Below are 57671 nucleotides of genomic sequence, written 5' to 3'. Positions count from 1 at the left end.
GTTTATAATACTCTAATGACTTTTTGTAATTATTTGTTTTATTATATATATCAGCTATTAATCTAGCAGATAAGTGAGATAGTTTATTATTCTCCTTACTTAGTTCAAATAATAAAAAACTCTTTTTTAAAGAGGAGACATATTCTCCTTTTTTATATTTTTTTAATATACTTTGATACTTCTTTTTTAAGATAGAATCACTTTGAATAATAGTGATTTTTTCTAAATCATATTTATTAATATTAGCAATTATATCATAAGAGATAAAAAAAAATAACCAAATGATTAATAATTTTATCTTTTGATTAATTTTAATATGTTTTTTCACTCGAAAAATAATTTAATAGCTAGCTCAAAAATAATGATTTTAGATGATATAATTACTCTTCTCCATTTTCAATTATAAGTCTTGGTTTTCTTCTATGAGGAGGAGGATCACCTTCTTCACCTCTTCCAGCATGTGTATGATTTACAAAATCTATTCTTAATGAGTTATCTTCAGACAAAGTAATAGTTTCTGAAAAATCTAGTTGCTTAGCTCTTCCTTTAGATAAATGTACTTCATAGGTTTCTATAGCTTCATTATAACTAAATTCAGTAGCTATATTTTTATTTACTTTAAAATTAAGTAAATAAGTACCATTACTGTTTTCAGTTACGCTATATGAGTTTAAAAATTCAGTTACACCACCTTTAGCAAAGGTAATATTATCATCTTCAATAGATATTTTTTTACGTTCTCCTTTATTAGTATCTAAAAAACCAATAATTAATTGATTATTTTCTGTAGTAAAGTCATTTGTATATTTGTTTGCTGTTTTGCGATTTACTTCTGATAAAATAATTTCATTTGAATTATCAGTATTTTTAACAGTATTTACAACTGTATTAGTTGTTGTATTTAAATCGATAGAATAAGCACCATTTACATCTCTTTTAACGGTGTACGATTCTAATAATTTTTGTTGTGGTGCATTTGTAACTTCTGTTTCGTTAGAAGAACACGCTGCAAAAAATAAGCTTAAAGCTAATAAAATAGGGCTTGCTTTTGTCATAGTTTAATATTTAATTGGTTTTGTTTATAACAAAGACGATGTACCAAAATAGACACTATTTGGGGGAGGTTTATGTTTTTTTGAAAACAAAATGAAGAGGTTTTCTATTTACATGTACATCGCCAAGTTTTTTTTAATGAAGTAGTTATTAGCAATGCATATTTATAATGAATTATAGATTTCGGGGGATTTTTCTTTATTCTTAAAGAATAAGGACTTGAAGGGGCTCTATAATTTTATACAATATTGTTTTTCACAGCGTACATTGCTAAACCTACTACGTTTCTTACTTTTAATTTTTTATACAAATTTCTACGATATAATTCAATCGTTTTAACACTAACCGATAGATATGCTGCTATTTCAGTAGAGCTTTTTTCTATGGCTATTTGTTTTAATACTTCAATTTCTCTTTCTGTTAAATCATTTTTATTTAAATTATTTTCTTTAATTTTAGCATCAGATACATATAATTCTAATAATCTACTTTTAACACCATCACTAAAATATTGTAAGCCATTGTTAACACTTTTTATAGCATTAATAATATGGTCACTAGCATCACTTTTATCAATAAAACCATTAGCACCTAATAGTATCATTTCTTGAACTAATTTAGGATCACTTAAACTAGATAGGATAATCGTTTTAATTTTTACATTACGTTTATTGAATGTTTTTAAAACATCAATCCCATCCATTTCTGGCATGTTGATATCTAAAACTAATACATCAGCTTTGTTTTTAGTAGACCAATCTATTACTTGTTTTCCTGTTAAAGAATAACCTTCTATTTCAAAGTCATCTTCTGTATTTAATAAAGCAATCACTCCATCTATTAAGATTTTATGATCATCAGCAATGTGAACTTTAATTTTCATTATTTACGTTTACAAATTTATAGCATAAAGATAGGGTGTACAATACCCAATACCCCTAATTATGCAATAGGGTTAACCCTATCAAAATAGGGTTAACCCTATTTTATTTAAGATTTATTTAACATTTCTTACGTGTGTTAAAACCGATGTGTACCAAAAATAAAAAACCGAGATCAAAGATCTCGGTTTTTTTCGCACTAAATATACTAATATGTTAGGTTTATCGTAATCTGTCTACAGATTTTACAAGATCTTCATCCTTCTTGATGGCTTTATTTGCTAAAACTAACAGCAAAATAACAATAACAGGAAAAAACATCCCAATACCTTTCTCAGAAACTAGCGCTTCTCCAGATAATGTTTGTGACAAATAGATTAATATCCCTAATAAAAAAAGATTAATCAATATGTTTAAACGCCCTAAAACAAACTGTAACTGACGGTTTTTAAATAAAAACAATGTTACTATTGATAGTAAAGCGGAAATAAAAAATAATACTGGAGTTATTTTTTCTAAAATAGAAACTCCTGAAAATAAGTCTATAATATAAATAGGTGTATTAGTTTTCGAAGTCCAAAGACTACAAATAACAGTTAAGCCTGCAGAAATAATTGCTGCAATTAATATATATATAGATTGTTTTCTTTGTATCATGTTTATTATTAGATAGCAAATGTAATATTTATTTTTTTAAAAAGAAATATTACAAGTTAAATTATTTGTATATATTTGTCAAACAAGTATAAATACCTGCACAAAAAAATTATATAGTCCCTATATAATTGAAATCATATAAAAACTTAAATACAATTCAATCCTTTTATTTAAAGAAGGGTTACATAACTTAATTATTTTACGAATGCTCGAGATTTCAGAATTAAAAACTAAAAAATTAATAGACTTACAAGTAATTGCAAAAACTATAGGTTTAACTAAAGTAAGTCAATTAAAAAAATTAGATTTGGTTTATAAAATTTTAGATGCACAAGCGGAAGCTAGCGCTAATCAACCTAAGCCTATTACTGAAAAACCAAAGAGAAGAAGAATAGAAAAACCAGAAGAAGTAACTAAAGAAACTGTTGTAGAAAAAGTAGCAGCTGTTGAGGTTAAGGTTAAACAGGAAAAAAAACCTATCGTTAAAACAACATCAGTTGTTTCTAATAAAGAAGTAGAGAAAACAGAAATAGTTACAGAAGCAGTTGAAACTATTGAAAAAAAGATTCAAGTAGTTGGTAAAGATGTGGTTGTTAAAGAACCTAATGTTGCTAAAAACCCAAAATTAGTTGTTAAAAAACCTGCTCCAAGACCAAGACCAAGAGCAGAAGTAGAAGCAGCTAAAAAGACAGCTCCAAGACCAAGAGCAGTAGTTGAAGCAGCTAAAAAAACAGTCCCAAGACCAAGAGCAGCAGTCGAGGCAGCTAAAAAACCACAACATAAAAATCAGAATCAAAATAAACCACAACATAAAAGTGGTAATAAATATAGAGATCCTGATTTTGAATTTGATGGTATTATAGAAAGTGAAGGAGTATTAGAAATGATGCCAGACGGTTATGGTTTCTTACGCTCATCAGATTATAGTTATTTATCATCACCTGATGATATTTATGTTTCTCAATCTCAAATTAAATTATTTGGATTAAAAACTGGAGATACCGTACTAGGTAATGTACGCCCACCAAAAGAAGGTGAAAAATACTTTCCTTTAATTAGAGTGTCAAAAATTAACGGTTTAAACCCTAATATTGTTCGTGATAGAGTTTCTTTTGAACATTTAACACCGTTGTTTTCAGATGAAAAATTTAACCTTGCTGAAAGAGGAAGTTCTTTATCAACAAGAATAATTGATTTATTTTCTCCGATAGGAAAAGGACAACGTGGTATGATTGTATCACAACCAAAAACAGGTAAAACAATGTTATTAAAGGATGTGGCAAATGCAATTGCTGCAAATCATCCTGAAGTATACCAAATTGTTTTATTAATTGATGAAAGACCTGAAGAAGTTACCGACATGAAACGTAATGTTCGTGGAGAAGTAGTTGCTTCTACTTTTGATGAACCTGCCGATAAACACGTTCGTGTTGCGAATATCGTTTTAGAAAAAGCAAAACGTTTAGTAGAATGTGGGCACGATGTCGTTATTTTATTAGATTCAATTACACGTTTGGCAAGAGCTTACAATACAGTTGCACCGGCTTCAGGTAAAATTTTATCAGGAGGTATTGACGCTAATGCTTTGCATAAACCAAAACGTTTCTTTGGGGCGGCTCGTAATATTGAAAATGGTGGTTCGTTAACAATTATAGCAACGGCACTTACTGAAACTGGTTCTAAAATGGATGAAGTTATCTTTGAAGAATTTAAAGGAACTGGTAATATGGAATTACAATTAGATCGTAATATTTCTAATCGTAGAATTTATCCAGCTATTGATTTAATTAAATCTAGTACTCGTAGAGATGATTTATTATTAGATCCGAAAACAGTAAAACGTATGTGGGTGTTGCGTAAATATTTAGCAGATATGAATCCTGTGGAAGCAATGACGTTTATTAATGACAGAATTAGACTTTCTAAAAATAACGATGAATTTTTAATTTCGATGAACGGATAGTTTATTGAAATCAGTTATAAAATTAAAAATCCCGCATAATTGCGGGGTTTTTTTATATAGGAAATATAATATTATTAAGTGGAATATCATAATTATTAGAATCTGTAATTTCAGTAATAGGTTCAAAAAAATTAAGCCCAATAGTAATTATGTCTTTCTTACAATTTGATAAAAAACGATCGTAAAATCCTTTTCCATAGCCGACACGATAATTTTGTTTATCAGAAATTAAAAGCGGAACAAAAACTAAATCAATATTTTTAACCTCAAATTTTTTGGCGTTTATAGGTTCAGGAATTCCGTATTTACTAATTTCTAAAGTAGTGTTTTTATCAAAAATAAAATGCTCTAAAGTGTTATCAGAAAAATTACTTTTACTAATAATTATTGTTTTATTTAAGCTTCTCAAATAATCAATAATAGGGTAGGTGTCAATTTCTTTTTGATTTTTAATCGATAAAAAAATATGTATATTCTGAATGTTTGAAAAATCGATATCAAAAATTTGCTCATAAATATTTTTTTCAAAAGCATGAATTTCTTTTTCTGATAAACTTTTTCTTTTCTCTTTATAGATGTTACGAAGTGCTGTTTTATTCATAATTATAATAGATGAAGTTCTTTTTGTGCTTTTTTTGTCAAACCTTTAATTACTAAATTATAAGAATGATCTATTAATTCAACGATAAATGCATCAGAAATAGTCGTATTTATTAAAACTGTATTCCAATGTTTTTTATTCATATGCCAACCAGGAAGTATGTTTTCATGTTCAGCACGAAGTTCTAAAGACCATTTAGGGTTGCATTTTAAATTTATTTTAGCTTCGCCTTGTTCCCAATGATTTAGATTTGTTAAAACAAACATTTTATCCATCACTTTAAAAACAAGTGTTACATAATCAAAAGGAAAATGTTCGGTAACTCCTTTTTTAGCAATACAATAATTACGAAGCTGTTCTATATTCATTCGTTTAATAATTTTTTATCTGGCTCAGGTAATTTTAAAGATGAATAATCTAATTCCCATCCAATAGTTTCTACTAGGTTTTCCATTAAATTAATCGCTTCTAAAGCTTCTTTATTGGCAGTTTGCATTAAGTTACTTTCGGGTATTTTTTGAAGAATATGTTCTTTCGCTTCTTTATTTACCTTTGTTAAATCTTCTGAGCTAAATTTATTTAATAACCCATTTTGAATATCGTAAAAGCGTAAGTTTGGTTCTACGGATAAAACTTCTGGTTGTGGAAATTCAGATATAATTAAGGCTTTGTTTTTTATATCGGTATACATTTTAATTTTCTTGAAATCAAAACCAATATGAACTTTGGCATTAATTAAAATAATAGCCTTCTTTTTACTTGTAAATAAACCTAAAAATTTTTCTTTAGAATTTTCATGATGATAAATTTCAGCAAATTCTCCTTCTACAGTAATAAGTTTTGAAACTTTTTTGATTTTATCTAACAATACTACAGATTGTTTTTCAGTGATATGTTTTCTATTTACTGAAGAAAATTTTTGTAAAATAAAATAAGAAATAATTGTACCAGCTATTAAACCTAAAAAAAGTAATTCCATAACTACAAAATTACGTAAAACAAAACAAATTAGTAATTAGTTGTATAATTTATAATGAAGATTATTTTTATTAAAACAATAAAAAAGTGGTACATTTATTTTTCAATTTTGAACTTTATTATAATGAAAAAGCTTCTTTTTTATAGTAAAATACTTCTTTTTTTAACTGTATTTTCTTTAAAAACAATCACTGCACAAAGGTTATCAGGATTTAAATTTCCTGAAAAATCTAAGAATTTAACATTAGAAGATAATAAAAAAGAAGATCACTCAATAGCTAGACTTTGGAATGAAGAGTTGTTAAAAGCTATTAGAAGTGATTATGCACGTCCAACAGTTCATGCACGAAATTTATTTCACGTAAGTGTAGCTATGTATGATGCTTGGTCAGTTTATAATGATGTTGCTAAACCTTATTTAGTAGGGAATTCTGTAGAAGGATTTAAAGTTGAGTTAAAAGATTTTATTTCGAATGAAGAAACTGATATCAGTATAAAAAAAACCATCAGTTATGCTGCTTATAGATTATTAAAGCATCGTTTTAAAAACTCTCCAAATTCAGAAGTTACTTTATTATCTATAAATAAATTAATGGAATCCTTAGGTTATGATATTAGTATTATTTCTACTGATTATTCAAAAGGAAATCCGGCTTTTTTGGGTAATTATATTGCTGATAATATTATAAAATTCGGATTGCAAGATGGTTCAAATGAACAAAATCAATATGAAAACTTGCATTATAATCCAGTTAATAATCCATTAGTACCAAATTCACCTGGAAATCCATTGATAAGTAATCCTAATAGATGGCAACCATTATCATTAGAAATTAATATTGATCAAAGCGGTAATATAACAGGAGAAGGTACTACTGATTTTTTAAGTCCAGAATGGGGAAATGTAGTTCCTTTTTCTTTGTCTGATAAAAAATTAACAAGCTATAATCGAGATTCAAATACTTATAATGTTTATCACGATCCAGGTCGTCCACCATATATAGGAAATGATAAAAATGAATCGGATATTTATAAATGGGGATTTTCATTAGTATCTGTTTGGCAGTCGCATTTAAATTCTGATGATAATGTTTTATGGGATATTTCGCCAAAATCATTAGGGAATATTTCTTTAGATGATTATCCTCAAAATTTTGAAGATTATAATAAATTTTATAATCTTTTAGAAGGTGGAGATATAAGTAAAGGCTATGATAATAATCCTATAACAGGAGAGATTTATGAGGAACAATATGTGTCAAGAGGTGATTATGCTAGAGTATTAGCCGAGTTTTGGGCAGATGGTCCAGATTCTGAAACACCACCAGGTCATTGGTTTACAATACTTAATTATGTAAGTGATAATCCATTATTAGAAAAAAAGTTTGAAGGAAAAGGAGAAATAGTAAGTGATTTAGAATGGGATTTAAAAACCTATTTTACTTTAGGTGCTGCAATGCACGATTCAGCTATTTCTGCATGGAGTGTTAAAGGTTGGTATGATTATATAAGACCTATATCTGCAATTCGTTATATGGCAAGTCAAGGGCAAAGTACTGATGTAGATTTGCCAAATTATAATAAAAATGGTATAAATTTAATACCTAATTATATTGAGGTTGTTACAAATTCAGACCCTTTATATTTAGAAAACTCAAGTAATTTAGGTAAAATAAAATTATATACTTGGAAAGGTCATAATTTTATTGATAATCCTGATACTGATGTTGCGGGTGTAGGTTGGATTTTGGCAGAAAACTGGATGCCTTATCAACGACCTTCTTTTGTTACTCCACCTTTTGCAGGTTATGTTTCTGGACATTCTACATATTCAAGAGCTGCGGCAGAAATAATAACATTATTAACAGGATCTGAATTTTTTCCTGGAGGATTAGGGGAATTTGTTGCTAAGAAGAATGAGTTTTTAGTTTTTGAAGAAGGACCAAGTAAAGATATTGTATTGCAGTGGGCAACTTATAAAGATGCTTCTGATCAATGTAGTTTATCAAGAATTTGGGGAGGAATTCATCCGCCAATGGATGATATTCCTGGTAGAATTATTGGTAAAAAAGTAGGTGCTGATGTTTTTAATAAAGCCATAACTTATTTTAAAGGAAATAATAATGAAAATACTTTAGAAGAAAGTAAAACGATAGTGTATCCAAACCCAATAATAAGTAATCAAGAAATTAAGATAACGAATATGAATGTACATTCAAGTATTCAATTACTTGATTTAAATGGTAAAGAAATTAAAGTAGTAACTTATTTTAATAGTATTTCAAACACACTTTTTGTAAGTACAGCTAATTTAGCTAGTGGATTTTATTTTTTAAAAGAAGGAAGCAGTGTTTGGAAGGTTGTTATAAAATAAAAAAAGTTCAGATTTTAAATCTGAACTTTTTTAGTCGGGGTGGCAGGATTCGAACCTGCGACCTCCTCGTCCCAAACGAGGCGCGATGACCGGGCTACGCTACACCCCGTACGGTTATCGGTGTGCAAATCTACAACAAATAAATAGATCTGCAACAAAAAAATAAAAAAAATATTATTTTTTTTTCAACATTAAAAATAACTTTCATTTATTGTGTAATAATTAAAATATATATTAAAAGAAGATATTAGATGTCAAAAAAAATTACATTTGTAATACCAAAAAATTTTAGATGATGGCAGAAAAAATTAAATGTTTAATTATTGGTTCAGGACCAGCAGGATATACAGCTGCAATATACGCTGCAAGAGCAGATATGAAACCTGTTATGTATACAGGAATGCAAATGGGAGGACAGTTAACAACTACTACAGAGGTTGATAATTTTCCAGGATATGCTAACGGAACCGATGGAACTGCAATGATGAACGATTTGCAAAAACAAGCAGAACGTTTTGGTACCGAAGTTCGTTTTGGAATGGTTACTAAAGTTGATTTAAGTACAGAAGTAGGAGGTATTCATAAAGTTATTGTTGATGAATCTATTGAAATAGAAGCAGAAACAATTATTATATCAACAGGAGCAACTGCTAAATATTTAGGCTTAGAAAGTGAACAACGTTTAATAGGTGGTGGAGTTTCGGCTTGTGCTACTTGTGATGGTTTTTTCTATAAAGGGCAAGATGTTGTAGTAGTAGGTGCTGGTGATACAGCTGCCGAAGAGGCAACTTATTTAGCTAATATTTGTAACAAAGTTACTTTATTAGTTAGAAAAGATTATATGAAAGCTTCTAAAGCAATGCAACATAGAGTTGAAAAAACTCAAAACATTGAGGTATTATATAATACTGAAATAGATGAGATTTTAGGTGAGAGTGTTGTTGAAGGTGTTCGTGCTGTAAACAATCAAACTGGTGATAAAAAAGAAATTCCTGTAACTGGTGTTTTTATTGCTATTGGACATAAACCTAATTCTGATTTATTTAAAGGTGTTTTAAATATGGATGAAGTTGGGTATTTAATTACCGAAGGAAAATCTACTAAAACAAATTTACCAGGTGTTTTTGCGGCTGGAGATATTCAAGATAAAGAATACCGTCAAGCAGTAACTGCAGCAGGTTCGGGTTGTATGGCAGCCTTAGATGCTGAGCGTTATTTAGGTGCTTTAAAATAAGCTTTAAAATTAACAATAAAAAAAGAGTGCTTACATTTTTGTAAGCGCTCTTTTTTTATAGCTAAAAAATCGAATCCGTCAAACTGAATTTATTTCAGCTTCGCATCCTGATTTGCCGTAGTTCCTTGATTTATGCGATGCTGAACTAAATTCAGCATGACGTTTAGATGTTCAAAATACACTTTATTTAAAATTTAAACAGGCTCTTAGTGTTTATATTAATTAAGGGCGTTACCCAAAAGGGTCGCGCTTTCGCTACTCGCTTTTTTTGTTTGAAAAAAACAAAAAAGAGCTCAAACAAACCGCTCTATCGCTAACGCAAATACAATAATTATTTAAAAATATAGCTATTATTTTTTATTATTAAAAGCATCCCAATAATTTGATAGGTAGATATTTATTTTATCAAAATCATTTTTATCAAGAGTATTATTAAGTGCTTCGATATATTCAAAAAATTCATTTAAATAATCTTCTTTTAAGCCATTTAAACTTGGTGAATAACAGCTATCACTATCTAAAGCATATTTAAATTCTTCCATCAATTTTTCAAGAAATAAAAGTTTGTTTTCTTGAATATAATCAGAAAGACCATTTTCTAATAAATCTTCAAATTGTTCACTTCCATGTTGCCCGCAACAGGTTATTAATCGAGCAATCGCAAGAGAACAAGTTTCTTTGTTCCATCCGTATTGTTCAATAAGTTCTTCCATATCGCCTCCCTGATTTACTTCGTGGTCTAAGTCGCAGGTTCTTAAAAAGTTGATATATTCGGGCATCCATTTTTTATCTTTACTAACTAATGATAAAATAGCTTCTGTTCCTAACGGATTTTCGCAATCTTCCCAAATTCTCGAATCATATTCGCCGTTGTCAGTTATTTTAAGATATTTAATTGTTGCTGATGATAAAGTATTGTATTTTCTTACTTCATTAAAAAGTGCTTTTTCATCAATAAATAATACTTTTGATGTATCATTTTCATCAATTAAATTAATATTGAAACTAAATTGATATATTTTATGTTTCTTTTTTAAATCAATAATTAATGCTGTTAATTCTGATAAAATAGTTTTGATATCATTTTCACTAATTAATGCTGTATTTGATTTTTTATCAAAAATAAACTCATCTTTTAATTTAGTATTATCATTTATTTCATAATTTATTTTAAAAGTAGTTTTCATAGTTTTGTTTTATCGTTTAGTTTTTTCCTGATAAAAATTTTTCTAAAGCTGTTAAAAAAGAAGTTCCTAAAACTTCCGAACGCTCTGCAGACCATCCTTTTTCTAAATCAGGAATAGCGTCATTATCTTTAAAAGGCATTTCTAAAGTGAAAGACAATGTTTTAAAAAGTTCGCCGATTTGTTTAGAGCAAACACCTAAATTTGCTTGATTTGGTAAGCTATTTTTATATTTATAAGTATCCTGAAATTCAGGAGTTACTGACATCCATTCATTTTTAAAGCGAGTTTCTTCGGATAAAACTTCATCAGTAATACTAGGAATTCCTTGTAAACTTGTAACAAAATTATACGGAATAGCTTCATCACCATGAACATCTAATAAAAAATATAAACCAGTTTCTTGCATTTTTTGTTTACAATAAAAAACTTCTGGTTCGGTATTTTTATTAGGATTTTCCCAAACTCGATTGTAGTTTATTCCTAAAGTATTTACTCGTAAGTTTCCTGCAATACTTCCATCAATATTCATATTTGGAATCAGATAAAAACAACAGTTTGTTAATAGTTTATCAATTGTAATATCTTCTGAAATATCCTTAGAAACAAAACGATTTACAATTCCATTGATAAACCACTCTGCCATACTTTCCCCAGGATGCTGACGTGCAATAATCCAGATATTTTTTTTATCAGAACTAGGTGTTCCAAATTGTAAAAGTTCTATTGGTTTTTTATTGATTGTTTCGCCTAAAATAGTAGTTGTACATAAATTACTTTTAGATGCTGTTGTTATTAAATCAATATGTTGTTGATATGAGAAAGGTGTAAAATAAGCAAAATAAACCTCAGATTTAGTAGGAGTAATACTAAAATAAAGTTTACCATTTTTATATTCGGTGTTTTGTAAACGAAACCAATCTTTATTGTTGTAAGATGCATTTGTTTTGTAATTATCCCAACCATCAGCAAAAGCACTTTCGTTGGTGTTTTCAATACAAAAATTATAAGTTTCACCTATAATAGCATCGGTAACTTTAAAGTAAAACCATTGAAAAAAATCAGAATTAGTGTCTTTACGTATTTTTAGTTTTACTATTTTTTTTTGTTCAGATACTACTATAATATTACCTGCATCAAAATTTGATGTAATTTGCATAGGTTGTTTTTTGAATTAAAAAGAAATTGTTACTTAACGATTATAACTATTCTTACAAATTTAATGTTTTGTTTTTTGTACGGAGAATCACTTTTATAAAAAAACACCTTACAAATTGTAAAGTGTTTTTTATTGATGTTTATCATAATTAAATAGGCAAAAATGTAAGTGTACTATTTTAAATTTGGTTGTGGAGTCATTCTTAAATAAGGTTTAACTTCTGTGTATCCTTTAGGGAAAATCGCAGGAATATCAGCAGTTGCAATTGCTGGTACAACTACACAATCATCACCATTATTCCAGTTTGCAGGTGTTGCAACTTTATGGTTTGCTGTTAATTGTAACGAGTCAATTACTCTTAATAATTCATCAAAATTTCTACCAGTAGAAGCAGGGTAGGTAATCGTTAATTTAACTTTTTTATCTGTTCCAATAACAAATACAGATCTAACGGTAAGTTGATTATCTGCATTAGGATGTATCATGTCATATAACATGGCTACTTTTTTATCTTCATCAGCAATAATAGGAAAGTTAACAGTCGTATTTTGAGTTTCGTTAATATCTTTAACCCATCCGTTATGAGAATCAAGCCCATCAACACTTAAAGCTGCTACTTTAACATTTCTTTTGTCAAATTCTGCTTTATATTTTGCAACAGTACCTAATTCGGTAGTACATACAGGAGTATAATCTGCAGGGTGTGAAAATAAAATTCCCCAATTATCACCAAGCCAATTATGGAAATTTATTTCTCCTTCTGTTGTTTGTGCTGTAAAGTTTGGAGCTTCATCTCCTAATTTAATTGTACTCATTTTTTTTAGTTTTTATTTGAAAGATACTATTCTTTTCTATTTGGATAGTTACTTATTTGATGCATCTAATTTAGTAAATAAAAATGAAATAGAACCTCTATAAAAGCTTTTGTAACTAGCTTTTAAAGCTAAAATAATGTTAAAAATAAATATAAAATTAATTGATTTTAAAAGTATTTTGAGCTAATAAAAAAAGGTTGTCAAATTTTGACAACCTTTTAAACAAACAACTAAATTCTACAGTTATGACATTATAGAAAATTTTGTAATTAATTATAGTATTTTATAATTAGAAGCAGTATTTATTTTCTGCTTTTAATTTTTCAGCAATCATGTTACGTAATCCGATTACGTTTGGCTGATTTACATATTTTGTAAAACGTTTTAATCCCATTAACATCATACGTTGTTCATCACCTTCAGCAAAAGAAACAATTCCTTCTTTAGCATTTTTGATGATAATATCTACCGCATTATATAAATATAATTGAGACATTGCAATTTGTTCTTTTTGAGAATCTTCTCCAAAACGTTTTGCATTTTTTTCAGTTCTTAAAATAGCAGATTCTGCCATATAAGTCTCAATTAAAATATTAGAAGCAGCCGTTAATAATTGTTGATGTTGTTCTAGTTCTGTACCAAATTTTTGAATTGCAGCTCCTGCAACCATCAAGAATACTTTTTTTAATTTGGCAACTATTTGTTTCTCTTCTGCAAATAATTCAGAATAATCAGGTGTATCAAAAGAAGGAATACCTAATAATTCTTCACCAACAGCCATTGCAGGATTTAATAAATCTACATGACCTTTCATTGCTTTTTTAACCAACATTCCAACAGAAAGTAATCGGTTAATTTCGTTTGTTCCTTCGTAAATACGAGCAATACGAGCATCTCTCCAAGCCGATTCCATAGGAGTTTCTTCCGAGAATCCCATACCACCAAAAATTTGGATTCCTTCATCAGCACAAGCTTGTACATCTTCAGAAACAGCTACTTTTAAAATAGAACATTCAATAGCATATTCTTCAACACCTTTTAATTCAGCTTCTTGATGTGTGTTTCCTTCCGCTTCACGTAATGCAATTCTATCTTCAATATTTTTAGCAGCTCTATACGATGCAGATTCTCCTACATATGCATTGGTTGCCATTTCTGCTAATTTCATTTTGATAGCACCAAATTCAGAAATAGCTGTTTTAAATTGTTTACGCTCATTTGCATAATTAACGGCGATACTTGTTACTCTTCTTTGAGAATCTAAACAAGCAGCTGCTAATTTAATACGTCCAATATTTAAGGCATTCATGGCAATTTTAAAACCATTACCTCTTGCTGATAACATATTTTCGATAGGCACGATAGTATCATTATAAAATACTTGACGAGTAGAAGAAGCACGAATTCCTAATTTATGTTCTTCTTCACCTAAAGTAATTCCGTTTGCATTGTCTTTATCATATTCAACAATAAAACCAGTAATATTTTTATCATCTTCAATACGAGCAAAAACAATCATAACGTTACAAAAACCTGCGTTTGAAATCCACATTTTTTGTCCGTTTAACTTATAATGCGTTCCATCTTCCGATAGGGTAGCCGTTGTTTTTCCTGAATTAGCATCAGATCCGGCACCTGGTTCTGTTAAACAATAAGCACCAAACCATTCTCCTGTTGCTAATTTTGGAACATATTTTTGTTTCTGAGCTTCAGTTCCGTACAAAGTAATTGGCATAGTTCCAATACCTGTGTGTGCACCAAAAGCAGTACTAAAAGAACCTGTTCCGCTTGAAATATAATCACAAGTTAACATAGTTGAAATAAAACCCATTCCTAATCCGCCATAAGCTTCAGGAACAGAAACACCTAAGAAACCTAACTCACCAGCTTTACGCATAACTTCTTCTGTTAATGCATAGTCTTTTGCTTCAAAACGAGCTTTATGAGGCATAATTTCACGGTCGTTAAATTCACTAACCGCTTCTTTCATCATTTTTTGCTCTTCGGTAAAATCTTCAGGAGTAAAAACATCTTCACATTTTGTTTCTTTTACTAGAAATTGACCTCCTCTTAATAAATCTGCCATTTTTTTGTTTTTTTAATTGTTAGTTTAAGAATTCGAAAATACCTGCCGCACCTTGTCCTGTACCTACGCACATGGTTACCATTCCGTATTTTCCTTGCATATTACGCTTGCGCATTTCATCGAATAATTGAACAGATAATTTAGCACCTGTACAACCTAACGGATGTCCTAAAGCAATAGCACCACCATTTACATTAATGATGTCTGCATCTAATCCTAATTCACGAATTACAGCTAATGATTGAGAAGCAAAAGCTTCATTTAACTCAATTAAGCTGATATCTTCTTGTTTTAATCCTGCTTGTTTTAATGCTTTTGGAATTGCAGCAACCGGACCAATCCCCATAATTCTAGGAGGTACACCAGCGGCAGCATAACTTACCATACGAGCAATTGGTTTGATATTTAATTCTTTTACCATTTCTTCACTCATTACCATAACAAAAGCTGCACCATCACTTGTTTGTGATGAGTTTCCTGCGGTAACACTTCCGTTGGTTGCAAATACAGGGCGTAAACGCTCTAAACCAGCAATATTAGAACCCTTACGAGGTCCTTCATCTTTTGTTACCGTATATTTTCTAGTTGCTTTTTTTCCGTTTGCATCTACATAAGTTTCTTCCACTTGAATAGGTACTATTTGGTCTTGAAAACGATTTTCAGCTTGCGCTCTTAATGCTTTTAAATGTGAATTTAAAGCAAATTCATCTTGGTCTTTACGAGAAATATTATACTTTTCAGCAACCGCTTCCGCAGTATTTCCCATTCCCCAATAATAATCTGCATGCCCATCGGCAACTAAATCGTAATTTAATTCGGGTTTAAATCCTGTCATAGGCACAGAACTCATACTTTCAGCACCACCAGCGATAATACATTCTGCCATTCCTGACTGTATTTTAGCTACTGCCATACCGATAGTTTCTAATCCCGAAGAACAAAAACGATTTACGGTTACTCCAGGAACTTCTTCAATTTTTAATCCCATTAAAGATATTAAACGAGCCATGTTTAAACCTTGCGATCCTTCAGGCATTGCGTTACCAACAATTACATCGTCGATACGTTTTTTATCAAATTCAGGTAACTGCTCCATTAAATATTCAATAGTTTCAGCAGCTAATTCATCAGCTCTTTTAAACCTGAATGCGCCTTTTTTTGATTTTCCAACGGCGGTTCTATATCCTTGTACTATATATGCTGTTTTCATTTTTTTCTGATGTTTTAGAGTGAAGTTTAGTTACGTAATGGTTTTCCTGTTTTCAACATATGTTGAATACGTTCTAACGTTTTGCGTTCGGTGGTTAAACTTAAAAATGCTTCACGTTCGAGGTTTAATAAATATTGTTCAGAAACTTTTGTTGGTTCAGATAAATCGCCACCAGCCATAACGTAAGCTAATTTATTTGCAATTTTCTGGTCGTGTTCTGATATAAACCTACTTGCATGCATTGAATCCGTAGCAACCATAAAAGCTCCTAAAGCTTGTTTCCCTAATACTAAAACATCTTTACGAGAAGTTGGTTGTGTGTAACCAGCTTCTGCCATTAATACTGCGTGTTTTTTAGCTTCGGCAATTTGACGATCTCTGTTTACAACCACGACATCTTTTCCTTTTTGTAATAAGCCTAAGTCGAAAGCTTCATGTGCTGAGGTACTTACTTTTGCCATACCGATGGTTAAGAAATACTCTTGCAATACATTCAACTGAACATCTCCTGTGCGGAAAGTATCTGAGGCACGTAAAGCCATTTCTTTAGATCCACCACCACCAGGAATAACTCCAACACCAAATTCAACTAATCCCATATAGGTTTCAGCAGCGGCAACAACTTTATCGGCATGTAATGATAATTCACAACCACCACCTAAAGTCATTCCGTGAGGAGCTGAAATTGTAGGAATTGAAGAATAACGCATACGCATCATTGTATCTTGAAAATACTTGATAGCCATATTTAATTCGTCATATTCTTGCTCAACAGCCATCATAAATATCATTCCGATATTTGCTCCAACTGAAAAATTTGCACCTTGATTACCAACAACTAATCCTTGAAAATCTTTTTCAGCTAAATCAATTGCTTTGTTTAATCCTGCTAAAACATCACCACCAATAGTGTTCATTTTAGATTGAAATTCACAATTTAAAATTCCATCTCCTAAATCTTCAATAACAACTCCCGAATTTTTAAATACCTCGTTTGTTTTTCTGATATTATCTAAAATGATAAATGAATCTTGACCAGGTTTTTTAGTTTGATTTTTACTTTGGATATCATAAAAATAAGTAGCTCCTTCTTTAACAGTATAAAAAGAAGTTATATCATTTGCTAACATTTCAGTAACCCAATCGGCAGGTTCTTTTCCTTCGGATTTCATTAATTCGATACCTTTTTGAACACCTACGGCATCCCAAATTTCGAAAGGACCATTTTCCCAACCGAAACCTGCTTTCATTGCATCGTCAATTTTATAGATTTCATCAGAAATTTCTGGAATTCTATTTTGAACATACGCAAACATTGCTGCGAAGTTTTTACGGTAAAATTCTCCCGCTTTATCTTTTCCACCAACTAACACTTTAAATCGGTCAATTGGTTTATCTATTGATTTTGTTAATTCTAAAGTAGCAAATTTCGCACGTTTTTTAGAGCGATATTCCATCGTTTCTAAATCTAAAGTCAAAATTTCTTTTTTTCCTTCAGCGTTTACAACTTTTTTATAAAAACCTTGTTTAGTTTTACTTCCTAACCATTTATTTTCCATCATTTTATTGATGAAATCGGGTAATTTGAATAAATCGTGTGCTTCGTCGTTCGGGCAGTTTTCGTAAATACCGTTTGCAACGTGTACTAAAGTATCTAAACCAACAACATCAACAGTTCTAAAAGTTGCCGATTTTGGACGACCAATTACAGGACCTGTTAATTTATCAACTTCTTCAACGGTTAAACCTAATTCTTTTACTTGATGAAATAAAGATTGAATTCCGAAGATTCCGATTCTATTTCCAATAAAAGCAGGCGTATCTTTCGCTAAAACAGACGTTTTTCCTAAAAATTTAGAACCATAATCCATTAAGAAATCAGTAACTTCTTGTTTACAATCAGGACCAGGAACAACTTCAAATAATTTTAAATAACGTGGAGGATTAAAAAAGTGAGTTACAGCAAAATGTTGTTGAAAATCTTCGCTTCGTCCTTCGTTCATAAATTTGATAGGAATTCCTGAAGTATTTGAAGAAATAATAGTACCAGGAGTACGATATTTCTCTAATTTTTCAAAAACGATTTTTTTAATATCTAATCGTTCTACAACAACTTCCATAATCCAATCAACATCGGCAACTTTTGCAATATCGTCTTCTAAATTACCCGTAGTAATTCTACTAGCAAATTTTTGAGAATAAATTGGTGATGGTTTTGATTTTAAAGAAGCAGTTAAAGCGTCATTAACCAAACGATTACGAACAGCTTTATCTTCTAACGTTAGTCCTTTTGCTTTTTCTTTGTCGTTTAGTTCTCTAGGAACAATGTCTAATAGTAAGACTTCAACGCCAATGTTTGCAAAATGACATGCAATACCGCTTCCCATAATACCCGAACCGATAATTGCTACTTTTTTAATTCTTCTAGTCATTTGTTTTTTGGTTTTATACAGCTTTTTTTATTGGTATCAATATACCATCTTTTCTGTAATAAGTTTGTTTATGGTTGTTGTTACTTTAAAAAAAAGATTTAACTCTTCTTCTGTAAGGTGTTTTTTTACTTCATTATTAAATTGATATACATGTCCTTTTGAAATTTCACGCATTTCTTTACCATAATCAGTAAGTTTAATGATTACGCTTCTGCCATCATTGGGGTTTTTTTCTCTGTATATAATTTCTTTGTCTTCCATTGTTTTTAGTAAACGAGAAAGACTCGTTGGTTCCATTCCCATTAGTGGACCTAATGCGGTTGAAGGAGTTCCTGTTTCGAAATCGATATTCAACAAAACAAAAGCAGTTGACATTGTACTATCATGCTTTGCAGCTTGTTCGTTGTACATTTTTGCAACAGCTTGCCAAGTGGCTCTTAGTTGATGATCTATTGATTTATTTTTATCCATGTGAGCCAAAGATATAGAATTTTATTATGCATGCATAGTATTTTTAATAAAAAGTTATGCATGCATAGTAAATTTAACATTAAATTAAAGTGTAACGTTTGGAGTAAACTTGTTACTAATAAGTATAAAAATATGTAAGTTTGTCATTATTGGTTTTTGAAAAAGAACAGTAAATTAACTACAAAATCAACTATAAAAAGAATGAGTAATTTATTAGAAATTAAAAATGTAGTAAAACGTTATGGCGATTATACTGCGCTGAATGATGTTTCACTATCAATACCTAAAGGAAGTGTTTTTGGATTATTAGGACCTAACGGAGCAGGAAAAACATCTTTGATTAGAATTATCAATCAAATAACGATGCCTGATAGTGGTGAAGTTATTTTAGATGGCGAAAAATTAGCACCACATCATATAGAACACATTGGGTATTTACCTGAAGAAAGAGGTTTATATAAATCAATGAAAGTAGGTGAACAAGCTTTGTACTTGGCTCAGTTGAAAGGAATGACTAAATCCGAAGCAAAAAAACGCCTTAAATATTGGTTTGATAAATTTGAAATAAGTAGCTGGTGGGATAAAAAATTAGAAGAGCTATCAAAAGGAATGGCGCAAAAAGTACAATTTATTGTTACGGTTTTACATCAGCCTAAATTATTAATTTTTGATGAGCCTTTTTCTGGTTTCGATCCAATTAACGCACAATTAATCGCCAAAGAAATTTTACAATTGCGAGATGAAGGCGCTACGATTATTTTTTCGACGCATAGAATGGAATCTGTAGAAGAAATGTGTGATGAAATTGCATTGATTCATAAATCGAACAAAATATTAGATGGTAAACTAGATGATATTAAACGTCAATTTAGAACAAATACTTTTCAAATAGGTTTAAATACTACTAATCCAAATGAAGTACAATCAAAATTAAAAGAAAATTTTAAGGTTTTTCCTGCGGATTTTAAATTGTTAAATGATGGTTTAAAATTAAAAGTAGAATTAACTAAAGGAAATTCAGCAAACGATTTGTTATCATTTTTAACCACTCAAGGACAGGTGCAACATTTTGTAGAATTAATACCAAGTGCTAACGATATTTTTATTGAGTCAGTACGTAAAAACAGTTAAAAAATGAACAAGTTAAAATTAATTATAGCAAGAGAGTTTAAAGCAAAGGTTAAAAATAAATCGTTTATTATGATGACTTTTTTAAGTCCTGTAATAATGATTTGCATGATGGCATTGGTTGTTTTTTTGATGAAACAAAATGATCAGAAAATTAAAGAAATTGTTTATGTAGATAATTCAGGTGTTTTTTCTAAAGATAATTTTAAAGATACTGAAACCATAAAATATCAAGATTTTACAAAATTAGGTATAGAAGAAACTAAAAAGAAAGTTGAAGAAGGAAATCATTTTGGAGTTTTATTTATACCCAAGCAAGATAGTTTAGAATTATTAGCAAAATCTGTTGAATTTTATTCAAAAGATACACCAGGTTTAACTACTATAGAAGACATAGAACGCAACGTAAATACCCATTTACGTAATTTAAAAATGAAGGAATTAGGCATCGATTTAGAAAAAATTAAAGCCACAAAAATTTCTTCAGATATAAAAATGTATAATTTTTCTGGTGAAAAATCTTCAAAAATGATTAATAATATGAAGATTGGAGTAGGAACGATTGCAGGATATTTGCTAATGATGTTTATGATTCTATACGGAACATCAGTGATGCGTAGTGTTATCGAAGAAAAAACAAGTAGAATTGTTGAGGTTATTGTTTCATCAGTAAAACCATTTCAATTAATGTTGGGTAAAATTATCGGAAATGGTGTTGCCGGATTATTACAGTTTTTTATATGGGGAATTTTATTATTATTTGGTGTTATTGCTATTTCGTTATTTATAGGAATTGATACTTCACAGGTTTTTTCACAAGATATTGACATCAATCAAGTAGAAAAAATGCAAGAGTTAATGGGAGATAAAGCTAGTTTATTTCTAGAAATAAGAAAATTACCTTGGTTTACTTTATTCTTCTTATTTATATTTTACTTTTTAGGAGGATATATGCTATATAGTTCTTTATTTGCTGCGGTTGGTGCTGCAGTTGATAACGAAACAGATACACAACAATTTATGATGCCAATAATGCTACCGTTAATGTTAGCGGTTTATGTTGGTGCATTTACGGTAATTAACGACCCACATGGACCTGTGTCTATTATTTTTTCATATATCCCTTTAACATCGCCAATAGTTATGTTAATGCGTGTGCCATTCGGAGTTGCTTGGTGGGAAATTGCTTTATCAATGTTATTATTAGTACTTACTTTTATTGTGATTGTTTGGATTGCTGCAAAAATTTACAGAGTAGGTATTTTAATGTATGGTAAAAAACCAACCTATAAAGATTTATGGAAGTGGATTCGTTATAATGGGTAAATAATAGTAGATATAGTATCAAGCAAAAAAAGTAGTTATTTTAAAAATATAACTGCTTTTTTTATGTTTAAAATGAACAAATTATTATAATTTTATTGGTATGAAAGAACTTAATAAAATATTGAATTATACGCTTCAATTTAACAAAGAAATAGGAATTAGTATTAAAGCTATTTTAATGCTATTAATTATTTTAATGCTAGCTTCCTTCTTATTAAAATACTTTGAGAAATTTGTTAAAAAAAGACTTCAAAATGAAGATGAAAATAAATTCAATACCGTTTTCTCTTTTGCTAGTTGGTTGTTATATATTATTATCTTTTTAACTACTTTAAATTCATTAGGAGTAAACGTAACCGCTATTTTTGCAGCTTCGGCAGCATTATTAATTGGTGTTGGTTTGGCGTTGCAAACTTTTTTTCAAGATATAATCTCAGGTATTTTTATTATTGTAGATCAAAGTGTACATGTTGGTGATATTATCGAATTAGACGGAAAAGTAGGTAGAGTTGAAGAAATAAAATTAAGAACAACTCGTGCAGTAACTATTGACAATAAAGTATTGGTGATTCCTAACCATAAATATTTAACAAATAGTTTATACAATTGGACACAAAACGGTACTACAACTCGTGAATCTGTTTTAGTAGGGGTTGCCTACGGAAGCGATGTTCAGTTGGTAAAAGAATTATTATTAAAAGCAGCAAACGAACATCCGAAGGTATATCAACATCCTGCTCCTTTAGTGATTTTTGAAAACTTTGGTGATAGTGCTTTAGAGTTTAAGTTGATATTCACTTTAAATGATAGCTTTCAGGCACAAATTCCTAAAAGTGATTTGAGGTTTACAATTGATGAATTATTTAGAACTCATCAAATATCAATTCCTTTTCCACAAAGAGATATACATATTATAAATAAATAAGTTTGATGGCGTGATTATTGTAATTTAATAATAACGCATAAAATTAAATATATGAGCAAAATATTAATAATAGAAGATGAAGCGGCAATCCGTAGAGTTTTAAAAAAAATTATTTCAGAAGAAAATGATACTTATCAAGTTGAAGAGGCTGAAGATGGATTAGTAGGAATTGAAATGATTAAAAATAAAGATTATGATTTAGTTTTATGTGATATTAAAATGCCAAAAATGGATGGTGTTGAAGTATTAGAAAAAGCTAAAAAAATAAAACCTGAAACACCAATGGTAATGATTTCTGGTCACGGAGATTTAGACACCGCAGTAAATACAATGCGTTTAGGTGCTTTTGATTATATATCTAAGCCACCAGATTTAAACAGATTGCTAAATACTGTTCGTAATGCTTTAGATAAAAAAGAATTAATTATTGAAAATAAACGCTTAAAAAAGAAAGTAAGCAAAGGGTATCAAATGATTGGTGAGAGTGAGGCTATTACTCATATTAAAGAAATTATTGAAAAAGTAGCCGATACAGATGCACGTGTTTTAATTACTGGACCTAACGGAACAGGAAAAGAATTAGTTGCACATTGGTTACACGAAAAATCAGATAGAGCAAAAGCGCCAATGATTGAAGTGAATTGTGCTGCTATTCCATCAGAATTAATAGAAAGTGAATTATTTGGTCATGTAAAAGGTTCTTTTACTGGAGCAAATAAAGATAGAGCAGGAAAGTTTGAAGCCGCAAACGGTGGAACTATTTTTTTAGATGAAATAGGTGACATGAGTTTATCGGCACAAGCTAAAGTATTAAGAGCTTTACAAGAAAATAAAATTCAGCGTGTTGGTTCAGATAAAGATATAAAGGTAAACGTACGTATTGTTGCGGCAACAAATAAAGATTTAAAAAAGGAAATTGACGAAGGTCGTTTTCGTGAAGATTTATACCATCGTTTAGCAGTGATTTTAATTAAAGTTCCTTCATTAAATGATAGAAGAACAGATATTCCTTTATTGGTAGATTTTTTTACTTCAAAAATTTCTGATGAACAAGGAACTCCTAAAAAAGCATTTTCTAAAGAAGCTATTAAATTACTTCAAGAATATGATTGGACAGGTAACATTCGTGAATTACGAAATGTAGTAGAACGTTTAATTATTTTAGGAGAAAAAGAAGTTTCAGAAAAAGACGTGAAGTTATTTGCTAGTAAATAAGTAAAAATAATAGTAAAATTAATTTACTATAAATAAAGTTGATGTTAATATAAAAAATTAGCATCAATTTTTTTATTTTCTACTAATTTTGCTTGGTATATTTGTATGTGTAAAATTGTATAATAATTAATAAAAAATATAAAAATGGCAACAACAGTAGGTAAAAAATTTCCAGGTTTAAGCGTAGATGCAATGAACGAAATGGGAGATACTTTTAAAGTAAATGTTTTAGAAGAAGCTGTAAAAAACAAGAAAAAAGTATTATTATTTTGGTATCCAAAAGATTTTACTTTTGTATGTCCTACAGAATTACACGCTTTTCAAGCGGCTTTAGGTGAGTTTGAAAAAAGAAACACTATTGTAATTGGTGCTTCTTGTGATACTCCTGAAGTTCACTTTGCTTGGTTAAACCAATCTAAAGATAACGGAGGAATTGAAGGTGTAACTTATCCTTTATTAGCAGATAGCAACCGTAACTTATCTTCAATTTTAGGTATTTTAGATATTACTGATGAGGTTTTTGATGACGCAACTCAAACTGTACAAGTAGTTGGAGATAATGTAACATACAGAGCTACTTATTTAATTGATGAAGAAGGAACTGTATTTCATGAAGGTGTTAACCACATGCCAGTTGGTCGTAACGTAAACGAATTTTTACGTTTAATTGATGCTTACGCTCACGTTCAAACAAACGGAGAAGTATGTCCTGCAAACTGGGAAGAAGGTAAAGACGCTATGAAGCCAAATGCAAAAGGAACTGCTGAATATTTAGCATCTCACTAATATTATATTTTGAAAGGAGCAAGTTCGTGTACTAGTTGGGGGACAAAATACACGAACTCCTTTCTAAAAACATTAAAACTATGGTACAAGAATTAAGTCAAGATAATTTAGCAGATTTAGTAGCAAGTAACAAAACAGTAGCTGTACAATTTTCAGCAACTTGGTGTGGTAACTGTCGTATTATGAAACCAAAGTTCAAGAAATTAGCTTCTGAAAATGAAGATATTGCTTTTGTAATTGTTGATGCAGAGAAGTTTCCTGAAAGTAGACAATTAGCAGACGTTAGTAACTTACCAACATTTGCAACATTTGTAGATGGTAAATTTGTAAATCAAGTACAAACAAATAAATTCGATTCTTTAAAAGAATTAATTAACGAGGTTGTATAATTTTAGTTAGCTCGAGTATAATTCGAGAAGTTATATAAATAAGGTCTCAAATTTAATCGACCTAAAAAAGTATTGTATTATGAAATTACCAGTTATAAAACACTTAACTTCTTTTATTGAAGAAAACGACCAAGATTACGTACTTGAAACTATTGAAACATTAGAAGCCTTAACGGAAGTTCCATCTTTAAAAGATGAAGAATTAGATGTTATTGGTGAGTTAATATCAAATATGTACGGAGCTATTGAAGTTGATAAAATGATAAAAGAGGGAACTCCTAAAAAAGAAGCGTTAAATAATTTTATGAAACGTGTTTTAGGGTCTATTGATAAATAGTTTTTTAATATATATATAAATCCCGAGTTTTATAACTCGGGATTTTTTTTGTTATTTTAATAAAAACTTTAGTTCATTACAGGTTTTAGTAGGAGTAAATACTGTCAATTCATAATCAGCTAAATTATGTATTTTAAAAGGGTCTTTTTCAATGATTTCTTGTAATACCGATTTATCAGTAATTTGACATAGTATTATACCACCAGTTCTGGGATTTTTTCCTCCCGAAAGAAGGAAGTTTCCTAATTCATATTGTTCATTTAGAAATTGAATATGCTCGTTTAAAAATTGATCAATTTTATTTAATTCTGTTTTGTAAGTCAGGTTTATAAGGAACATTTTTTAATGTTTTTTGTTAATGAATTTCTATTTCATAAAATTAAATATTCCATCTAGTATTCCGCCACTACTTGTGTGCTCTCCTTTTTTTCTTGTTTGAATCCAAACTTTACCATTTCCTTTTATTGCAAATAATAACCCTTCACCAGTTGTTATAAATTCTTTAAGATTTCTCGAAATAGTTTTAATTTCTAACGTGTCTTCAAAAGCAATTAAGGCATCTTCATCAATAAAAATAGGTTTTTCAGAATTAATTTTTTGTTCAATAATTTTTCCATAACCTTTTAGAAATAATGTTCCACTTCCTACAGTTTTTAACTTTAAACCATCATTCAATGTAGTTTTCCAATCTTTTTTTTCAAGAGTAAATTCTACACCTATAGTTCTTGCAAAATGTAAATTAGGTTCAATTAAAATAGGATTATCTTCTAAAATATCAATACTGAAAATTTCGGCATTATCTTTTGTTGATAGTGCTAATTTTAGGTTTTCTTTTGCGGTATAAATATTATATGTTAAACTTTTTCCGCCGAATATTTTAGCTATCCAGTTTTTGTAATTTCTAGCTTCAATTTTATTGTTAACAGTATACTCTCCATCGCAGTAAATTAAATTCCCTTTTTCTGTGATTAGTTTTTCATCTTTTTCAAATTCAATTCCTAAATAAGAACTTGGGTAATCAGATATTTTAAATTTCATAGTCACAATGTTTTTTATTCTTCGGCTTCTTTCTGCTCATTCATTTTTTTAACCAATGCTTTTAAACGCTCTTTATTTTGAAGCTTTTGAAGTTTAACTTTGTTTTCTTTTTGCTTCATTAAGCGAGTGTGTTTCGCTTTATTTACGGTGTTTTTTGCTTTTCCTTTTTTAGGCATTTTAATTCTTTTTTGATGTTTTTATCATTAATAATCCGAAGAAAGTAAGTAATCCGTTTAAAACTAATACGAAAAATCCAAAATCGAAATTGAATAATGTCTTACTAAAATAGCTTATTAAAAATGTGAAAATAGGAGATAGAATACAAATTATAGGAACTAATTTATCTTTTATATTCAGTTTTGTAAATAATCCGAAGGCATATAAACCTAATAAAGGTCCGTAAGTATAACCCGCAAATTGAAATATTTTAGAAATTACACTAGCATCTTTAATAAAATATTTAAAAACTAAAATAGTTGCGATTAATATAAATGAAAATAAAATGTGTATTTTTTTACGGATTTTCTCTTTTTCCTGATTATCCTCTTTTTTATCAATTTCTAAAATATCAATACTAAAAGATGTTGTTAATGATGTTAATGCACTGTCGGCGCTTGAATAGGCGGCGGCAATTAATCCTAATAAAAAGAATAAAGAAGTTACCAAACCTAAATCGCCACTCATGGCAATCATCGGAAATAATTGGTCTTTATGTGCGTCTAATCCGTTAATAGTTGCATAATCTGTAAGTAAAACGCCCAAAGCTAAAAAGAAAAAATTAACGATTACTAAAACAATCGTAAACCAAAACATATTTTTTTGAGCATCTTTTAAATTACGACACGTTAAGTTTTTCTGCATCATATCTTGATCTAAACCTGTCATAACAATTGCTATAAATGCTCCAGATAAAAACCGATTCCAAAAATAATTTCCTGCTTTTATATCATCAAAAAAGAACATTTTAGCCGATTTACTTTCAGAAATATATGTAAATAAACTGTCAATTTGTAAGCTGTCTTTAATCATTACAATACAAACACCAACGGCAATTAACATGAATAAAGTTTGTAAAGTATCTGTCCAAACGATGGTTTTTATACCGCCTTTAAAAGTGTATAACCAAATTAATAAAATTGTAATTGTTACGGTTATCCAAAACGGAATTCCGTAAGCATCAAACAAAATTAATTGTAAAACATTGGCTACTAAAAATAAGCGAAAAGCCGCTCCAATAGTTCTTGATAATAAGAAAAAAGAAGCACCAGTTTTATAGGAATAACTTCCAAAACGGTCTTCTAAATAAGTATATATTGATGTTAAATTTAAGCGATAATAAAGCGGAAGTAATACCAAACCAATAACCGCGTAACCAACCACGTAGCCAAAAACCATTTGCATATAACTCATTTGTTGCCCTTCAACCCAGCCAGGAACTGAAATAAAAGTAACGCCAGAAAGTGATGCGCCAATCATTCCGAAGGCAACTAAATACCAAGGCGAAGAATTATCTGCTTTAAAAAAAGTGTTGTTATTTGCCGATTTACTAGTAAGGAAAGAAATCAGAATTAAAATTCCAAAATAACCAAGAATCAGGAGTACAATATGTAGTGGTTGCATATAATTTAATTACGAGTTATGAATTACGAAAGTACTAATTTAGTTTATCGTAATTCATAACTTGTAAGTATTAAATTATATTTCAATAATTATATCTTCTATATTTTTACGAACCTTTTTTAGGTCTTTCATATAGTCATCTTCGGCTCTAAAACCAACAGGTAATACTAATACTGATGTTAAATTATGTTTGTCTAAACCTAAAATTTCATCATATTTTTGAGGAATAAAACCTTCCATTGGGCAAGAATCTATTTTTTCATTTGCAGCAACAGTCATTAAATTTCCTAATGAAATATAAGCTTGATTTTTATTCCAAACGGTTAATTCTTCTTGTGTTTTGTTACCAATTGAATCAGTTAACATTTTTTTAAACGGCGCTAAAATTTCATCAGGAGTATTTCTTGTTTCTTTTACTAATGAAAAATAAGTATCAACATCGGCTACGCTATATTTTTTAGGAATACATAAAACTAACACATGAGATGCTTGTCCTACTTGTGGCTGATTCCAAGAATGTGGAACTAATTGTTGCTGAATTTCTTTATTTTGAAGTACCACCATTTTAACAGGTTGTAATCCGTAAGAAGAAGCGGTTAAATTAAAGGCTTCTTTTAAAGTAGTTATTTGTGTTTCAGAAAGTGATTTATTTTCATCGAATTTTTTAACAGCATAACGCCATTTTAAATTTTCTACAGTATTCATATTATATGTTTTAGTTTCCTAACAAAAATACAACTGCTTTTAATACAAATTAAGGTTTAATTATTAATAAAATTGATGACTTAATTTATTTAATCTATCTAATTTATAAAATATTGAGAAAAATTTATCTTATAAAATGAATAAATATTAAAAAGTAAAAGCATTGATAGAAAGTGATTTAGATATATTTTTTATATATTAATACACTGAAAAAAAAAGTTAATTTACAGTTATGAAAGAAGAATTTTTACATTTTTTGTGGAAATACAAATTGTTTAACACAACTAATTTAAAATCGATAGCTAATGAAACTATCAAAATAATTAAATCAGGATTACACAACCAAAATACAGGACCCGATTTTTTAACTGCTCACTTAAAAATAAACAATCAATTATGGATTGGAAATGTTGAAATTCATATAAATTCATCCGATTGGTATTTACATAAACATGAAGAAGATAAAAACTATGAAGCCATAATTTTACACGTAGTTTGGCAACATGATACTGTTATTTTTATGAAGAATAATCAGCCCTTGCCAACGCTTCAATTAAAAGATTTTATTGATGTAGCTCTTTTAGAAAACTATCAAAAGTTATTTTCACAAAAACCAAGTTGGATTTTATGTGAAAATCAAATTAATTCTGTTGATACTATTTTGATTAATAATTGGCTAGAAAAAATATATTTACAGCGTTTAGAACGTAAATCAGTTTTTATTAAAGATTTATTATCGAATTCAAATAATAATTATGAAACTGTATTATTTCAATTATTAGCTAAAAACTTCGGATTAAAAATAAATGGAGATTCTTTTTTAAGATTATCACAATCATTTGATTTTTCTGTATTACGAAAAACTAGATTTAATGAATTAGAATTATCAGCATTATTATTTGGTCAGGCTGGTTTTTTTGAAGATGAAATAGAAAATGAGTATTTTATTCAATTAAAGAATGAGTATAATTTTATTAGTCATAAACATAATTTAACACCTATTTCTAATAATTTATTTCAATTTTTTAGAATGCGACCTACAAATTTTCCAACTATTCGAATCGCTCAATTAGTTGCTTTATTTCATAAACATCAAAATTTATTTTCTCAACTAATAGAAACCAAAAAAATAGCAGATTTTTACAAGTTGTTTTCGATTGAAGTAAATGATTTTTGGAAAACACATTATACTTTTGAAACTGAATCTAAAAAATCATCAAAAAAAATAACAAAATCATTTATTGATTTATTACTGATAAATACTATTATTCCTTTAAAATATGTTTATCAAAAAAATAGAGAAGAGGTAAACGAAGCAGATTTTTTTGAATTGATAAAACAATTAAAATCAGAAAAAAATACGATTATTTCAAAGTTTTCAGATTTGAAAATAAAATCAGAAAATGCTCTTAAAAGTCAAGCTTTATTAGAACTTAAAAGTAATTATTGCACTGAAAAACGTTGTTTACAATGCGATATCGGTAATAATTTATTACATAAATAATGTATTTTTGCGTATAAATAACACATAATGACAGAACAAGAAATAATGCTTTCGGTAGATGCCGTAGTTTTTGGTTATGAAGCGGGAAATATTTCCATATTATTGATAAAAAGAAAATATGAACCTTTTAAAGGAAAATGGGCAATTCCAGGTGGTTTTGTATTAAAAGATGAATCATTAGAAACAGCTGTTGAAAGAGAATTATTAGAAGAAACAGGTGTTAAAATTAATTACTTAGAGCAGTTATATACTTTTGGTCAGCCTGAAAGAGACCCTAGAAAAAGAGTTGTAACGGTTGCTTATTTTGGATTAGTAAAACCAAATTATTTTAAATTAAAAGCGAGTACTGATGCAGAGGAAGCACAATGGTTTTCTATTGATAAATTGCCTGAATTATCTTTTGATCATCAAGATATTTTAGATAAAGCAATAAATCGTTTACGCGCAAAAATTACCTATGAACCTATTGGTTTTGAATTATTAGAAAGTAAATTTCCTTTTTCAGATTTAGAAAAACTTTATGCAACACTTTTAGGTAGAGCTATTGATAGACGTAATTTTAGAAAAAAAATAATGCATTTAAATGTTTTAGATGAATTAGATGAAAAGACATCAAAAGGCTCAGGAAGACCAGCAAAACTGTTCCAATTTAATGAAAAAAGATTTTTTCAACTAAAAAATGAAGGAATTATTTTTGATATTTAAAACAGATAAACTATAGTTAGTGTTTTTTTTACGCAAATTAATTGCAGGAATCAATAATATGAGATATATTTGTGTCATAATTACGCAAACTAACAATAAATAACCAAGGCTATGAACGGATTATTATTAACGGACGGTTACAAAACAGGACATCACCAACAATACCCAAAAGGAACAGAAGAAGTATATTCTAATTGGACACCAAGAAGTAATAAATATGCGCCAAAAGGATGTGAAAAAGTAGTTTCATTTGGGCAACAATATGTAATTACTTGGTTACACGATTATTTTGAAGCCAACTTTTTTAGCAAGCCAAAAGATGTAATTTGTCAAGAAATAAAAGAAGAATTATCTTTATATTTAGGAACAGATTATGATGTTTCTCATTATGAAAAATTGCATGATTTACAGTATTTACCTATCAAAGTAAAATCAATAAAAGAAGGCGTAGAAATACCTGTAAGAGTGCCAATGTTAACAGTTGTAAATACGGTAAAAGAATTTTATTGGGTAACTAATTTTTTAGAGACTATTCTTTCAACTATGTTATGGCAACCAATGACTTCTGCATCAATAGCATTACGATATAAAAGAATTTTTAAAAAGTGGGTCACTTTAACAGATAAAGAAAATTCTGCGTTTATCGATTTTCAAGGACACGATTTTTCAATGAGAGGGATGGGCGGTTTACAAAGTGCAGTATTATCGGGAATGGGACATGCAAGTGTTTTTTTAGGTTCAGATACTTTGCCTGTAATTAGTAGTTTAAGAAAATATTATAAAGCAACTGGTTTTGTTATCGGCTCTGTAAACGCAACGGAACACTCGGTGATGTGCGCAGGAACTAAAGATGATGAAATCGGAACTTTTAGAGAATTAATGAAAACATATCCTACAGGAATTTTATCCGTAGTAAGCGATACTTGGGATTTATGGAAGGTATTAACAAAGTATTTGCCACTATTAAAAGAGGAAGTTTTAAGTAGAGATGGAAAATTAGTTATTCGACCAGATAGTGGAGATCCTGTTGCTATTATTTGTGGTGAAAACACCGCATTAAATGGAAGTACTCCGCAAGAAAAAGGGGTAGTAGAATTGTTATGGGATATTTTTGGAGGAACAATAAATGAACAAGGTTTTAAAGTATTGGACGCTCATATTGGTGCTATTTATGGAGATAGCATCACTACTGAAAGAGCCGAAGAAATCTGTAAAAAATTACACGATAAAGGTTTTGCAAGTACCAATGTTGTTTTAGGAATCGGTTCATTTACCTATCAATATAACACCCGAGATACTTTTGGTTTTGCAATGAAAGCAACTTCGGTTGTTGTTAATGGTGAACGAAGAGAAATATTTAAAGATCCAATTACTGATGATGGAATTAAAAAATCAGCAAAAGGTTTGGTAAAAGTTGTTATAGAAAATGGAGAATATAATTTAATTGACCAAGTTTCAGAAGTTGAAGAAAAAGAAGGCGAGTTAAAAGAAATTTATAAAGATGGAAAATTTTATAATATTACAACCTTAAATGAAATTAGAGAACGCATCAATCAAAATATAAATGTTTTAGTTTAAAAAATAAGTTATGAAATACGAAATAAAGAAATTTAATGATGGACAAATAACAGTTAAAATCCTTGAAAAAGGAAATTTACATGTTAAAATTAGAGGAAATAGTTATGAAGATTTATTTCGTATTGCATCGATAAAAGAAGCTTGGGATGCTGAGAATCGTTTAAATAAAACAGCCACAGCGATACTTACTATTTATTGTTTGATAGGGCAACGTTCTGATAGACGATTTTATGAAAAAGAATCTTTTGATTTAAAAGTAATTGCGAATTTTATAAATTCAATGCATTTTGATAAAGTTGAAATTTTACATCCGCATAGCTCAATAAGTTTAGCTTTGATAAATAATTCAACAGAAATAAAAAGTTATGAGTTTGTGAAAAAAGCATATAACACTATTGGAAATCCAATATTGATAAGCCCTGATGCAGGAGCATATAAAATAACTCATGAAATAGCTAAAAAATTATCCGCAGATTTAATTCCGTCAAATAAAGTACGAATAGCGGGATTTCCAAAGATAACAATTCAAGGAGATGTTAAAAATAAAGAATGTTTAATTGTGGATGATTTAGCTGATGGCGGGAGAACTTTTAATTTTTTAGCTAAAGAATTGAAAAATCAAGGTGCAATAAAAGTGTTTTTATATGTAACACACGGGCAATTTAATTATGGTTTTGATGAACTAAAAGAAAGTATCAATCATATTTATTGTACGAATAGTTATAAAGATATTTCTGATGATTTTGTAACTCAGTTTAAAGTGATTTAAATAATTTTAGAAGATAAAAAAACCTCACTAATTTTAAATTAATGAGGTTTTATTTTTATCAAAAAAGTTTTTATAAATATTGAAATTTAATATAAACTCTTAAATTTAGCAGGATTTGCTTCATTCATAATTGCATATATTTTTTCAAAAATATCTTCAGCCGATGGTTTTGAGAAATAATCTCCATCAGTACCATAAGCAGGTCTGTGTGCTTTTGCAGTTAAAGTTTGTGGTTTGCTATCTAAATATTTGTATCCATTTTGGTTTTCAAGAATTTCTTGTAATAAATAAGCAGAAGCTCCTCCGGGAACATCTTCATCAATAACTAATAAACGATTTGTTTTAGCGATAGACTTTACGGTATCATGATTTAAATCAAAAGGTAATAAACTTTGTGCATCAATAATTTCAATATCAATACCAACTTGTGTTAATTCTTTGGCTACTTCGGTTACAATTCGTAGAGTAGAACCATAAGAAATTACGGTAATATCAGTTCCTTCTTTGATGGTTTCAACAACACCAATCGGAGTTTTAAATTCACCTAAATTGGTTGGTAATTCTTCTTTTAAACGATATCCATTTAAACATTCTATTACTAAAGCAGGATCATCACCTTCTAATAAAGTATTGTAAAAACCAGCAGCTTTGGTCATATTTCTAGGAACTAATACATGAATTCCGCGAATATTATTTATAATTCCACCCATTGGCGAACCTGAATGCCAAATACCTTCTAAACGATGTCCTCGAGTTCTTATAATTAACGGTGCTTTTTGTTTTCCAAAAGTACGATAACGAAGTGTTGCTAAATCGTCACTCATAATTTGTAAAGCATATAGTAAATAGTCTAAATATTGAATTTCAGCAATAGGACGTAAACCACGCATTGCTAACCCAATACCTTGACCTAAAATAGTAGCTTCACGAATTCCTGTGTCTGAGACTCTTAATTCGCCATATTTTTCTTGTAAACCTTCTAAACCTTGATTTACATCACCAATATAACCAGCGTCTTCACCAAAAATTAAAGCTTCAGGATATTTATTAAAAATGGCATCAAAATTATCACGCATAATAACACGTGCATCTACTAAGTTTTTTTTAGGAGTATATTTAGGTGCTTCTGAAACTATTTTTTGAGGAGAAAATGTTGTTTCACTGACTAAATGTGTTGAGAAATTTACAGCTGCATTATCAATAATATCTTTAATAAACTTTTGAAGCGTTTTCTTTTCTATAAAATCTTCATCTTTTAAATAACGTAAACTTTTACGAGTAGCAATTAAAATATCTTTTCTAATAGGTTCAGTAACGCTTGCTAAATCATTTCTATATTTGGTGATAAATGAGCCATTATTACTTTTTTTAGCGATTACATCTAATAAAGTAACAGCAATAGTAACTTCGGCTTTTATTTCATTTGTATAAACAGTCCAAGCATCTCTTTTAGCCTGACTTACTTGTTTTTTTGCTTGTTTTTCAATATCAAGTAATTCTTCTTCGGAATCAATAAGTTTTAAAATATTTCCATTTTCATCTTGTAATTCAAATTCTAAAATCCACTTTCTCATTTGAGTTATGCAATCAAAATCTTCTTCCCATTGTAAACGTTCGGTAGATTTATAACGTTCATGAGATCCAGAGGTTGAATGTCCTTGAGGCTGTGTTAATTCTTTTACATGAATTAATACAGGAATATGTTGTTCTCTGGCAATTTTACCAGCCTTGTTATAAATATCAATTAGTTGTACATAATCCCATCCATTCACGACAAAAATTTCATAACCGTTAGTATTATTTTCTTTTTGAAATCCTTTTAAAATTTCAGAAATACTTTCTTTTGTTGTTTGATGTTTTGCATGTACCGAAATACCGTATTCATCATCCCAAACACTCATCACCATTGGTACTTGTAAAACACCAGCAGCATTTATTGTCTCAAAAAATAAGCCTTCGGAAGTACTTGCATTTCCGATAGTACCCCAAGAAACTTCGTTTCCTTTATCAGAAAAATTAGTGAAATTTTCTAAAGATTTTACGTTTCTATAAATTTTAGAAGCCTGTGCTAAACCTAATAAACGAGGCATCTGTCCTGCAGTAGGAGAAATATCTGAAGATGAATTTTTTTGAGTAGTTAAGTTTTTCCATTTACCATCTTCATCTAACGAATGTGTTGCAAAATGACCTCCCATTTGTCGACCAGCTGACATCGGTTCAATTTCAATATTATTGTGCCCATATAACCCTGCAAAAAATTGTTGAGGACTTAATTCATCAATAGCCATCATAAATGTTTGATCTCGATAATATCCTGATCTAAAATCTCCATTTTTAAAGGCTTTTGCCATAGCTAATTGTGGAACCTCTTTACCATCACCAAAAATACCGAATTTAGCTTTACCAGTTAAAACTTCTCTACGTCCTAATAAACTACACTCTCTACTTAAGCGAGCAATTCGGTAATCATTTAAAACATCATTTTTAAAATCTTCAAAAGAAATTTGTTCAGTATTAGCTATTTCAGTTTTTTGCATCATAATTGTCTGGTTTTTGGTCTGGTTACAAAGATAGCTTTTTTAGTTGAAGTTTAAAAATATTAGCTTTAATTGAATATTATGCAATAAAATAGTTATTATATTGTGTTTTATTGTATTTTCTACAAGAAACTTCTTCTTATAAAGTTATAAATTCTATCAACACTCGTTGTAATTACAAATCTAATTTTTGTAGGATAGGCTTCTTTCGTTATTTCAAAGCCTTCGTTTGTGTAAATAGGAAAGTAAAATTCAAAAATATTTGGAAGAAAATTTAGGCGTATACCGTTTTCATAATAATATTTTGGCGAACTATTTTTATTTATCAATATAGCAAAATCATTATAAATTTCAGTTTTATTAAAAATATTAACACTTGTATTTACAGCAGTAATGAATTTATTTGAAAATTGAGGTTCTTTAAAATTAGATTTAAATCCACCTTGATTAACTATAAATTGTTGGCTAAAAAGTCCTTGGCTTTCTGAACGACCAAATAAGTTTTGTTCAAATAAATAATCAGCACCATTATTTAAAGCAAAACTATAGTAATTTCCTTCAGATTTATTGTAAAAAAAATATCCTCCAAAAAACCTTATTTGATAGCTTTTTTCTTCAGTAAAAAATTTACGATATCGAAAATCGGTTGTAATTTTACTAAACTTAGAGTGAAGTTCAGTATTAATAGCATGAGTGGTATTATTAATTGCATCAGAATTTGAGTAAATATATCTAATACTTAAAACATTGTATTTATCTTGTTCTTGTTTGTTAATTTCAACTTCTTTATCTACACTAATTAATTTTGCAACCAATACTTTAAATCCATTTTTACGAAATGTATTTTGCTTAAAAGTAACACTTATAGAAGGTGTAAAAACAGTATATTTAAGTTTTGGAGCATAATGAAAACTACTTCCACTAAAGCCATAACTTATTTTGTAAATGTTAGCGTTTTTTATAAAATGATTATATGAAAAAGAATAAGAACCTGTTAAATTATTACTTTTTGTACTATAATTTGGTTTAATGCTAAATTCAAAATTCTTTTTAAGAAATGATTTATTATTGATTTTTACTCCTAATATAGCACCATCATATAAATTATAATTAAAAGATGGATAGTAAAATAATTGATTGTAATAAGGATTTTCAATATCTTTAAAAAAACGAAATTGTAAAGGTTTATTAATTAAATGATTGTTTACTTTTCTGAAATTATCTAAATAATTATATTCAGGATATGTGTTTTCAAAATTTAAAGCAAGCTTATTAAAATTACCTTTTTTAATTTTAATGGTTTTTATAGAATCTATTCTTGTAATCCATTTTTTAAATTTTATTTCTTTTTTATGTATTCCATATAAGGCAATAGGAGATGCAAAATTTCTTTTGTTTTTAATGATTACTTCTAGTGAATCATTATTTTTAGTACTTTTTACTTTGGTTATTTTGTAATCAATCTTTTTAGTTGTTTTTATATATTCATCAAAAAACCAATCTAAATTTTTTGAAGTATTTTTTTGAAGTATTTTTTGAAATTGTTCTGTAGTACTTAATTTTAATTGATTTTTTGCATAAAATTCTTGTATCGATTTAACTAAAGTATCTCCACCGATAAAATCTTGAAGATATAATAAACCTAAACCAGCTTTGTATTTATTAACAATTTTCCGATTGAAATTAGAAAGAGAATCCGAAGGAGTATTTAATGCTTGATCATAAAATTTACGAGCATTAAATTGATAGACAAAAGCATATTTATCTAATTGTTTTAATTTAGAAATATTATATGTTTTTAAAGGCCAATATTTGGAATATTTTCCTAAAATCGTAACATTAGGATAGTATTCTTTTATATATTTCATCATTAAAAAAGTTTCTAAACCATCGGTTAGCCAATAATCACTTCGTTTATCTAAGAGTAAAATATCTTCGATATATTTTCTGGTAAGCGCCTTAAAAAAGTTAATTTCCCATTTAAAATTGGTAGGAAATGGATTTAACCAATGTGGAAGCCTATAAATTTCATGAAGTGAGTTTTTAGTAACAGTACTTGCATCAACAAAAATTTCGGTATGTGGATGTTTTCCTAAATAACCTTCAATAAAATCAATTTGTTTATTGATGATTTTTGATGTTGTTTGATGAGGAACATTTTTTAAATAAGTATCGGTTTTTATTTCTTTTCTTTTTGTTTTAAAAGAAGTGAAATTATTAATAGAGTCGATATGAAGAATAATATCTTTTTTTAGTTTACCTACTAAATAATAATTAATGTGTGTTTTTAGTGTTTTTTTATGCTGATATAAATTACTTTCAAGCGTATATTTTTTAGGGATATCAATATTTATGATGTAGTTGGTTGGATTTTCATATAAATCATCAATATTTAAATTACTCATTAAATGCCATTTTTTTTTGTAAACAGCAGGAGTGATGTGCCAAAAACGCAAATGATATCCATTTTGTGTTTTTCCGTATCTAGTAAATTTTGCACTCGGAATTTTTACAATATAAGTAGCTGAAATTAGTACACTATCTTTAGGTTTCAGTGTTTTATTTAACATTACTTCAATAATATCAGCTTTTATTTTTTTTAATGAGACATGTTTATAATTTGCGTTAATACTAAAAATTTTAGTATTTCCTCTCTCTTTTTCTTTTGCAAAATGAAAATTTTTTGAGTAATCTTCAATAAAACGTTTTGCTAAAGGAGTGTTATTGTTTTTAAAACTGTTTGCCCAGTTGTGAAGAAAAATAGATTTCAGGTTATCTGATGAATTATTATAGAAAACCGTTTTTTGTTGAATATAAAGCTGGTTTTTTGTTACGTCTAATTTTGCTTTTATTTCAATCGAATTTGTTTGTGCTGTAAGTGTATAACAGTACAAAAATAAAAAGTATATAAAAAGGTCTAATTTATGTTTCAAATTTAAAATCAACTTAAATGTGAAAATAAAAAAACTCGTTGAATATTCAACGAGCTTTAAGTATTTTTAGAAATTTGGTTTTAATTGATGCTTCGCATAAAACTTATTTAAATGATCAATTGCTTCATCGGCAGTATCAACAAGTCTAAATAAATTTAAATCTTTTTCACTGATATTTCCTTCTTCTAATAAGGTGTTTTTAATCCAATCTAATAAACCACTCCAGAATTTTTTTCCGACTAAAACAATAGGAAAACGACCAATTTTATTGGTTTGTATTAAAGTAATAGCTTCAAATAATTCATCCATAGTTCCAAAACCACCAGGCATAACAACAAAACCTTGCGAGTATTTTACAAACATTACTTTACGAACAAAAAAGTAATCGAAATCTAAACTTTTCCCTTGATCAATCCAAGGATTATCGTGTTGTTCAAAAGGTAAATCAATATTTAAACCAACAGAAACTCCTTTTCCACGATTAGCTCCTTTGTTACCAGCTTCCATAATTCCAGGTCCTCCGCCAGTAATTACACCAAAACCATTTTGAGTTAATTTATAAGCAACTTCTTCGGCAAGTTTATAGTATTTATCTTCTGGTTTTGTTCTGGCTGAACCAAATATAGATACACATGGGCCTATTTTACTTAATTTTTCATAACCTTCAACAAATTCAGCCATAATTTTAAAAATGGCCCAAGAGTCGTTTGTTTTTATTTCGTTCCAAGTTTTTGGTTGTAATTTTTCTTGTATTTTTCTATCATCATTCGGATTCATAATCTTAATATTTTTTTTAAAATAATTATAATAACAATTAAATTAGACTAAAACCATAGTAAGTCTAAGTAACCAATTTACTTTTTTTAATAATACTACAGGTAAAAAAAATGTTTTTTTTAATTAAAAAAAACTTGTTAATTGTTTTTATATGTGATTAGAAGAATTGATGAATTTTGTAAAGAGTAAAGTATGTCACAGCTTAAAAGTAAAAAAGACTTACTTTAGTTTTTTAACAGAAGTAAGTCTTTTTCTTTAAAAACCTATTATAGTACTTTTTAAATTTAAGTATTATAAAGCTCTAACACAAGTACCATTACGGTGGTCTGAACTACAAAGAAAACCAATAGAACATCCTGTATTTGGAAATTTACCGAAATGACAACGTGCAAGACCACCATTAACTTCTTTTTGTTCTGCTTTATTTAAAACTTTCCCTAAGTTTAAAATTGAATTTTTCATTTTAATTGATTTAATTAAATTTGATTAAATCCTTGAAAATTTAAAGACACTCAAGGTTTGTGTCTATTGCTCGCGAGAGAATTTTTTATTTAACAATATTTCTTAGTTGATAGAAAAAACGTTCTATCAATCGTAAATCTTCGGTTACTATATCGGCAGTTCCTTTCATTTCTTGTCTGAAATAAATTGTTTTTCCGTAAGTAGTTTTTAAATCTTGTGGCAATTCAACATCAATTAGATAATTACCTTTTTCATCAGGAATTTGTGAAATAGAAAGAATTTTCCCATTTAATTCACCAAATTCATCAGAAGGATAGTTTAGTAGTTTTATTTGTACTCTTTGCCCTTTTTTTATTTTTCCAGAGTTTGCAGCAGGTGCTTTTATTTTACCGATATAAGAATTATCCTTAGTAGGAATAATAGTGAAAATTAATTCACCTGTTTTTACTGTTTGATTTGCATTCCAAAAAGATAAAAAAGATACTTTACCATTTATAGAACTGGTTAAAGCATATTGTTTTTCCCAATCTTTTAGTGATTTTTTTAAGTACAAAAATGATTGAATAGCTTTCTTTTTTAAGCGAGAATCATTTTGTGTTTTTTTTATAGAAGTACCTTTCAAATTTTTAGAAGAGTTATTGATCAACTCTCTAATTTGTGAAATGGAAGCTTCTAAACTTTTATAAGCTCTTCGAGATTGTAATAATTCTATTTCTTTTTGTTCTTTTTCTTTAGCAGAAATAACGCCTTGATTAAACATTTTTTTGCTTCGATTAAGATCTATTTCTTTAAACTCTAATTCTCTTTTATTGAGGTCTTTTTGAGATAATAAAATTTGTAAACGTCCTTTTGCTTCAATAACTGACATTTTATTGGCAAAGCTTTCCGATTTATAAGGTGCTAATTTTTCATTTAAAATATATTCAGAATAATCATTCTCAAATTGAGAAAAGCTAGTGGTAATATCTCCTAAAACTAGTGGTGGTAATTTTTCAATAGGAAAAGAAAAAATTTCTTGATTTCTATTAATGGTATCGACAATGCTTTTTAAAAGTAAAACATCTTTATAATCTGCACTATTTTCTATAACAGCGAGTATTTCATTTTTAGAAACAATTTGAGCTTCATTGGTTAAAAAAACTTCAAATTGTCCTGTGGATTTTGCATATATTTTTTCAGGAGGAAAAGAGGTGGTAACCATTACTTGTGAAGAAATAATATCAGGATATTTAACAAACCAAGTGATAAATAATAGCATAATAATAAGCCCTAAAAATAAGGTGTTTCCCCAGCGAATCATCCAATTAGGTACTTTGTTTAATATTTCTTGTACTTCTTCGCTACGTATTTCTATTTCTTGATTATTTTGTGGCATGTATTATTATAAGTAATTTGAAAAAGGAGGTGTTTATTCCTCCTTTTTTTATATGATATTGAAATTTTACTGTCTAGGGTAAGGGTTTAAGTCATAGTAACTAGAACAGATATTTAAACAGGTACTACTATTTGGATAATTCTTGTTACATTTATCTACGCAAGCTCCTACATATGACTCGTCAGTTCCAACACCTGGTGATCCAGGTAAACCTCCTCCGTTAACATTTTTCTGTTCTGCTTTGTTTAAAGCTTTCCCTAAGTTTAAAATTGATTTTTTCATAAAATAATTTAAATTTGATTAAATCCTTGGTAATTTAAAGACACTCAAGGTTTGTGTCTATCACTTTTTTGCTACGTATTTATATTTCTTTATTATTTAAATGAATGTTTCTTGATCTATTAGTGAGAACAAGAACAATTATCATAATTAAAAGATCCACCTGAAGCATAGCACTCGCTCACCTTAGATTTATCTGAAATACATTTCTTCCAGCCTCTTGTACCACCACCATTAACATTTTTTTGTTCCACTTTGTTTAAAGCTTTTCCTAAGTTTAAAATTGATTTTTTCATTTTACCAAGGATTATTATTATTTGAACAGACATCTCTCGTACAGATATAATCTGGATCTTCACCTATAAAAGGATAGTTGTTAATCCAAAATCCTTGTGTTCTAGTACAGCAAAATTGGAAAGGAGTTGGTACATATCCTCCATTAACATTTTTCTGTTCCGTTTTGTTTAAAGCTTTCCCTAAGTTTAAAATTGATTTTTTCATTTTAAAATAATTTAAATTTGATTAAATCCTTGAAAATTTAAAGACACTCAAGGTTTGTGTCTATTCTCCGCGAGAGAATTTTTTATATATTATTTACCCAAATTTAACTGATTTTTCACCAAATGATAATAACTACCATTTAGTTTAATAAGTTCTTCATGAGTTCCTTTTTCTATGATTTTTCCTTTGTCTAATACCACAATTTGATGTGCATTTTTAACCGTACTTAATCTGTGTGCAATTACAACCGCTGTTTTGTCAGCAAAAAACTTGTTAAGTTTTCCCATAATTACTTTTTCATTATTTGCATCTAGGGCAGAGGTAGCTTCATCAAAAAATAAAAATTTAGGGTTTTTATAAACTGACCTAGCAATTAACAAACGTTGTTTTTGCCCAGTACTTAATCCGTTGCCTTCACTTCCTATTTTTGTGTTATATCCTAAAGGAAGTCCATCGATATAATCTGAAATATTAGCCACATTTATAGCATGAGCTAATTTTTCTTTATCAACGTAATCTTCTCCTACGGCAATATTTTTAGCAATAGAATCATTAAAAATATAGCCCTCTTGCATAACTACGCCACAGTTTTTTCGCCATTTTTTTTGAGAAATATTTTTTAGATTAAAATTATCAACGATAATATCTCCGTCATTTACTTGATAAAAACCGAGTAATAATTTCATTAAAGTAGTTTTTCCACTACCACTAGCACCAACAATTGCCGTGGTTTTATTTGCAGGGATTTCTAAGGATAAATTATGAAGTACGGGTTCTAATCCTCCTGTATATCTGAATGAAATATTGTTTAATTTGATTGTTGAATTTTCAGGAATATGTGTCATTTTTTCATCGCTAGGCTTTTCTTCATCTTCCATATTATGAATTTCGCCTAACCTGTCAATAGATATTTGAGCATCTTGAACATCACGCATAAAGTTAATCAGTTGCGTAATTGGTCCGTTTAATTGACCTACGATGTAACTAATTGCCATCATCATACCTAAAGTAATTTCACCATCAATCACCAATTTTGCTGATAAAATAGTAATGAACATATTTTTAAGTTCATTAATAAAATTAGAACCTACACTTTGAGTTTGCTCTAAAGCTAAACTTTTAGTAGCTACTTTAAATAACCGAGCTTGTACATATTCCCAGTTCCAACGCATGCGTCTTTCAGCATTATGAAGTTTAATTTCTTGCATTCCGTTAATAAGTTCAATCACTTTACTTTGTTCTTGACTTACTTGTGAAAACTGTTTATGGTCTAATTCTTTTCGTTTTTTGAAGAAAAATAAAACCCATCCGAAGTATAAAAAACTTCCTATTACAAAGACTCCAAATATTTGTAAACTGTAATATCCTAATACTAAACTGAAAATAATTAAGTTGAAAAATGAAAATAATACGGTTAAAGAAGAAGTGGTTAATATTCTTTCAATACGCTTATGATCGTTTATTCTTTGTAATAAATCTCCCGTCATTCGCACATCGAAATAGGAGATAGGGAGTTTCATTAATTTGATGAAAAAATCAGAAATTAATGAAATATTTATACGTGTACTTAAATGTAATAAAATCCAGCTACGAATAATTTCTAAAGAAGCTTTTCCTACAAATAGAAATAATTGAGCGAAAAGAATAAGATATATAAAATTTAAATCTTGATTTTTAATACCAACATCAACAATACTTTGTGTTAAAAAAGGAAGAATTAATTGTAATAAACTACCCGCTAAAAGCCCGATAATTAATTGAATTATAAATTTTTTGTATTTGAATAAGTATTTGAATATAAATGAAAATCCAAATTTCTCGTCTTCTTCAAATTCTTCTTGATAAAATTTTGGTGTTGGTTCTATTAATAAGGCAATTCCTTCTTCGGTGTTTTCATCAGCATTATTACCAATCCAACTTTGTATAAACTCTTCTTTTGTAAAAGTAATAAGCCCGTGTGCAGGATCAGAAATATATACAGTATCTTTTTTTATCTTATAAAGAACCACATAATGGTTTTTATTCCAGTGTAAAACACAGGGTAAAGGAGCTTCTTTAAGTTTGTTAAAAGCGAGTTTAATTCCTAAAGATTTAAACCCCATAGATTCAACAGCATCACTCAGTCCAAGCAAACTACTTCCTTCTCGAGTTGTTTCACTTAAACTTCGTAATTGTTGGGTATTAATTGTTTTACCATAATGTTTAGATATGATTTTTATACAAGTAGGTCCACAATCTTTGGATTCAGTTTGTTGGTAGTTTGGGAATTTTTTCAATGAATTTATTTAATAAATATTTGATATGGATACTTTTTAAAAGCCTTAATTAAAATAATTAAGGCTTTTTTGTTCTAATGTTAAAAAATTATAAAGAGCAATTATCAACACAAGTTTCAAAAAGACCATCTGTTTGAGGAGTATATCTTCTACAAGGAGAATTGGCACACCATTCACGTATTTTTCTTAGTGAAGAACCATAGCCAGGATGCCCTCCACCATTAACTAATTTTTGTTCTGTTTTGTTTAAAGCTTTTCCTAAGTTTAAAATTGATTTTTTCATTATTATAATTAATAAAGTTATTTTTGCAGTGAACATTTAAAGACACTCATTTATATGTCTATTCTTCGTGAGAGAATATTGTTTAATTCAAAGCCCTTTTTAGGGCTTTGTTTTTTTGTACTTTATAAAGTTATTGCTACTTCTTGACTTTTTTCTTCTAACTCTTCAATAAAAAATATCAAATCTGTTCTGTTGTATTCTTTAGGAAAAGATTTTCCATTTATTAATATTTCAGGAGTAAAATTGATGGCATTTTCTTTACTCCAATTACTTCCTTTTTCTAATTCAGAAATATAATAATTGACATCAGCACAATTTCCCCATTTATGTAACCAAGCTTTTGTATTTCCATCTTCATATATTTCAGACATTGCTTTTAAACAAATATTTTCACCTTGCTTGTCGTAAATTTCTAATAATCTAGTTGTTATTTTAAGTAAATTATCTTCTTTATTTTCTGAATTTATATTAAAACGAGTAATTATTTTTACATTTTGATGATACCTGTGTAATATTTCTTCAATATGTTTATGAACAGGTTTGCAATGCCCACAAAAAGGATTCGTTATTAGTACAATTTCTAAATTTGAGTTTTTATCACCAAAAACCATTTCTTTGGTATTTGATAATTGAGTGTTTAATTGTGGCGATTTTTCTAATAAACTTTCAAAAAGTGTGTAATTTCTTTTAAATTTTACACTCTCTATTTTTTCAATTTTTAATTGATGAATATCCGTTAATAAAGGTTTTATATAATTCCATATTAAGCAAGTTGATAATACTATTATGCTAAAAACAATCGCATCTGTAATTATAAAACTATAGTCATTATAGATGTTTGTAGTTATTGGTATTAAAGCTTGTAACCACAAAACTCCTACAATAGTTAAACATAATAAACACCATTTTTTTATTACTGCGTATTGATAGTATATTGAGTATAATGTAACAGGAATAGCAACTAAACTAATAGTGTACGATATAATAGGGTTTGATACTTGAATAAAAGTTAAAAGAGTTATGATAGTAAAATATAAAATACTAAAATCACTTAATTTATAGCCTTTAATTATTTCAGCACCTTTTGATGTAAGTACAGCGTCACAATCTTTTTTTTCATCAGCTCCAGAACAAAAAGCAGTTCCAATAACTGTTTTTAAACCTAGTTCTTGTTTTATAATAGCAATACTGGTTATAATTCCTGTTACTGATAATAATAAATAAATAAAAACTTGCCAAGAAGTCGTATTTCTATATACTATAAATAGCGATAAAAGAGCTAAAAAACTTAATATTATTGTTTTTGATACTGTTGTGTTTTTCTTTACAAGTATATTTTCTTCTGTTAATTCTACGGCTACAATAATACCTGTAAATTTTTCAAGAAAATTATTTTCAGATAATCGCTCTTTTTTGTTTTCAGTAGTATGTATATTATATGCTGCTTTATCTTTCTCGATTACAGCTAAACTTTTATCATTAGTTGTTTTAATCTGAGCAATAAAGCAGTTTGGTAACTGCGCTAATGTTTCTTTATTTATAGGCACATCAGCAGCAACATTATCTATATTAAAATGATCTAATACTCCTGTTACAGCATGTAAACTAGGGTATGAAGGATGGCTTTGTATTTGAAAAGAGAGCTCTTCTTTATCAAAAGGGATTTTATTTTTCTTTAATAATTTTTGAACTAAATTAATTAATGTGTCTTTCAAAAGATGTTTTTTAGAATAACTATTTTACTTTCCAAATCTATTTTTTTAATTCTCAAAAAGAATGTAAAAAACCATAATAAAAGTAGGGGGAAACCGTAATTCTATATAAACCCTTTTTCTTTAGCTATTAATATAAGTTCTCTATCACCTTTTTCTGTTACATTAAATGCTTTTTTTAATTGATATTTTCTTTTTTCGATACTTGCTACAGATAAAGGAATATAATTTGGCATATCTTTCATTCTGGATCCTATTGAAAGTTCATATAAAATTTTTCTATCCATACCATCAAGTAAAAAGTTAGATGAAACTTCTTTTCTTAAAAGTTTTAAAATAGAAGCACTGTAAAAAGGAATATTATTTAAAACAGAGTTAATAGCTCTTTTAAATACGGTAGAAGTTAAATCTTTTTTAAGTATAAACCCATCAGGGTTTATTGTTTTAAAAATAGAATGTATTCTAAAATTGTCACCAGAAGTTGTTGATATGATAATTTTAGTATTAGGTAATTTTATTTTGATTGTATTAGCTAAATCTTCTCCGTATATTTTTTTGTTTTCTTGAGGAGATTTTAATTCTAAAACAATTAAGTCGAGAATAATCCCGTTTTTTATAAATTGATTAATTATCTCATAAGCATTTTCAATACAGTATGCTATATTTAATTCTAGTTGATATGGTTTTTTCTTATTTATAGTATTAATAATACTTTTATATGCTTCACATATTAAAGGACAATTATCTATAATTAATACTGATTTTTTTTCTTTTTTCATAAGAGATACTGTAAAAACTAATTTTTCACATGTAAATCTAAATCAAAAAAAATGCGATGGCAATACCCAATACCCCTAAATCATACTTAGGGTTAACCCGATAAAAATAGGGATGACCCTATTTTTGTTAACATTTTATTAACAAAAACAAGGTGTTTTTATATTATTTTAATTCTTTTTTTAGAAATTTAGCTGTATAGCTTGTTTTATGTTTGGCTATTTTTTCAGGGATTCCAGTAACTAAAACTTCTCCACCATTTTTACCGCCTTCCATACCGATATCAATAATATAATCTGCAAGTTTAATAACATCCATATTATGTTCGATAATTAGCACGGTATTTCCTTTGTCTGCAAGTTTATTTAGTACGTTCATTAAAACACGAATATCTTCAAAATGTAAGCCAGTAGTAGGTTCATCTAAAATATAAAAAGTATTTCCTGTATCTCTTTTTGATAATTCCGAAGCTAATTTAATACGCTGTGCTTCTCCACCAGAAAGCGTTGTTGATTGTTGTCCTAAGGTGATATATCCTAAACCAACATCTTTAATTGTTTTTAACTTTCGATGTATTTTAGGAATCAATTCAAAGAAATCGGTAGCTTCATTAATAGTCATATTTAAAATATCAGCAATTGATTTTCCTTTATATCGAATTTCTAAGGTTTCTCTGTTAAATCGTTTTCCTTGACAAGTTTCACAAGTTACGTTAACATCAGGTAAAAAGTTCATTTCGATAACTCTAACTCCGCCACCTTGACAGGTTTCACAACGTCCGCCTTTTACGTTAAAACTAAAACGCCCAGGTTTATAACCTCTAATAGCGGCTTCGGGAGTTTTAGCAAATAAACTTCTAATTTCGCCAAATGTACCCGTATATGTTGCAGGATTTGAACGAGGAGTTCTACCAATTGGAGATTGGTCAATATCAATAACTTTATCAATATGTTCTAGGCCTTCAATTTTTTTATAAGGCATTGGTTTTTTTACACCACGATAAATATGAGCATTTAAAATAGGATATAAAGTTTCATTAATTAAAGTCGATTTTCCACTTCCAGAAACACCTGTAACACAAATCATTTGTCCTAAAGGAAATTTAACAGTAACATTTTTTAAATTATTTCCTGATGCTCCAGAAAGTTTAATAAAATTCCCATTTCCTTTTCTTCGTTCTGTTGGGATGGCTATTTTTTTTCTTCCTGTTAAATAATCGGCAGTTAATGTGTTGTGTAATTTTAAATCTTCAAAAGTTCCTTGACTTACAATTTCTCCTCCGTGGATTCCTGCACCTGTACCGATATCTAATACAAAATCGGCTTGTTCAATCATGTCTTTGTCATGTTCAACGACTAAAACTGAGTTTCCGATATCACGAAGTTTTATAAGCGATTTAATCAGTTTTTCATTATCACGCTGATGTAAACCGATACTTGGTTCATCTAAAATATATAAAACTCCAACTAATTGCGAACCAATTTGAGTAGCTAATCGAATTCGCTGTGCTTCGCCTCCAGATAATGATTTTGAAGTTCTATCTAATGTTAAATAATCTAAGCCAACATCTAATAAAAACTGAATTCTTGTGCGTATTTCTTTTAATATTTCACTAGCAATTATTAATTGTTTTTCTGACAAACTACTTTCAATATCTTTAAACCAAATTGCTAATTCGGTCACGTCCATTTGAGCTAAATCACTAATGTTTTTATTATTGAATTTAAAATGAAGCGCTTCTTTTTTTAATCTTTTTCCTTGGCAGACAGAGCAAGTGACTTCATCCATAAAGTCTTTTGCCCATCGTTTTATAGTAGTACTTTCTGCATTTTTATATTGATTTTCTATAAAAGCGATAATTCCTTCAAAATCAATTTCATAATTTCGAGTTACACCAAGTTCTTTGGAATTTATTTCAAATTTTTCATTTCCACCATGTAAAATAATTTCCAAGGCATTTGCTGGAATTTTATTTATTGGATCGGTAAGTTTAAAATTATGTCTGTCGGCAATTGTTTGTAATTGTTTAAAAATCCAACTGCTTTTTTGATTTCCTAAAGGAACAATTCCACCATTTTTGATAGAAATGCTATCATCAGGAATTAATTTTTTTATATTGATTTCGTCTGTAATTCCAAGTCCGTTACAATTGCCGCAAGCACCTCTTGGAGAATTAAATGAAAACGAATTTGGTTCAGGGTTTGGATATGCGATTCCTGTACTAGGACACATTAATTCACGACTAAAATAACGTGGTTTATCATCAATATGAACAGCATCAACATCAATAACCATTAAAATATTATTACCTGTATATAAGGCAGTTTTAATGGTTTCTTCTAAGCGTTTTTCTGATTTTTCATTGATAACTAAACGATCAATAACCACTTCAATATCGTGAGTTTTGTATCTGTCTAGTTTCATTCCTTTAACAATTTCTTTTATTTCGCCATCAACACGAACTCTAACAAAACCTTGTTTGGCTATTTGCTCAAAAAGTTCACGATAATGTCCTTTTCTGGCTCTAATTAAAGGCGCAAGAACAGCTATACGTTTTTCGTTAAAATCTTTTAAAATCAATTTTCTGATTTGTTCATCAGAATAACTGACCATTTTTTCGTTGGTATTATAGGAGTAAGCATCCGAGGCACGAGAAAAAAGTAATCGCAAAAAATCATAAATTTCTGTAATTGTTCCTACTGTTGAACGTGGACTTTTATTCGTAGTTTTTTGTTCGATAGCAATAACTGGCGATAAACCATCAATTTTATCGACATCGGGTCTTTCTAATCCGCCTAAAAACTGACGCGCATATGCCGAAAAAGTTTCAATATATCTACGTTGTCCTTCTGCATAAATAGTATCAAAAGCTAAGGATGATTTTCCGCTTCCGCTTAGTCCTGTAATAACAACAAGTTTTTCACGAGGAATTTTAACATCAATGTTTTTTAAGTTGTGAGCCCTAGCTCCGTATACTTCTATGTATTCTTGTTCTTTCAAAGTGCGTTTTTTACCAGAAAAGCAAAGTTACAGAAACCATCTTTATTTTGAAGCTGATGTTATAAACAAATGATTGTAATTTGGTATCTTGCAACTAAAAGTAATTAATATGAAACTTATTCATGGTGTACGTCATTTTTTTGAACGACATGGTTTTGATGTATCTTCTCGGCTTGCTGATAAATTAGGAATGCGAGCAACTAATGTGCGTTTATTTTTTATTTATATATCGTTTGTAACGGTAGGTTTATCATTTGGTGTGTATTTAACATTAGCATTTTTATTGAAATTAAAAGATATGATTTATACTAAAAGAACATCTGTTTTTGATTTATGATAAAAGCGATGTTTAAATCAAGATTATATAAGGCAATCTTTTTTTCTGTACTTATTTTATCAATAGGAGTAGGCGGGTATTTAATTTTGTTTGATTATTCTTTTATTGATGCTTTATATATGACTATAATTACCATTACCACAATTGGTTTTGGTGAGGTTCATCCGTTTGGAATTGGAGAAAAAATATTTACTATTGGTTTAATATTATCAAGTTTATTTATTTTTGGATATGCTGTTTCTTTGTTTTCAGAATATTTAATAAGTGGGCAATTTTTTGATCAGCTAAAAATAAAAAAAGTGCAAAAAAAAATAGAAAAATTAAAAGGACACACTATTGTTTGTGGATATGGTAGAAACGGAAAACAAGCAATTTCAAAATTATATAGCTATAAGAAAAAGTTAGTAGTCATAGAAAAGTATGAAGATATTATTAAAGAATTAGATGAAAATGAAATATTAAATATTCAAGGAGATGCTACAACCGATGAGGCATTACTAAAAGCTGGAATTTTAAATGCAGATTATTTAATAACAGTTTTACCTTCGGATGCAGATAATTTATTTGTGGTATTAACGGCAAGTCAGTTAAATAAAAAATGTAAAATAATAAGTAGAGCTTCAGAAGAATCTTCTTGTAGTAAACTTAAAATTGCAGGGGCGGATAATGTAATTATGCCTGATAAATTAGGAGGCGCACATATGGCATCTTTAGTAGTTACTCCTGATGTTATCGAGTTTGTAGATAGACTAACAATAGAAGGTGATACAACAGCAAATTTAGAAGAAATAAAGATTGACAACTTACCAAAAGAATATTTGAATAGAACTATTTTAGATTTAGATATACGAAAAAAAACAGGCTGTACTGTTATTGGGTATCATACAAAAAATAAAGAATATATTATCAATCCTGAAGCTTCTTTAAGTCTTAAAGCTGGAGGAAACTTAATCGTTTTAGGTCGTCCTGAACAAATAATTAAACTAAGAGAATTATTTTAATGAAAAACGAAATGAAAAAAGTAATTATTACAGGAACTAATGGATTGTTAGGGCAAAGTTTAGTTAATTTATTATTAGAAGAAAAAGAAAAATATCAAGTAATTGGTTTTTCTCGAGGAGAAAATAGAAGTGGAAGAAATGATTTTGAATATGTTTCTATTGATATTACAGATGAAAAAAACGTATTAAAAAACTTAAAAGAATATCAGCCAGATATTATTGTAAATACGGCTGCAATGACAAACGTTGACGCTTGTGAAGATAATAAAACAGCCTGTGATATTTTAAATATTGATGTTGTTGAAAACTTAAAAATATTTTCAGCCGATAATAATACGCACTTAATTCATTTATCAACAGATTTTATTTTTGATGGTGAAAATGGTCCTTATAAAGAAACCGATACGCCAAATCCATTAAGTTATTATGGTATTTCTAAATTGAAATCAGAGAATATTTTAACGGCATCTAAAATTGATTATACAATCCTTAGAACTATTTTGGTATATGGAAAGGTTTTCGATATGTCACGAAGTAATATTGTACTTTGGGTAAAAAAATCCTTAGAAGATAAAAAAGAAATTACCATTGTTAATGACCAATATCGAATGCCAACTTATGTGGAAGACTTGGCATTAGTATGTAAATTAGCGATTGATAAAAAAGCTATAGGGATTTTTAATGTTTCATCAAAAACACTTTTAAGTATTTACGAAATAGCACAACAAATAGCAGAGGTATTTCAGTTAGATAAAACATTAATAAAGCCAATTACAGCAAAAATATTAAATCAAAAAGCAGTAAGACCCGCTAGAACAGGTTTTGATTTAACAAAGACAAATAATATTTTAAACTTTTATCCAAAGTCATTTAAAGAAGATTTACAGAGATTTAAAGAAAAACTAACTTAAAAACTACATTTAACGCTTAAAAGTTGTTAAAAGTACATTTTTTTATGATATTGCGATAACAAATAAAAAAACTAATATATTTATATGAATAAAAGACTTCTTTCGCTGTTATTACTAATAACACCGATGTTAACATTCGCACAAGAAAAAGGTTTAGCTGAAAAGATAAATGAAGGATTCAAACCTGTTGCTGATGCTTGGGGTAGTTTTGTTTTTTACTCTATTGAATTAGGTGGAGGTGTAAAAATGCCATTGGTAATAATAATGTTATTAATGTCAGGATTAATATTTACTATTTTATTCAAATTTGTAAATATTAGATTGTTTCCAACTTCTATAAATATTGTTAAAGGAAAATATGATGATATTGATCATGTCACTTCAGATATAATGGCAGGAGATCCAACACCAGCTGGTGATGCGATTGAAACAATTAGAGTAGAAGGAGCAGATGGAGAGGTTTCTCACTTTCAGGCTTTAACAGCAGCGCTTTCAGGAACTGTAGGTTTAGGAAATATTGCTGGTGTAGCTGTGGCTTTATCTTTAGGAGGTCCAGGAGCAACTTTTTGGATGGTTATTGCAGGTTTAATAGGAATGTCTTCAAAATTTGTTGAATGTACTTTAGGAGTAAAGTATAGAGATGTTGGAGAAGATGGTACAATTTACGGTGGACCAATGTATTATTTACGAAAAGGTTTAGCCGATGTTGGTAAAAGCACTTTAGGTAAAGTATTAGCAGTTCTTTTTGCTATTATGGTTGTTGGTGGTTCTTTTGGTGGAGGTAATATGTTTCAAGCAAATCAGGCAGCGCAACAGTTTGGTAGTATGATTGGATCGAATGATTTGTCAACTGCTTTAACATTTGGAGTTGTAATGTCTATTTTAGTAGGTGTTGTAATTATTGGAGGAATTAAAAGAATTGGAAATATTACAGAGAAAATTGTACCATTTATGGTAGGTATTTATGTTTTAGCAGCTGTTGTTATTTTAGCAGCTAATTTTTCTTTAATAGGAAATGCATTCGGTCAAATTTGGGACGGAGCATTTAATGCAAAAGGTATTTCAGGAGGTATATTAGGAGTCTTAATTATTGGGTTTCAAAGAGCAGCTTTTTCTAATGAAGCAGGAGTTGGTTCAGCAGCAATTGCCCATTCAGCAGTAAAAACAAAATATCCAGCATCTGAAGGTTTAGTAGCTTTATTAGAGCCTTTTATTGATACTGTAGTAGTTTGTACTATGACAGCCTTAGTAATTATTATTACAAACAGCGATGGAAGTGTTATGACATACGGTACAAAATCACCAGATGGAGTTTTAGCTACATCAAAAGCATTTGCTTCGGTATTACCTTGGTTTCCTTACATTTTAACAATCGCAGTAGTATTATTTGCTTTTTCAACAATGTTATCTTGGTCTTATTACGGTTTACAAGGATGGATGTTTTTATTCGGTCGTTCTAAAGCAGCTGATTATGCTTATAAAATCTTATTTTGTTTATTCGTAATCATTGGTTCTGCAGCAAGTTTAGGTGCAGTAACAGATTTTTCTGATGCAATGATTTTTGCAATGGCAGTACCAAACGTTATTGGTTTATTTTTCTTATATCCTAAGGTAAAAGAAGAATTAACAATTTATTTAGACGCAATAAAAGCCAGAAAAGCATCTTAAAAAATGCATAAAATATAAATAATGAATTTATTTAAACCCCATTTCTGGTATAACAAACGCCAAAGAAATGGGGTTTTATTTTTAGTTTCAATTATATTGATACTTCAGTTTGTTTATTTTTATGTTGATTTTTCTTCGGATAAAATAATAAACACAAACTCATCAGAAATAAGTTATTTTCAAAAGCAAATAGATAGTTTAAAAATAATCGCTTTAGAAAATATAAAACCAAAAATATTTCCTTTCAACCCTAATTATATTACCGATTTTAAAGGAGGTAAATTAGGAATGAGTATTCAAGAAATGGATAGATTACATGAATACCGTAAACAACGAAAATTTGTTAATTCAGTTAAAGAATTTCAGCAAATTACAAGAATATCAGATAGTTTATTAAATGAAATTTCGCCATATTTTAAATTTCCAGATTGGGTTGTAAAACGAAATAAGTTATTAGCAAAAAATAAGAAAGTGACTTCATTTTCTTCTTCTAATTTTTCTAACGTGAGTTTTTCAACAGAAATTTCATCAGAAATAGAAAAATCAATAATTAAAAAAATCAACATAAATACTGCTAGTTTTAAAGCGATATTAAAGATTCCAAATATTGATTATGAACTTTGTAAAAAGATTTTTGAATATAGAGATGAGGTAGCTGAACTTCAAGATATATCAGAAATAAAAAATATAGATAATTTTCCAATTGATAAATATGATAGAATAGTTTTATATTTGAAAGCAGAATAGATAAAAAATAAAAAGCATATAAATTATGAATAGTATGTACTTTACTGAAGAGCATGATTTTTTTCGTGAAAGTTTTAAAGACTTTTTACAAAAAGAAGTAGTTCCTCATATAAATAAATGGGAAAAGGATGGAGCTGTAGAACGTTTTATTTGGAAGAAATTCGGTGAAATGGGCTATTTTGGATTAAATCAACCAGAAGAGTATGGTGGTTTAGGTTTAGATCTTTTTTATACTGTAATTTTTTTAGAAGAATTACAAAAAATAAATTCAGGAGGATTTGCAGCGAATATGTGGGCACATGCTTATTTAGCAATGACACATTTAAATGAAGAAGGAGATGATAGAATTAAAAAAGCATATTTAACGCCAAGTATTAATGGTGATAAAATAGGTTGTTTATGTATTTCAGAACCTTTCGGTGGAAGTGATGTAGCAGGTATGAGAACTACTGCAGTTAAAAAAGGAGATACTTATGTAATTAATGGATCAAAAACATTTATTACAAACGGAGTATATTCTGATTATTTAGTAGTTGCTGCTAAAACAAATCTTGAAGACAAGCATAAAGGAATGAGTATTTTTATTTTAGATAGAGATACACCAGGAATTTCGGCAACAAAACTAGATAAATTAGGATGGAGAGCTTCTGATACCGCAGAAATTGCGTTTGATAATGTAGTGATTCCTGCTGAAAATTTAATGGGAGAAGAAGGAAAAGGTTTTCCTTATATAATGCAACATTTTGCTTCAGAACGTTTGATTATGGCAATTAATGCACATGCAAGAGCTGAATATGCCGTAGATTATGTATTAAAATACATGAGCGAAAGAGAAGCTTTTGGTAAAACTTTAGATCAATTTCAGGCTTTACGACATAAAGTAGCAGAAATGGCTTCAAAAGTTGATATGTGTAGAGAATATAATTATTCTATTGCAAAAAGACTAAATGGAGGTGATTACGTTGTAAAAGAAGCAAGTATGACTAAAATGTTATCTACTAAAATGGCAGATGAGGTTATTTATGATGCATTGCAATTATTAGGTGGTTATGGTTATATGGAAGAATATCCGTTAGCTCGTTTATTACGAGATAGTCGTTTAGGTCCTATTGGTGGTGGTACTTCTGAAATTTTAAAAGAAATTATCGCTAAAATGATAATTGATAAGAAAGAATATAAACCAGCGACTTAATTTTTTATATTAAATTGATTTTGGGCATTCCCTTGCAGGTCGCGCTTTACACTATATCTTTTTTATGAAAAATAAAAAAGGATGCCGTTTCAATCGCTAATGCAGTGATAAACTTGAAAATAAATAAAAAAATAATAGTTAATTAAAATAAGACTCAGTACATTTGCAGTCCTAAAAATAAAAATTTAGAGACTACAATGAAAGGAGGTGCTAATATATGTTAATTATTCCAATTAAAGAAGGAGAGAATATCGATAGAGCGTTAAAACGTTACAAGCGAAAGTTTAGAGATGTAAAAATTTTAAGACAATTGCGTGATAAAAAACAGTTCAATAAACCGTCTGTTGTTAAACGTGCTCAACTTAAGAAAGCCTCTTACGTTCAAGGATTAAGAACGAAAGAAGAAGTAAGCTAGAAATAACTTACTAATCACATAAAACCTGTATTGATTAATTTCAATGCAGGTTTTTTTTGTACCTTTATTTTTCATAAATACATATGATAAATGTTGATAACCGCTTTTTTAAGATATTTAGAACACGAGAAAAATTATTCTAAAAATACAATTAACGCTTACTGTATAGATTTAACAGCATTCAAAGATTTTTGTATCACAGAATTTGATCAAGAAGAATTAACAACAATTCATTATAATCAAATAAGAAGTTGGATAGTTTCACTTGTTAATCAGAATATATCTAATAGAAGTGTAAATAGAAAAATAAGTTCTTTAAAAACTTTTTATAATTTTCTTCAAAAAATAGAAGAAATTGAACTGAACCCATTAGCAAAACATAAAGCCTTAAAAGTACAGCAGAAAATACAAACCCCTTTTGATACAAACGAAGTACAAGAGGTAATTGCTATTTTAAGTGAAGATACAGATTTTGAATCCGTAAGAAATAAACTAATTGTGGAATTGCTTTATTCAACAGGAATGAGAAGAATAGAATTAATTAATATCAAAGAAAAAGATATTGATTTTAGTAAAAAAGTAATAAAGGTGCTAGGTAAAAGAAATAAAGAACGTTATATAATGTTGCTATCAACAGTGTTGGAAACCTTAAATAAGTACTTGATTTTAAAAAGAAGCTATGAGTTAGAAAAAGAGGAAGCACTTCTAATAACTGAAAAAGGGGGTAAAATTTATGAAAAACTTGTGTATCGAATAATAAATATGTACTTTAGTAGGGTGTCAACCAAAGCAAAGAAAAGCCCACATATATTAAGGCATGCTTTTGCGACACATTTACTAAATAACGGTGCGTCGTTAAATTCGGTTAAAGAATTACTAGGGCATTCAAGTTTAGCCTCTACCCAAGTATATACGCATAATAGCTTGGAGCAGATAAAAAAAGTGTATAACAAGGCTCATCCTAGAGAGTCAAATTAAAGATTGGAAAAATTATGAAAGTATTCACACAGTCAGTAAACTTTACAGCAGATAAAAGCTTGATTGATTACATTGAAAAGAAAATTGAAGGTTTAGAAAAGTTCCATGATAAAATAGTTGATGTAGAAGTTTATTTAAAAGTACAGAAAACTAGTGAAAAGGAAAATAAAATCACTGAGATCAAAATAAATATTCCAGGAGACGAATTGATGGTCAAGAAACAAACAAAAACCTTTGAAGAAGGTGTAAACATTGCTATTGACTCTTTAAAAAGAAGCTTAAAGAAGTCAAAAGAAAAGCAGCGAACTGTTTTAGTTTAATAAAAAAATTAAAAGTTTTTGAAGAAAAGCTTTAGAATATAGAAATTACTTCATATATTTGCAATCC

At 28.8% G+C, this 57671-nt stretch carries 55 protein-coding genes and 1 tRNA gene (1 of these 56 cut by a window edge); 23 read left to right on the top strand and 33 right to left on the bottom strand.

The window, feature by feature from the left end:
• The 4 genes from AB0T67_RS04980 to AB0T67_RS04965 all read right to left on the bottom strand — a co-directional run.
• On the bottom strand, nucleotides 1-328 hold the 5' end (the start) of the coding sequence (locus AB0T67_RS04980; protein ID WP_369219402.1) for a tetratricopeptide repeat-containing sensor histidine kinase. It extends 1490 nt beyond the left edge of the window; the window shows 328 of its 1818 coding nt (coding positions 1-328); its start codon is at nucleotides 326-328; its stop codon lies beyond the left edge, outside the window.
• Nucleotides 329-380: 52 nt separating this feature from the next.
• Entirely contained in the window at nucleotides 381-1055 is a 675-nt protein-coding gene (locus tag AB0T67_RS04975; protein ID WP_369219401.1) for a hypothetical protein, read from the bottom strand.
• Nucleotides 1056-1291: 236 nt separating this feature from the next.
• Nucleotides 1292-1936, bottom strand: coding sequence for a response regulator (locus AB0T67_RS04970; RefSeq protein ID WP_369219400.1), 645 nt, complete (start codon nucleotides 1934-1936; stop codon nucleotides 1292-1294).
• Nucleotides 1937-2156: 220 nt separating this feature from the next.
• Nucleotides 2157-2591: a DUF4293 domain-containing protein gene (locus AB0T67_RS04965; protein ID WP_271231531.1), complete on the bottom strand. Its 435-nt coding sequence runs from the start codon at nucleotides 2589-2591 to the stop codon at nucleotides 2157-2159.
• 205 nt (nucleotides 2592-2796) lie between these two features.
• Between AB0T67_RS04965 and rho the strand changes: the two genes are divergently transcribed.
• Entirely contained in the window at nucleotides 2797-4554 is a 1758-nt protein-coding gene (rho, locus tag AB0T67_RS04960; RefSeq protein ID WP_369219399.1) for a transcription termination factor Rho, read from the top strand.
• Nucleotides 4555-4606: 52 nt separating this feature from the next.
• On the opposite strand, the gene AB0T67_RS04955 is transcribed toward rho, so the two are convergent.
• Genes AB0T67_RS04955 through AB0T67_RS04945 form a run of 3 tightly spaced genes read right to left on the bottom strand, consistent with a single transcriptional unit; the run spans nucleotide 4607 to nucleotide 6134 of the window.
• A complete protein-coding gene (locus AB0T67_RS04955; protein ID WP_369219398.1) occupies nucleotides 4607-5155 on the bottom strand; it encodes a 5-formyltetrahydrofolate cyclo-ligase in 549 nt (182 codons plus the stop codon).
• A gap of 2 nt (nucleotides 5156-5157) precedes the next feature.
• Entirely contained in the window at nucleotides 5158-5523 is a 366-nt protein-coding gene (locus AB0T67_RS04950) for an MmcQ/YjbR family DNA-binding protein (protein WP_369219397.1), read from the bottom strand.
• Nucleotides 5520-6134, bottom strand: a complete 615-nt coding sequence (locus AB0T67_RS04945) for a DUF4230 domain-containing protein (RefSeq protein ID WP_369219396.1) — start codon at nucleotides 6132-6134, stop codon at nucleotides 5520-5522. The genes AB0T67_RS04950 and AB0T67_RS04945 overlap by 4 nt, the downstream gene beginning before the upstream one ends.
• A gap of 123 nt (nucleotides 6135-6257) precedes the next feature.
• On the opposite strand from AB0T67_RS04945, the gene AB0T67_RS04940 reads away from it, so the two are divergent.
• Complete coding sequence (locus tag AB0T67_RS04940) at nucleotides 6258-8507, top strand: DUF6851 domain-containing protein (RefSeq protein ID WP_369219395.1); 2250 nt, start codon at nucleotides 6258-6260, stop codon at nucleotides 8505-8507.
• 34 nt (nucleotides 8508-8541) lie between these two features.
• Here AB0T67_RS04940 and AB0T67_RS04935 read toward each other — a convergent pair.
• A tRNA-Pro gene (locus AB0T67_RS04935) sits at nucleotides 8542-8616 on the bottom strand.
• A gap of 186 nt (nucleotides 8617-8802) precedes the next feature.
• Between AB0T67_RS04935 and trxB the strand changes: the two genes are divergently transcribed.
• A complete protein-coding gene (gene trxB, locus AB0T67_RS04930; RefSeq protein ID WP_369219394.1) occupies nucleotides 8803-9741 on the top strand; it encodes a thioredoxin-disulfide reductase in 939 nt (312 codons plus the stop codon).
• 350 nt (nucleotides 9742-10091) lie between these two features.
• On the opposite strand, the gene AB0T67_RS04925 is transcribed toward trxB, so the two are convergent.
• The 7 genes from AB0T67_RS04925 to AB0T67_RS04895 form a co-directional block, all read right to left on the bottom strand.
• Nucleotides 10092-10928, bottom strand: a complete 837-nt coding sequence (locus AB0T67_RS04925) for a hypothetical protein (RefSeq protein ID WP_369219393.1) — start codon at nucleotides 10926-10928, stop codon at nucleotides 10092-10094.
• A gap of 16 nt (nucleotides 10929-10944) precedes the next feature.
• Nucleotides 10945-12084: a M14 family metallopeptidase gene (locus tag AB0T67_RS04920; RefSeq protein ID WP_369219392.1), complete on the bottom strand. Its 1140-nt coding sequence runs from the start codon at nucleotides 12082-12084 to the stop codon at nucleotides 10945-10947.
• A gap of 173 nt (nucleotides 12085-12257) precedes the next feature.
• Nucleotides 12258-12899 (bottom strand): peroxiredoxin, encoded by a 642-nt coding sequence (locus tag AB0T67_RS04915; RefSeq protein ID WP_369219391.1) that lies wholly within the window; start codon nucleotides 12897-12899, stop codon nucleotides 12258-12260.
• A gap of 289 nt (nucleotides 12900-13188) precedes the next feature.
• Complete coding sequence (locus AB0T67_RS04910) at nucleotides 13189-14985, bottom strand: acyl-CoA dehydrogenase family protein (protein WP_369219390.1); 1797 nt, start codon at nucleotides 14983-14985, stop codon at nucleotides 13189-13191.
• A 19-nt stretch (nucleotides 14986-15004) separates the two neighbouring features.
• The gene (locus AB0T67_RS04905) at nucleotides 15005-16195 is read right to left on the bottom strand and encodes an acetyl-CoA C-acyltransferase (RefSeq protein WP_369219389.1); all 1191 of its coding nucleotides are present in this window, start codon (nucleotides 16193-16195) and stop codon (nucleotides 15005-15007) included.
• 26 nt (nucleotides 16196-16221) lie between these two features.
• Nucleotides 16222-18627, bottom strand: coding sequence for a 3-hydroxyacyl-CoA dehydrogenase/enoyl-CoA hydratase family protein (locus tag AB0T67_RS04900; protein WP_369219388.1), 2406 nt, complete (start codon nucleotides 18625-18627; stop codon nucleotides 16222-16224).
• Between the two features lie 36 nt (nucleotides 18628-18663).
• Entirely contained in the window at nucleotides 18664-19098 is a 435-nt protein-coding gene (locus AB0T67_RS04895; protein ID WP_271231542.1) for a MarR family winged helix-turn-helix transcriptional regulator, read from the bottom strand.
• 201 nt (nucleotides 19099-19299) lie between these two features.
• Here AB0T67_RS04895 and AB0T67_RS04890 point away from each other — a divergent pair, with 201 nt between their 5' ends.
• From AB0T67_RS04890 to AB0T67_RS04860, 7 genes are all read left to right on the top strand, one after another.
• Nucleotides 19300-20229, top strand: coding sequence for an ABC transporter ATP-binding protein (locus tag AB0T67_RS04890; RefSeq protein ID WP_369219387.1), 930 nt, complete (start codon nucleotides 19300-19302; stop codon nucleotides 20227-20229).
• A 3-nt stretch (nucleotides 20230-20232) separates the two neighbouring features.
• A complete protein-coding gene (locus tag AB0T67_RS04885) occupies nucleotides 20233-21552 on the top strand; it encodes an ABC transporter permease (protein WP_369219386.1) in 1320 nt (439 codons plus the stop codon).
• 100 nt (nucleotides 21553-21652) lie between these two features.
• The gene (locus AB0T67_RS04880; RefSeq protein WP_271231545.1) at nucleotides 21653-22477 is read left to right on the top strand and encodes a mechanosensitive ion channel family protein; all 825 of its coding nucleotides are present in this window, start codon (nucleotides 21653-21655) and stop codon (nucleotides 22475-22477) included.
• 51 nt (nucleotides 22478-22528) lie between these two features.
• The gene (locus AB0T67_RS04875; RefSeq protein ID WP_369219385.1) at nucleotides 22529-23692 is read left to right on the top strand and encodes a sigma-54-dependent transcriptional regulator; all 1164 of its coding nucleotides are present in this window, start codon (nucleotides 22529-22531) and stop codon (nucleotides 23690-23692) included.
• Nucleotides 23693-23836: 144 nt separating this feature from the next.
• The gene (locus tag AB0T67_RS04870; protein ID WP_369219384.1) at nucleotides 23837-24478 is read left to right on the top strand and encodes a peroxiredoxin; all 642 of its coding nucleotides are present in this window, start codon (nucleotides 23837-23839) and stop codon (nucleotides 24476-24478) included.
• Nucleotides 24479-24558: 80 nt separating this feature from the next.
• The gene (locus tag AB0T67_RS04865; RefSeq protein ID WP_369219383.1) at nucleotides 24559-24867 is read left to right on the top strand and encodes a thioredoxin family protein; all 309 of its coding nucleotides are present in this window, start codon (nucleotides 24559-24561) and stop codon (nucleotides 24865-24867) included.
• A 79-nt stretch (nucleotides 24868-24946) separates the two neighbouring features.
• Entirely contained in the window at nucleotides 24947-25204 is a 258-nt protein-coding gene (locus AB0T67_RS04860) for a DUF6952 family protein (protein WP_271231549.1), read from the top strand.
• Between the two features lie 51 nt (nucleotides 25205-25255).
• Here AB0T67_RS04860 and AB0T67_RS04855 read toward each other — a convergent pair whose 3' ends face one another.
• The 5 genes from AB0T67_RS04855 to AB0T67_RS04835 all read right to left on the bottom strand — a co-directional run bounded on the left by AB0T67_RS04855 (nucleotide 25256) and on the right by AB0T67_RS04835 (nucleotide 28567).
• The gene (locus AB0T67_RS04855) at nucleotides 25256-25543 is read right to left on the bottom strand and encodes a YciI family protein (protein ID WP_369219382.1); all 288 of its coding nucleotides are present in this window, start codon (nucleotides 25541-25543) and stop codon (nucleotides 25256-25258) included.
• A 27-nt stretch (nucleotides 25544-25570) separates the two neighbouring features.
• Nucleotides 25571-26242 carry an AIM24 family protein gene (locus AB0T67_RS04850; protein ID WP_369219381.1) on the bottom strand — a complete coding sequence of 224 codons (672 nt, stop codon included), beginning with the start codon at nucleotides 26240-26242 and terminating at the stop codon, nucleotides 25571-25573.
• A 14-nt stretch (nucleotides 26243-26256) separates the two neighbouring features.
• Nucleotides 26257-26418, bottom strand: coding sequence for a hypothetical protein (locus tag AB0T67_RS04845; RefSeq protein ID WP_369219380.1), 162 nt, complete (start codon nucleotides 26416-26418; stop codon nucleotides 26257-26259).
• Nucleotide 26419: 1 nt separating this feature from the next.
• Entirely contained in the window at nucleotides 26420-27862 is a 1443-nt protein-coding gene (locus tag AB0T67_RS04840; RefSeq protein WP_369219379.1) for a sodium:solute symporter, read from the bottom strand.
• 75 nt (nucleotides 27863-27937) lie between these two features.
• A complete protein-coding gene (locus AB0T67_RS04835; protein ID WP_369219378.1) occupies nucleotides 27938-28567 on the bottom strand; it encodes an NAD(P)H-dependent oxidoreductase in 630 nt (209 codons plus the stop codon).
• A gap of 232 nt (nucleotides 28568-28799) precedes the next feature.
• Here AB0T67_RS04835 and AB0T67_RS04830 point away from each other — a divergent pair, with 232 nt between their 5' ends.
• The 4 genes from AB0T67_RS04830 to AB0T67_RS04815 all read left to right on the top strand — a co-directional run bounded on the left by AB0T67_RS04830 (nucleotide 28800) and on the right by AB0T67_RS04815 (nucleotide 33123).
• Nucleotides 28800-30071 carry a DUF2851 family protein gene (locus tag AB0T67_RS04830; protein WP_369219377.1) on the top strand — a complete coding sequence of 424 codons (1272 nt, stop codon included), beginning with the start codon at nucleotides 28800-28802 and terminating at the stop codon, nucleotides 30069-30071.
• A gap of 27 nt (nucleotides 30072-30098) precedes the next feature.
• On the top strand, nucleotides 30099-30776 hold the full coding sequence (locus tag AB0T67_RS04825) for an NUDIX hydrolase (protein WP_369219376.1): 678 nt from the start codon (nucleotides 30099-30101) through the stop codon (nucleotides 30774-30776).
• 111 nt (nucleotides 30777-30887) lie between these two features.
• A complete protein-coding gene (locus AB0T67_RS04820) occupies nucleotides 30888-32354 on the top strand; it encodes a nicotinate phosphoribosyltransferase (RefSeq protein ID WP_369219375.1) in 1467 nt (488 codons plus the stop codon).
• Between the two features lie 10 nt (nucleotides 32355-32364).
• Complete coding sequence (locus AB0T67_RS04815) at nucleotides 32365-33123, top strand: phosphoribosyltransferase family protein (protein ID WP_369219374.1); 759 nt, start codon at nucleotides 32365-32367, stop codon at nucleotides 33121-33123.
• Between the two features lie 86 nt (nucleotides 33124-33209).
• On the opposite strand, the gene AB0T67_RS04810 is transcribed toward AB0T67_RS04815, so the two are convergent.
• From AB0T67_RS04810 to uvrA, 13 genes are all read right to left on the bottom strand, one after another.
• Nucleotides 33210-35663 (bottom strand): alpha-ketoacid dehydrogenase subunit alpha/beta, encoded by a 2454-nt coding sequence (locus tag AB0T67_RS04810; RefSeq protein ID WP_369219373.1) that lies wholly within the window; start codon nucleotides 35661-35663, stop codon nucleotides 33210-33212.
• A 119-nt stretch (nucleotides 35664-35782) separates the two neighbouring features.
• Nucleotides 35783-38554 carry a gluzincin family metallopeptidase gene (locus tag AB0T67_RS04805; RefSeq protein WP_369219372.1) on the bottom strand — a complete coding sequence of 924 codons (2772 nt, stop codon included), beginning with the start codon at nucleotides 38552-38554 and terminating at the stop codon, nucleotides 35783-35785.
• Between the two features lie 105 nt (nucleotides 38555-38659).
• The gene (locus AB0T67_RS04800; RefSeq protein ID WP_369219371.1) at nucleotides 38660-39370 is read right to left on the bottom strand and encodes an LOG family protein; all 711 of its coding nucleotides are present in this window, start codon (nucleotides 39368-39370) and stop codon (nucleotides 38660-38662) included.
• Between the two features lie 291 nt (nucleotides 39371-39661).
• Nucleotides 39662-39832: a hypothetical protein gene (locus AB0T67_RS04795; protein ID WP_369219370.1), complete on the bottom strand. Its 171-nt coding sequence runs from the start codon at nucleotides 39830-39832 to the stop codon at nucleotides 39662-39664.
• An 85-nt stretch (nucleotides 39833-39917) separates the two neighbouring features.
• On the bottom strand, nucleotides 39918-41207 hold the full coding sequence (locus tag AB0T67_RS04790; protein ID WP_369219369.1) for an HlyD family secretion protein: 1290 nt from the start codon (nucleotides 41205-41207) through the stop codon (nucleotides 39918-39920).
• 66 nt (nucleotides 41208-41273) lie between these two features.
• Nucleotides 41274-41489, bottom strand: coding sequence for a hypothetical protein (locus AB0T67_RS04785; RefSeq protein ID WP_369219368.1), 216 nt, complete (start codon nucleotides 41487-41489; stop codon nucleotides 41274-41276).
• Between the two features lie 119 nt (nucleotides 41490-41608).
• The gene (locus tag AB0T67_RS04780; protein ID WP_369219367.1) at nucleotides 41609-41815 is read right to left on the bottom strand and encodes a hypothetical protein; all 207 of its coding nucleotides are present in this window, start codon (nucleotides 41813-41815) and stop codon (nucleotides 41609-41611) included.
• Nucleotides 41784-41987 carry a hypothetical protein gene (locus AB0T67_RS04775; protein ID WP_369219366.1) on the bottom strand — a complete coding sequence of 68 codons (204 nt, stop codon included), beginning with the start codon at nucleotides 41985-41987 and terminating at the stop codon, nucleotides 41784-41786. Before AB0T67_RS04775 ends, AB0T67_RS04780 begins: the two co-directional genes overlap by 32 nt.
• A gap of 89 nt (nucleotides 41988-42076) precedes the next feature.
• Nucleotides 42077-44263 carry a peptidase domain-containing ABC transporter gene (locus AB0T67_RS04770; protein WP_369219365.1) on the bottom strand — a complete coding sequence of 729 codons (2187 nt, stop codon included), beginning with the start codon at nucleotides 44261-44263 and terminating at the stop codon, nucleotides 42077-42079.
• 88 nt (nucleotides 44264-44351) lie between these two features.
• Nucleotides 44352-44546, bottom strand: a complete 195-nt coding sequence (locus AB0T67_RS04765) for a hypothetical protein (RefSeq protein WP_369219364.1) — start codon at nucleotides 44544-44546, stop codon at nucleotides 44352-44354.
• A 122-nt stretch (nucleotides 44547-44668) separates the two neighbouring features.
• A complete protein-coding gene (locus AB0T67_RS04760) occupies nucleotides 44669-46261 on the bottom strand; it encodes a vitamin K epoxide reductase family protein (protein WP_369219363.1) in 1593 nt (530 codons plus the stop codon).
• Nucleotides 46262-46362: 101 nt separating this feature from the next.
• Nucleotides 46363-47037 carry a response regulator gene (locus AB0T67_RS04755; RefSeq protein ID WP_369219362.1) on the bottom strand — a complete coding sequence of 225 codons (675 nt, stop codon included), beginning with the start codon at nucleotides 47035-47037 and terminating at the stop codon, nucleotides 46363-46365.
• A gap of 163 nt (nucleotides 47038-47200) precedes the next feature.
• Nucleotides 47201-50035 carry an excinuclease ABC subunit UvrA gene (gene uvrA / locus AB0T67_RS04750; RefSeq protein WP_369219361.1) on the bottom strand — a complete coding sequence of 945 codons (2835 nt, stop codon included), beginning with the start codon at nucleotides 50033-50035 and terminating at the stop codon, nucleotides 47201-47203.
• 109 nt (nucleotides 50036-50144) lie between these two features.
• On the opposite strand from uvrA, the gene AB0T67_RS04745 reads away from it, so the two are divergent.
• The 9 genes from AB0T67_RS04745 (at nucleotide 50145) to hpf (ending at nucleotide 57604) form a co-directional block, all read left to right on the top strand.
• A complete protein-coding gene (locus tag AB0T67_RS04745; protein ID WP_271231563.1) occupies nucleotides 50145-50372 on the top strand; it encodes a PspC domain-containing protein in 228 nt (75 codons plus the stop codon).
• Nucleotides 50373-50380: 8 nt separating this feature from the next.
• The gene (locus tag AB0T67_RS04740) at nucleotides 50381-51373 is read left to right on the top strand and encodes a potassium channel family protein (protein WP_369219360.1); all 993 of its coding nucleotides are present in this window, start codon (nucleotides 50381-50383) and stop codon (nucleotides 51371-51373) included.
• 11 nt (nucleotides 51374-51384) lie between these two features.
• Nucleotides 51385-52284, top strand: a complete 900-nt coding sequence (locus tag AB0T67_RS04735; protein WP_369219359.1) for an SDR family oxidoreductase — start codon at nucleotides 51385-51387, stop codon at nucleotides 52282-52284.
• 84 nt (nucleotides 52285-52368) lie between these two features.
• The gene (locus AB0T67_RS04730) at nucleotides 52369-53952 is read left to right on the top strand and encodes an alanine/glycine:cation symporter family protein (RefSeq protein WP_271231566.1); all 1584 of its coding nucleotides are present in this window, start codon (nucleotides 52369-52371) and stop codon (nucleotides 53950-53952) included.
• A gap of 21 nt (nucleotides 53953-53973) precedes the next feature.
• Nucleotides 53974-54699, top strand: a complete 726-nt coding sequence (locus AB0T67_RS04725) for a ComEA family DNA-binding protein (RefSeq protein WP_369219358.1) — start codon at nucleotides 53974-53976, stop codon at nucleotides 54697-54699.
• Between the two features lie 25 nt (nucleotides 54700-54724).
• Complete coding sequence (locus AB0T67_RS04720) at nucleotides 54725-55891, top strand: acyl-CoA dehydrogenase family protein (protein WP_369219357.1); 1167 nt, start codon at nucleotides 54725-54727, stop codon at nucleotides 55889-55891.
• 217 nt (nucleotides 55892-56108) lie between these two features.
• Nucleotides 56109-56306: a 30S ribosomal protein S21 gene (gene rpsU, locus AB0T67_RS04715; RefSeq protein ID WP_271231569.1), complete on the top strand. Its 198-nt coding sequence runs from the start codon at nucleotides 56109-56111 to the stop codon at nucleotides 56304-56306.
• 90 nt (nucleotides 56307-56396) lie between these two features.
• On the top strand, nucleotides 56397-57284 hold the full coding sequence (locus AB0T67_RS04710; protein ID WP_369219356.1) for a tyrosine-type recombinase/integrase: 888 nt from the start codon (nucleotides 56397-56399) through the stop codon (nucleotides 57282-57284).
• A 14-nt stretch (nucleotides 57285-57298) separates the two neighbouring features.
• The gene (gene hpf, locus AB0T67_RS04705; RefSeq protein WP_271231571.1) at nucleotides 57299-57604 is read left to right on the top strand and encodes a ribosome hibernation-promoting factor, HPF/YfiA family; all 306 of its coding nucleotides are present in this window, start codon (nucleotides 57299-57301) and stop codon (nucleotides 57602-57604) included.
• The last annotated feature ends 67 nt before the right edge of the window (nucleotides 57605-57671 follow it).

Origin of the sequence: Tenacibaculum salmonis (assembly GCF_041053065.1) — a bacterium.
Lineage (GTDB): Bacteria > Bacteroidota > Bacteroidia > Flavobacteriales > Flavobacteriaceae > Polaribacter > Polaribacter pacificus_A.
The sequence above is the reverse complement of the archived record's forward strand: the minus strand, read 5'-3'. Positions and strand labels throughout refer to the sequence as shown.

Excerpts from the sequence above, each read along its gene's own strand:
- rpsU (WP_271231569.1), top strand. The coding sequence starts at position 56,109 with ATGTTAATTATTCCAATTAAAGAAGGAGAGAATATCGATAGAGCGTTA.
- trxB (WP_369219394.1), top strand. The coding sequence starts at position 8,803 with ATGGCAGAAAAAATTAAATGTTTAATTATTGGTTCAGGACCAGCAGGA.
- AB0T67_RS04900 (WP_369219388.1), bottom strand. The coding sequence starts at position 18,627 with ATGACTAGAAGAATTAAAAAAGTAGCAATTATCGGTTCGGGTATTATG.
- AB0T67_RS04865 (WP_369219383.1), top strand. The coding sequence starts at position 24,559 with ATGGTACAAGAATTAAGTCAAGATAATTTAGCAGATTTAGTAGCAAGT.
- AB0T67_RS04735 (WP_369219359.1), top strand. The coding sequence starts at position 51,385 with ATGAAAAAAGTAATTATTACAGGAACTAATGGATTGTTAGGGCAAAGT.
- AB0T67_RS04925 (WP_369219393.1), bottom strand. The coding sequence starts at position 10,928 with ATGAAAACTACTTTTAAAATAAATTATGAAATAAATGATAATACTAAA.
- AB0T67_RS04915 (WP_369219391.1), bottom strand. The coding sequence starts at position 12,899 with ATGAGTACAATTAAATTAGGAGATGAAGCTCCAAACTTTACAGCACAA.
- AB0T67_RS04845 (WP_369219380.1), bottom strand. The coding sequence starts at position 26,418 with ATGCCTAAAAAAGGAAAAGCAAAAAACACCGTAAATAAAGCGAAACAC.
- hpf (WP_271231571.1), top strand. The coding sequence starts at position 57,299 with ATGAAAGTATTCACACAGTCAGTAAACTTTACAGCAGATAAAAGCTTG.
- AB0T67_RS04880 (WP_271231545.1), top strand. The coding sequence starts at position 21,653 with ATGAAAGAACTTAATAAAATATTGAATTATACGCTTCAATTTAACAAA.
- AB0T67_RS04725 (WP_369219358.1), top strand. The coding sequence starts at position 53,974 with ATGAATTTATTTAAACCCCATTTCTGGTATAACAAACGCCAAAGAAAT.
- AB0T67_RS04965 (WP_271231531.1), bottom strand. The coding sequence starts at position 2,591 with ATGATACAAAGAAAACAATCTATATATATATTAATTGCAGCAATTATT.
- AB0T67_RS04730 (WP_271231566.1), top strand. The coding sequence starts at position 52,369 with ATGAATAAAAGACTTCTTTCGCTGTTATTACTAATAACACCGATGTTA.
- AB0T67_RS04975 (WP_369219401.1), bottom strand. The coding sequence starts at position 1,055 with ATGACAAAAGCAAGCCCTATTTTATTAGCTTTAAGCTTATTTTTTGCA.
- AB0T67_RS04940 (WP_369219395.1), top strand. The coding sequence starts at position 6,258 with ATGAAAAAGCTTCTTTTTTATAGTAAAATACTTCTTTTTTTAACTGTA.
- AB0T67_RS04890 (WP_369219387.1), top strand. The coding sequence starts at position 19,300 with ATGAGTAATTTATTAGAAATTAAAAATGTAGTAAAACGTTATGGCGAT.
- AB0T67_RS04810 (WP_369219373.1), bottom strand. The coding sequence starts at position 35,663 with ATGATGCAAAAAACTGAAATAGCTAATACTGAACAAATTTCTTTTGAA.
- AB0T67_RS04820 (WP_369219375.1), top strand. The coding sequence starts at position 30,888 with ATGAACGGATTATTATTAACGGACGGTTACAAAACAGGACATCACCAA.
- AB0T67_RS04765 (WP_369219364.1), bottom strand. The coding sequence starts at position 44,546 with ATGAAAAAATCAATTTTAAACTTAGGAAAAGCTTTAAACAAAACAGAA.
- AB0T67_RS04895 (WP_271231542.1), bottom strand. The coding sequence starts at position 19,098 with ATGGATAAAAATAAATCAATAGATCATCAACTAAGAGCCACTTGGCAA.
- AB0T67_RS04745 (WP_271231563.1), top strand. The coding sequence starts at position 50,145 with ATGAAACTTATTCATGGTGTACGTCATTTTTTTGAACGACATGGTTTT.
- AB0T67_RS04720 (WP_369219357.1), top strand. The coding sequence starts at position 54,725 with ATGAATAGTATGTACTTTACTGAAGAGCATGATTTTTTTCGTGAAAGT.
- AB0T67_RS04775 (WP_369219366.1), bottom strand. The coding sequence starts at position 41,987 with ATGAAAAAATCAATTTTAAACTTAGGGAAAGCTTTAAACAAAACGGAA.
- AB0T67_RS04850 (WP_369219381.1), bottom strand. The coding sequence starts at position 26,242 with ATGAAATTTAAAATATCTGATTACCCAAGTTCTTATTTAGGAATTGAA.
- AB0T67_RS04840 (WP_369219379.1), bottom strand. The coding sequence starts at position 27,862 with ATGCAACCACTACATATTGTACTCCTGATTCTTGGTTATTTTGGAATT.
- AB0T67_RS04905 (WP_369219389.1), bottom strand. The coding sequence starts at position 16,195 with ATGAAAACAGCATATATAGTACAAGGATATAGAACCGCCGTTGGAAAA.
- AB0T67_RS04835 (WP_369219378.1), bottom strand. The coding sequence starts at position 28,567 with ATGAATACTGTAGAAAATTTAAAATGGCGTTATGCTGTTAAAAAATTC.
- AB0T67_RS04945 (WP_369219396.1), bottom strand. The coding sequence starts at position 6,134 with ATGGAATTACTTTTTTTAGGTTTAATAGCTGGTACAATTATTTCTTAT.
- AB0T67_RS04920 (WP_369219392.1), bottom strand. The coding sequence starts at position 12,084 with ATGCAAATTACATCAAATTTTGATGCAGGTAATATTATAGTAGTATCT.
- AB0T67_RS04785 (WP_369219368.1), bottom strand. The coding sequence starts at position 41,489 with ATGAAAAAATCAATTTTAAACTTAGGGAAAGCTTTAAACAAAGCAGAA.
- AB0T67_RS04790 (WP_369219369.1), bottom strand. The coding sequence starts at position 41,207 with ATGCCACAAAATAATCAAGAAATAGAAATACGTAGCGAAGAAGTACAA.
- AB0T67_RS04825 (WP_369219376.1), top strand. The coding sequence starts at position 30,099 with ATGACAGAACAAGAAATAATGCTTTCGGTAGATGCCGTAGTTTTTGGT.
- AB0T67_RS04970 (WP_369219400.1), bottom strand. The coding sequence starts at position 1,936 with ATGAAAATTAAAGTTCACATTGCTGATGATCATAAAATCTTAATAGAT.
- AB0T67_RS04815 (WP_369219374.1), top strand. The coding sequence starts at position 32,365 with ATGAAATACGAAATAAAGAAATTTAATGATGGACAAATAACAGTTAAA.
- AB0T67_RS04780 (WP_369219367.1), bottom strand. The coding sequence starts at position 41,815 with ATGTCTGTTCAAATAATAATAATCCTTGGTAAAATGAAAAAATCAATT.
- AB0T67_RS04830 (WP_369219377.1), top strand. The coding sequence starts at position 28,800 with ATGAAAGAAGAATTTTTACATTTTTTGTGGAAATACAAATTGTTTAAC.
- AB0T67_RS04950 (WP_369219397.1), bottom strand. The coding sequence starts at position 5,523 with ATGAATATAGAACAGCTTCGTAATTATTGTATTGCTAAAAAAGGAGTT.
- AB0T67_RS04795 (WP_369219370.1), bottom strand. The coding sequence starts at position 39,832 with ATGAAAAATTCAATTTTAAACTTAGGGAAAGTTTTAAATAAAGCAGAA.
- AB0T67_RS04800 (WP_369219371.1), bottom strand. The coding sequence starts at position 39,370 with ATGAATCCGAATGATGATAGAAAAATACAAGAAAAATTACAACCAAAA.
- AB0T67_RS04860 (WP_271231549.1), top strand. The coding sequence starts at position 24,947 with ATGAAATTACCAGTTATAAAACACTTAACTTCTTTTATTGAAGAAAAC.
- AB0T67_RS04870 (WP_369219384.1), top strand. The coding sequence starts at position 23,837 with ATGGCAACAACAGTAGGTAAAAAATTTCCAGGTTTAAGCGTAGATGCA.
- AB0T67_RS04710 (WP_369219356.1), top strand. The coding sequence starts at position 56,397 with ATGTTGATAACCGCTTTTTTAAGATATTTAGAACACGAGAAAAATTAT.
- AB0T67_RS04755 (WP_369219362.1), bottom strand. The coding sequence starts at position 47,037 with ATGAAAAAAGAAAAAAAATCAGTATTAATTATAGATAATTGTCCTTTA.
- AB0T67_RS04955 (WP_369219398.1), bottom strand. The coding sequence starts at position 5,155 with ATGAATAAAACAGCACTTCGTAACATCTATAAAGAGAAAAGAAAAAGT.
- AB0T67_RS04910 (WP_369219390.1), bottom strand. The coding sequence starts at position 14,985 with ATGGCAGATTTATTAAGAGGAGGTCAATTTCTAGTAAAAGAAACAAAA.
- AB0T67_RS04740 (WP_369219360.1), top strand. The coding sequence starts at position 50,381 with ATGTTTAAATCAAGATTATATAAGGCAATCTTTTTTTCTGTACTTATT.
- rho (WP_369219399.1), top strand. The coding sequence starts at position 2,797 with ATGCTCGAGATTTCAGAATTAAAAACTAAAAAATTAATAGACTTACAA.
- AB0T67_RS04875 (WP_369219385.1), top strand. The coding sequence starts at position 22,529 with ATGAGCAAAATATTAATAATAGAAGATGAAGCGGCAATCCGTAGAGTT.
- AB0T67_RS04885 (WP_369219386.1), top strand. The coding sequence starts at position 20,233 with ATGAACAAGTTAAAATTAATTATAGCAAGAGAGTTTAAAGCAAAGGTT.
- AB0T67_RS04855 (WP_369219382.1), bottom strand. The coding sequence starts at position 25,543 with ATGTTCCTTATAAACCTGACTTACAAAACAGAATTAAATAAAATTGAT.